Annotated in this window: 51 protein-coding genes, 1 tRNA gene, 1 other RNA gene and 2 pseudogenes (2 of these 55 running past the window's edge); 20 read left to right on the forward strand and 35 right to left on the reverse strand. The window is 72.3% G+C overall.

The genetic code is table 11. The annotated features are described in order from the left end of the window. Positions 1–369: the beginning of a hypothetical protein gene (locus ACZ4Z1_RS09945; RefSeq protein ID WP_468486077.1), read on the reverse strand. The gene continues 420 nt to the left of window position 1, outside the view; 369 of the gene's 789 nt are visible here — the first part of the coding sequence; it begins with the start codon at positions 367–369; the stop codon falls past the left edge of the window. A 337-nt stretch (positions 370–706) separates the two neighbouring features. On the opposite strand from ACZ4Z1_RS09945, the gene ACZ4Z1_RS09950 reads away from it, so the two are divergent. The 3 genes from ACZ4Z1_RS09950 to ACZ4Z1_RS09960 are packed head-to-tail and all read left to right on the forward strand — an operon-like array spanning position 707 to position 3,336. Next, positions 707–1,600 (forward strand): aminoglycoside phosphotransferase family protein, encoded by an 894-nt coding sequence (locus ACZ4Z1_RS09950; protein WP_468486078.1) that lies wholly within the window; start codon positions 707–709, stop codon positions 1,598–1,600. After that, complete coding sequence (locus ACZ4Z1_RS09955) at positions 1,597–3,057, forward strand: amidase (RefSeq protein WP_468486079.1); 1,461 nt, start codon at positions 1,597–1,599, stop codon at positions 3,055–3,057. The genes ACZ4Z1_RS09950 and ACZ4Z1_RS09955 overlap by 4 nt, the downstream gene beginning before the upstream one ends. 51 nt (positions 3,058–3,108) lie before the next feature. After that, positions 3,109–3,336 carry a hypothetical protein gene (locus ACZ4Z1_RS09960; protein WP_468486080.1) on the forward strand — a complete coding sequence of 76 codons (228 nt, stop codon included), beginning with the start codon at positions 3,109–3,111 and terminating at the stop codon, positions 3,334–3,336. A 33-nt stretch (positions 3,337–3,369) separates the two neighbouring features. On the opposite strand, the gene ACZ4Z1_RS09965 is transcribed toward ACZ4Z1_RS09960, so the two are convergent. From ACZ4Z1_RS09965 to ACZ4Z1_RS10025, 13 genes are all read right to left on the reverse strand, one after another. Next, positions 3,370–3,900: a pyridoxamine 5'-phosphate oxidase family protein gene (locus ACZ4Z1_RS09965; RefSeq protein WP_468486081.1), complete on the reverse strand. Its 531-nt coding sequence runs from the start codon at positions 3,898–3,900 to the stop codon at positions 3,370–3,372. 2 nt (positions 3,901–3,902) lie between these two features. Beyond that, positions 3,903–5,429: a purine-cytosine permease family protein gene (locus ACZ4Z1_RS09970; RefSeq protein ID WP_468486082.1), complete on the reverse strand. Its 1,527-nt coding sequence runs from the start codon at positions 5,427–5,429 to the stop codon at positions 3,903–3,905. Between the two features lie 279 nt (positions 5,430–5,708). Next, positions 5,709–6,782, reverse strand: a complete 1,074-nt coding sequence (locus tag ACZ4Z1_RS09975) for an ROK family protein (RefSeq protein ID WP_468486083.1) — start codon at positions 6,780–6,782, stop codon at positions 5,709–5,711. Positions 6,783–6,805: 23 nt separating this feature from the next. Continuing rightward, positions 6,806–7,903, reverse strand: a complete 1,098-nt coding sequence (locus tag ACZ4Z1_RS09980) for an iron-containing redox enzyme family protein (protein ID WP_468486084.1) — start codon at positions 7,901–7,903, stop codon at positions 6,806–6,808. Then, positions 7,904–8,917, reverse strand: coding sequence for a 2,3-diaminopropionate biosynthesis protein SbnA (gene sbnA, locus ACZ4Z1_RS09985; protein ID WP_468486085.1), 1,014 nt, complete (start codon positions 8,915–8,917; stop codon positions 7,904–7,906). It abuts the gene before it with no gap. After that, on the reverse strand, positions 8,914–10,611 hold the full coding sequence (locus ACZ4Z1_RS09990; RefSeq protein ID WP_468486086.1) for a GMC oxidoreductase: 1,698 nt from the start codon (positions 10,609–10,611) through the stop codon (positions 8,914–8,916). The genes sbnA and ACZ4Z1_RS09990 overlap by 4 nt, the downstream gene beginning before the upstream one ends. Continuing rightward, positions 10,589–12,175: a GMC family oxidoreductase N-terminal domain-containing protein gene (locus ACZ4Z1_RS09995; protein ID WP_468486087.1), complete on the reverse strand. Its 1,587-nt coding sequence runs from the start codon at positions 12,173–12,175 to the stop codon at positions 10,589–10,591. Before ACZ4Z1_RS09995 ends, ACZ4Z1_RS09990 begins: the two co-directional genes overlap by 23 nt. Next, positions 12,172–12,510 carry a hypothetical protein gene (locus tag ACZ4Z1_RS10000; RefSeq protein WP_468486088.1) on the reverse strand — a complete coding sequence of 113 codons (339 nt, stop codon included), beginning with the start codon at positions 12,508–12,510 and terminating at the stop codon, positions 12,172–12,174. Before ACZ4Z1_RS10000 ends, ACZ4Z1_RS09995 begins: the two co-directional genes overlap by 4 nt. Beyond that, positions 12,507–13,937 (reverse strand): aspartate aminotransferase family protein, encoded by a 1,431-nt coding sequence (locus ACZ4Z1_RS10005; RefSeq protein ID WP_468486307.1) that lies wholly within the window; start codon positions 13,935–13,937, stop codon positions 12,507–12,509. The genes ACZ4Z1_RS10000 and ACZ4Z1_RS10005 overlap by 4 nt, the downstream gene beginning before the upstream one ends. A 64-nt stretch (positions 13,938–14,001) precedes the next feature. Next, positions 14,002–15,441 (reverse strand): NAD(P)/FAD-dependent oxidoreductase, encoded by a 1,440-nt coding sequence (locus ACZ4Z1_RS10010; RefSeq protein WP_468486089.1) that lies wholly within the window; start codon positions 15,439–15,441, stop codon positions 14,002–14,004. Beyond that, positions 15,438–16,448: a glycosyltransferase family 2 protein gene (locus ACZ4Z1_RS10015; protein WP_468486090.1), complete on the reverse strand. Its 1,011-nt coding sequence runs from the start codon at positions 16,446–16,448 to the stop codon at positions 15,438–15,440. Before ACZ4Z1_RS10015 ends, ACZ4Z1_RS10010 begins: the two co-directional genes overlap by 4 nt. Before the next feature lie 59 nt (positions 16,449–16,507). Next, entirely contained in the window at positions 16,508–17,743 is a 1,236-nt protein-coding gene (locus ACZ4Z1_RS10020; RefSeq protein ID WP_468486091.1) for a DegT/DnrJ/EryC1/StrS family aminotransferase, read from the reverse strand. A 119-nt stretch (positions 17,744–17,862) separates the two neighbouring features. Then, positions 17,863–19,146, reverse strand: a complete 1,284-nt coding sequence (locus tag ACZ4Z1_RS10025) for a GNAT family N-acetyltransferase (RefSeq protein WP_468486092.1) — start codon at positions 19,144–19,146, stop codon at positions 17,863–17,865. A 484-nt stretch (positions 19,147–19,630) separates the two neighbouring features. Here ACZ4Z1_RS10025 and ACZ4Z1_RS10030 point away from each other — a divergent pair, with 484 nt between their 5' ends. Both ACZ4Z1_RS10030 and ACZ4Z1_RS10035 read left to right on the forward strand, forming a co-directional pair. Then, complete coding sequence (locus tag ACZ4Z1_RS10030; protein WP_398475633.1) at positions 19,631–19,942, forward strand: hypothetical protein; 312 nt, start codon at positions 19,631–19,633, stop codon at positions 19,940–19,942. A 304-nt stretch (positions 19,943–20,246) separates the two neighbouring features. Continuing rightward, on the forward strand, positions 20,247–21,848 hold the full coding sequence (locus ACZ4Z1_RS10035; RefSeq protein ID WP_468486093.1) for an ABC-F family ATP-binding cassette domain-containing protein: 1,602 nt from the start codon (positions 20,247–20,249) through the stop codon (positions 21,846–21,848). A gap of 43 nt (positions 21,849–21,891) precedes the next feature. On the opposite strand, the pseudogene ACZ4Z1_RS10040 reads toward ACZ4Z1_RS10035, so the two are convergent. Then, positions 21,892–22,642, reverse strand: a pseudogene (locus ACZ4Z1_RS10040) (methyltransferase domain-containing protein). Positions 22,643–22,713: 71 nt separating this feature from the next. After that, complete coding sequence (locus tag ACZ4Z1_RS10045; RefSeq protein ID WP_468486308.1) at positions 22,714–23,361, reverse strand: peroxiredoxin-like family protein; 648 nt, start codon at positions 23,359–23,361, stop codon at positions 22,714–22,716. Between the two features lie 235 nt (positions 23,362–23,596). Here ACZ4Z1_RS10045 and ACZ4Z1_RS10050 point away from each other — a divergent pair, with 235 nt between their 5' ends. Together ACZ4Z1_RS10050 and ACZ4Z1_RS10055 are read left to right on the forward strand one after the other, a co-directional pair. Further along, on the forward strand, positions 23,597–24,184 hold the full coding sequence (locus ACZ4Z1_RS10050; protein WP_468486094.1) for a TetR/AcrR family transcriptional regulator: 588 nt from the start codon (positions 23,597–23,599) through the stop codon (positions 24,182–24,184). Positions 24,185–24,322: 138 nt separating this feature from the next. Then, the gene (locus ACZ4Z1_RS10055) at positions 24,323–24,961 is read left to right on the forward strand and encodes an HD domain-containing protein (protein WP_468486095.1); all 639 of its coding nucleotides are present in this window, start codon (positions 24,323–24,325) and stop codon (positions 24,959–24,961) included. On the opposite strand, the gene ACZ4Z1_RS10060 is transcribed toward ACZ4Z1_RS10055, so the two are convergent. Beyond that, positions 24,937–25,971, reverse strand: coding sequence for a LacI family DNA-binding transcriptional regulator (locus ACZ4Z1_RS10060; protein ID WP_468486096.1), 1,035 nt, complete (start codon positions 25,969–25,971; stop codon positions 24,937–24,939). The two genes, ACZ4Z1_RS10055 and ACZ4Z1_RS10060, sit on opposite strands and share 25 nt — an antisense overlap. A 297-nt stretch (positions 25,972–26,268) precedes the next feature. Here ACZ4Z1_RS10060 and ACZ4Z1_RS10065 point away from each other — a divergent pair, with 297 nt between their 5' ends. Then, the gene (locus ACZ4Z1_RS10065) at positions 26,269–27,228 is read left to right on the forward strand and encodes a carbon-nitrogen hydrolase (protein ID WP_468486097.1); all 960 of its coding nucleotides are present in this window, start codon (positions 26,269–26,271) and stop codon (positions 27,226–27,228) included. Between the two features lie 154 nt (positions 27,229–27,382). On the opposite strand, the gene alaS is transcribed toward ACZ4Z1_RS10065, so the two are convergent. From alaS to ACZ4Z1_RS10080, 3 genes are all read right to left on the reverse strand, one after another. Then, on the reverse strand, positions 27,383–30,037 hold the full coding sequence (gene alaS / locus ACZ4Z1_RS10070) for an alanine--tRNA ligase (RefSeq protein ID WP_468486098.1): 2,655 nt from the start codon (positions 30,035–30,037) through the stop codon (positions 27,383–27,385). A 49-nt stretch (positions 30,038–30,086) separates the two neighbouring features. Then, on the reverse strand, positions 30,087–31,139 hold the full coding sequence (gene tsaD / locus ACZ4Z1_RS10075) for a tRNA (adenosine(37)-N6)-threonylcarbamoyltransferase complex transferase subunit TsaD (RefSeq protein WP_468486309.1): 1,053 nt from the start codon (positions 31,137–31,139) through the stop codon (positions 30,087–30,089). Positions 31,140–31,271: 132 nt separating this feature from the next. Beyond that, positions 31,272–31,868, reverse strand: coding sequence for a histidine phosphatase family protein (locus ACZ4Z1_RS10080; RefSeq protein WP_468486099.1), 597 nt, complete (start codon positions 31,866–31,868; stop codon positions 31,272–31,274). A 287-nt stretch (positions 31,869–32,155) separates the two neighbouring features. On the opposite strand from ACZ4Z1_RS10080, the gene ACZ4Z1_RS10085 reads away from it, so the two are divergent. Beyond that, a complete protein-coding gene (locus ACZ4Z1_RS10085) occupies positions 32,156–32,374 on the forward strand; it encodes a CbtB domain-containing protein (RefSeq protein ID WP_468486100.1) in 219 nt (72 codons plus the stop codon). Between the two features lie 15 nt (positions 32,375–32,389). Beyond that, positions 32,390–33,151, forward strand: a complete 762-nt coding sequence (locus ACZ4Z1_RS10090; protein ID WP_468486101.1) for a CbtA family protein — start codon at positions 32,390–32,392, stop codon at positions 33,149–33,151. 61 nt (positions 33,152–33,212) lie between these two features. Here ACZ4Z1_RS10090 and ACZ4Z1_RS10095 read toward each other — a convergent pair whose 3' ends face one another. After that, on the reverse strand, positions 33,213–34,148 hold the full coding sequence (locus tag ACZ4Z1_RS10095; RefSeq protein WP_468486102.1) for a CAP domain-containing protein: 936 nt from the start codon (positions 34,146–34,148) through the stop codon (positions 33,213–33,215). Between the two features lie 350 nt (positions 34,149–34,498). Between ACZ4Z1_RS10095 and guaD the strand changes: the two genes are divergently transcribed. Then, positions 34,499–35,842, forward strand: a complete 1,344-nt coding sequence (gene guaD, locus ACZ4Z1_RS10100; protein WP_468486103.1) for a guanine deaminase — start codon at positions 34,499–34,501, stop codon at positions 35,840–35,842. 199 nt (positions 35,843–36,041) lie between these two features. On the opposite strand, the gene ACZ4Z1_RS10105 is transcribed toward guaD, so the two are convergent. From ACZ4Z1_RS10105 to ACZ4Z1_RS10120, 4 genes are all read right to left on the reverse strand, one after another. After that, positions 36,042–36,188: a hypothetical protein gene (locus tag ACZ4Z1_RS10105; protein ID WP_468486324.1), complete on the reverse strand. Its 147-nt coding sequence runs from the start codon at positions 36,186–36,188 to the stop codon at positions 36,042–36,044. A gap of 71 nt (positions 36,189–36,259) precedes the next feature. Beyond that, complete coding sequence (locus ACZ4Z1_RS10110) at positions 36,260–36,811, reverse strand: glycoside hydrolase family 25 protein (RefSeq protein WP_468486310.1); 552 nt, start codon at positions 36,809–36,811, stop codon at positions 36,260–36,262. A 320-nt stretch (positions 36,812–37,131) separates the two neighbouring features. Next, complete coding sequence (locus ACZ4Z1_RS10115; protein ID WP_468486104.1) at positions 37,132–38,028, reverse strand: DUF72 domain-containing protein; 897 nt, start codon at positions 38,026–38,028, stop codon at positions 37,132–37,134. A 303-nt stretch (positions 38,029–38,331) separates the two neighbouring features. Further along, entirely contained in the window at positions 38,332–38,703 is a 372-nt protein-coding gene (locus ACZ4Z1_RS10120; protein WP_468486311.1) for a MerR family transcriptional regulator, read from the reverse strand. Between the two features lie 162 nt (positions 38,704–38,865). On the opposite strand from ACZ4Z1_RS10120, the gene ACZ4Z1_RS10125 reads away from it, so the two are divergent. Then, positions 38,866–39,813: an alpha/beta hydrolase family protein gene (locus ACZ4Z1_RS10125; RefSeq protein WP_468486105.1), complete on the forward strand. Its 948-nt coding sequence runs from the start codon at positions 38,866–38,868 to the stop codon at positions 39,811–39,813. A 659-nt stretch (positions 39,814–40,472) separates the two neighbouring features. On the opposite strand, the gene ACZ4Z1_RS10130 is transcribed toward ACZ4Z1_RS10125, so the two are convergent. Beyond that, entirely contained in the window at positions 40,473–41,228 is a 756-nt protein-coding gene (locus ACZ4Z1_RS10130) for a DUF4232 domain-containing protein (protein ID WP_468486106.1), read from the reverse strand. An 89-nt stretch (positions 41,229–41,317) separates the two neighbouring features. Then, positions 41,318–41,599 carry a hypothetical protein gene (locus ACZ4Z1_RS10135; RefSeq protein ID WP_468486107.1) on the reverse strand — a complete coding sequence of 94 codons (282 nt, stop codon included), beginning with the start codon at positions 41,597–41,599 and terminating at the stop codon, positions 41,318–41,320. A 534-nt stretch (positions 41,600–42,133) separates the two neighbouring features. On the opposite strand from ACZ4Z1_RS10135, the gene ACZ4Z1_RS10140 reads away from it, so the two are divergent. Beyond that, the gene (locus tag ACZ4Z1_RS10140; protein ID WP_468486108.1) at positions 42,134–43,360 is read left to right on the forward strand and encodes an amidohydrolase family protein; all 1,227 of its coding nucleotides are present in this window, start codon (positions 42,134–42,136) and stop codon (positions 43,358–43,360) included. 60 nt (positions 43,361–43,420) lie between these two features. Here ACZ4Z1_RS10140 and ACZ4Z1_RS10145 read toward each other — a convergent pair whose 3' ends face one another. Together ACZ4Z1_RS10145 and ACZ4Z1_RS10150 are read right to left on the reverse strand one after the other, a co-directional pair. Beyond that, positions 43,421–43,561, reverse strand: a complete 141-nt coding sequence (locus tag ACZ4Z1_RS10145; RefSeq protein WP_468486312.1) for a hypothetical protein — start codon at positions 43,559–43,561, stop codon at positions 43,421–43,423. Between the two features lie 43 nt (positions 43,562–43,604). Then, positions 43,605–43,733: a hypothetical protein gene (locus ACZ4Z1_RS10150; protein WP_468486109.1), complete on the reverse strand. Its 129-nt coding sequence runs from the start codon at positions 43,731–43,733 to the stop codon at positions 43,605–43,607. 378 nt (positions 43,734–44,111) lie between these two features. On the opposite strand from ACZ4Z1_RS10150, the pseudogene ACZ4Z1_RS10155 reads away from it, so the two are divergent. Both ACZ4Z1_RS10155 and ACZ4Z1_RS10160 read left to right on the forward strand, forming a co-directional pair. Then, positions 44,112–44,873: pseudogene (locus ACZ4Z1_RS10155) on the forward strand (GntR family transcriptional regulator). Between the two features lie 43 nt (positions 44,874–44,916). Next, complete coding sequence (locus ACZ4Z1_RS10160) at positions 44,917–45,840, forward strand: FkbM family methyltransferase (protein WP_468486110.1); 924 nt, start codon at positions 44,917–44,919, stop codon at positions 45,838–45,840. Positions 45,841–45,907: 67 nt separating this feature from the next. Here the strand turns inward: ACZ4Z1_RS10160 and ACZ4Z1_RS10165 are convergent, their stop codons facing one another. The 6 genes from ACZ4Z1_RS10165 to ACZ4Z1_RS10190 all read right to left on the reverse strand — a co-directional run bounded on the left by ACZ4Z1_RS10165 (position 45,908) and on the right by ACZ4Z1_RS10190 (position 51,113). Then, positions 45,908–46,633, reverse strand: coding sequence for a hypothetical protein (locus ACZ4Z1_RS10165; protein ID WP_468486111.1), 726 nt, complete (start codon positions 46,631–46,633; stop codon positions 45,908–45,910). 668 nt (positions 46,634–47,301) lie between these two features. Beyond that, positions 47,302–47,838: a hypothetical protein gene (locus ACZ4Z1_RS10170; protein WP_468486112.1), complete on the reverse strand. Its 537-nt coding sequence runs from the start codon at positions 47,836–47,838 to the stop codon at positions 47,302–47,304. Then, entirely contained in the window at positions 47,835–48,518 is a 684-nt protein-coding gene (locus ACZ4Z1_RS10175) for a putative T7SS-secreted protein (protein WP_468486113.1), read from the reverse strand. Before ACZ4Z1_RS10175 ends, ACZ4Z1_RS10170 begins: the two co-directional genes overlap by 4 nt. Before the next feature lie 651 nt (positions 48,519–49,169). After that, positions 49,170–49,928, reverse strand: a complete 759-nt coding sequence (locus ACZ4Z1_RS10180) for a glycosyltransferase family 2 protein (RefSeq protein WP_468486114.1) — start codon at positions 49,926–49,928, stop codon at positions 49,170–49,172. Positions 49,929–49,930: 2 nt separating this feature from the next. Beyond that, positions 49,931–50,719, reverse strand: a complete 789-nt coding sequence (locus ACZ4Z1_RS10185) for a GntR family transcriptional regulator (RefSeq protein ID WP_468486115.1) — start codon at positions 50,717–50,719, stop codon at positions 49,931–49,933. 306 nt (positions 50,720–51,025) lie between these two features. After that, a tRNA-Ser gene (locus ACZ4Z1_RS10190) sits at positions 51,026–51,113 on the reverse strand. 141 nt (positions 51,114–51,254) lie between these two features. On the opposite strand from ACZ4Z1_RS10190, the gene ffs reads away from it, so the two are divergent. The 5 genes from ffs to ACZ4Z1_RS10215 form a co-directional block, all read left to right on the forward strand. Beyond that, an RNA gene (ffs, locus tag ACZ4Z1_RS10195) (signal recognition particle sRNA small type) lies at positions 51,255–51,353 on the forward strand. Positions 51,354–51,405: 52 nt separating this feature from the next. Further along, positions 51,406–54,111 carry a DNA polymerase III subunit gamma and tau gene (locus ACZ4Z1_RS10200; RefSeq protein ID WP_468486116.1) on the forward strand — a complete coding sequence of 902 codons (2,706 nt, stop codon included), beginning with the start codon at positions 51,406–51,408 and terminating at the stop codon, positions 54,109–54,111. 307 nt (positions 54,112–54,418) lie between these two features. After that, positions 54,419–54,775, forward strand: a complete 357-nt coding sequence (locus ACZ4Z1_RS10205) for a YbaB/EbfC family nucleoid-associated protein (RefSeq protein WP_106968753.1) — start codon at positions 54,419–54,421, stop codon at positions 54,773–54,775. Between the two features lie 166 nt (positions 54,776–54,941). Continuing rightward, a complete protein-coding gene (recR, locus tag ACZ4Z1_RS10210) occupies positions 54,942–55,541 on the forward strand; it encodes a recombination mediator RecR (protein ID WP_003984655.1) in 600 nt (199 codons plus the stop codon). Continuing rightward, positions 55,534–55,820, forward strand: the beginning of a protein-coding gene (locus ACZ4Z1_RS10215; RefSeq protein ID WP_468486117.1) for a DUF5063 domain-containing protein. 379 nt of this gene lie beyond the right edge of the window; 287 of the gene's 666 nt are visible here — the first part of the coding sequence; its start codon is at positions 55,534–55,536; its stop codon lies beyond the right edge, outside the window. Before recR ends, ACZ4Z1_RS10215 begins: the two co-directional genes overlap by 8 nt.

A 55,820-nucleotide genomic window follows, 5' to 3' on the forward strand; every position in this document is an offset into this window, starting at 1 on the left:
GTGGAGGCCGACGAGTCGCATGCCGAAGCCGAGGGCGAGGAAGAGGGCCGCGGCCACCGCGCCCAGGCTCGGTACGAGGACGGCGAGGGCGGGGAGCAGGCCGCCGCCGGAGTCCGCGGCCGTACGGGGGTCCGGGTGCGTGCCGGCGCCGTCCTCGGCGCGCAGCCGGGCGTACGCCTCGTACTCGGGGGCCGCGGCGGCGCACAGTGCGGCGCGTTCCCGGTGGGCCCGGGTGCGCAGCCGTTCGCGGTCGGCGGCGCCCGGGGTGCGGCGCATCGCTTCCCTGACCTGTGGGGAGTCGAGTGCCTGGCCGAGGGCGTGCGCGAAGGCGGCGTCCGTCTCGGTCCGTAGGGAGTGGGTGCCTGGCATGTGGATCCCCCCGGCGGATCGGTGCGCGTCCCACGCCGCGCTCATTAAGTTGCTGGATTGCGCAACTGTACAACTCCCTGTCGGTGCACCCGCGCCGTTCCTGCCGACTTCCAGCCATCCGGCGGCCCACGGCCCCCGTCCGGCAGCCCGCAATCCCCGGATCGGGTGGCTGTCCACGGCCGGGTGAACCGTGTTCCGCGCGACCCGTGCCGGGCCGCGCGTTGACGGTCCGGTCGAACTTTCGACCGAGAGGGCGCCCGCGTGGGACCGTGACGAACGGTCCGCGGGCCTCGTTCTGCGAGCACCCGTCCGAACCGGCGTCAACCGAGGAGGAACTGTGCCAACCGTCCCGAACACCATCGGTGCCTGGGCCCGCCGTCGCGTGGGCGGCGAGATCACCGAGGTCCGCGACGTCTCGTGGCGGCGGACCGGATCGCGGGTGTGGGAGCTGACGCGCGCGGACGCGGCCCGGTTCTTCCTCAAGGTGGCGCCGACGCCGGACCGCTACACGCGCGAGACGCACGCGTACCGCCACGCCGTCCCCGCCCTCGGCCACGCGCACGCGCCGGTCCTCGTCGACAGCGATCCGGGCCGGCTCGCGCTGCTGCTCACCGCGGCTCCGGGGTGCGGCGCGTCCGCCACCGCACTGGGCCGTGCCGACCGTACGGAGCTGTACCGGCAGGCGGGCGGCCTGCTGCGCCGTCTGCACGGCGCGTGCCGCGCGGTGGGTCCGGCGGGCGGCGCGGACCAGTGGGCCGCCGGCCGGTACGCCGCCGCCGAGGAGCAGGTGGCGCAACTGTCGGCCGCGGGCGCGCTCGACGCGGCGGAGCGGCGGTTCGTCCTCGACCGCGCCGCGGTGCTGCACCTGCTCCCGCCGCTGCCCGCCGGCTTCCTGCACGGCGATGTCGGCGAGCACCACTTCCTGTGGGACGCGGCGGGCCGTCGCCTGGCGCTCGCCGGTTTCGCGCAGGCACGGCTGGGGTGCGCGGCGGAGGACCTGGTGCGGGTGGCGTACGGCGCGTGGCTGCGAGACCCGGCCCTGCGCGCCGCCTTCCTGCGCGGTTACGGACGGGAGCTGACGGACGCCGAGCGGTACGCGCTGCCGGCGCTCGCCGCGCTGGACGCCGCGGAGGCGTGGGCGCGCGGCGTGCGGACGGACGACGGGGAAGCCGTCGGGCGGGCCCGGGGGGTGGTGGGTGCGCTGATGGACGGTGTCGGCTTGCGGGTATGAGTGGTGACACCGATCTCACCGACGCCGACGCCGACGAACTCACCTACGCCGACGCCACCGACCTCGCCGCCCGCATCCGCCGCCGGGAACTCTCCTCCCGCGAGGTCGTCAGCGCCCACCTGGACCGCGTCGACCGCGTCAATCCGCACGTGAACGCCATCGTCAGCCTCGACCCCGAGGGCGCGACGGCGGCTGCCGCGGCCGCCGACGAGCACCTGGCGCGCGGCGGCCGGCCGGGGCCCCTGCACGGCCTGCCCATCGCGTTCAAGGACACGCACCTCACCCGCGGTATGCGCACCACGCAGGGCTCGCCCCTGTACGCGGAGAACGTCCCCGACGAGGACGAACTGCTCGTCCAGCGCATCCAGGCCGCCGGGGCGGTCCGGATCGGCAAGACGAACGTGCCGGAGTTCGGTGCGGGTTCGCACACGTTCAACCCGGTGTTCGGCGTGACCCGCAATCCGTACGGCCTCGGCCGCTCGGCGGGCGGCAGCAGCGGTGGCGCGGCGGCCGCGCTGGCGGCGGGGATGCAGCCGCTCGCGGACGGGTCCGACATGGGCGGTTCGCTGCGCAATCCCGCTTCTTTCTGCAACGTCGTCGGGTTGCGGCCGACGCCCGGCCGGGTGCCGTCGTACCCGGCGCGGAACCTGTGGGACACGCTGACCGTGCCCGGCCCGATGGCCCGTACGGTCGCCGACGCCGCGCTGCTGCTCTCGGTCATGGCGGGGCCCGATCCGCGCTGTCCGGTCAGCCTGGAGACGCCGGGGGAGCCGTTCCGTGAGCCGCTGGAGCGGGACATCGCCGGGCTGCGCGTGGCGTGGACACCTGATCTGGGCGGCCGGGTGCCGGTCGACTCCGAAGTGCGGGACGTGCTGGAGCCGCAGGTGGCGGTGTTCCGGGAGCTGGGCTGCCGGGTCGAGGAGGACTGTCCGGACCTGGACGGCGCCGAGGATGTCTTCCGGGTGCTGCGGGCCCACCATTTCGAGCTGGCGCTCGGCGCGGTGCTCGACGCGTCCCGTGACGCCCTGAAGCCGAGTCTGGTGTGGAACATCGAGGAGGGGCGCCGTCTGACCGGTTCCGATCTGGCCCGTGCGACGGCCGGGCGCGCGCGGCTGCATCTGCGTGCCGTCGAGTTCTTCAGCCGTCACGACGTGCTGCTGGCGCCGGTCTCCCAGGTCGCGCCGTTCGACGCGGCGGCGGAGTACCCGGGCCTGGTCGACGGGCAGCCGCAGCGCACGTACATCGATTGGATGCGTTCGGCCTACTTCGTGTCCGTACTGGGCGCGCCGGCCCTGTCCGTACCGGCGGGCTTCACCCCGGACGGCCTTCCGGTGGGCCTCCAGATCGTCGGTCCGCCGCGCGCGGGCCTGGACGTCCTGCGGGTGGGTGCCGCGTACGAAGCGGCCACGGGGCACGGCCGGCGCCATCCGGACATCCTTGGCGTGAACAGCACCTGAGACCGGCACCGCGGACCGCGGCGGTCGCCCCTCGTCCTTAGAATCGCACCCATGAGCGAGGGGGAGAGTGTGGAGCAACTCGGCAGCCGGGTGGCCCGCATCGCGGTGTCCGTGGTGTGTGCCGTTCTGGTGGCGGGGCTGGCCCTGTTGGTGGCCTGGTGGATGGAGTGGTGGAACCCCGGCTTCGCCTGGCTGTCGACGAAACTGGCCGTCAAGGCCGCCGTCGCCGGGCCGATCGCGCTGGTGGCGCTGCTCGCCTGGCTGCGGAAGTGCCGTTGAGGCGCGGGCCGTTCGCGTCGGCCTGAGGCGGCCTCACCCCGGCTCGTACGTCTTCGCCCACGCCGTGGTGAAGGGGAAGGTGACCCGGTGGGGCACCGCGTTGCCGTGGACCGGGTGGGGTTCCGGGGTGAGGGCCGAGTAGGCGTGGACGGTGGCGCAGTAGAAGCGCTTGGGGGAGTCGCCCTGGAATTCGGCGGGCCGGCGGGCCTTGTGGGCGCGGACGGCCGGGTCCGGGTAGCGGCGGGCGTAGAAGACCGCGAGGGCCGCCGGCAGGTCGGCCGGGGTGAGGGCGTGGGCGGTGCCCTCGCCGTAGAGGGCCTGTGCTTCGGCGTCGGGGACCTGGGTGTCGAAGACCAGGAGGGAGACGGCGGGGTTGGCGGCGATGTTGCGGGAGTGCTGCGCGTCCGACGCGGACCACCAGAAGAAGTGGTCCGCGTCGTCCCAGGCGTAGGTGACGGGGACGGCCCAGGGGGTGCCGTCGCGGTCGGCGGTCGCGAGGGTGAGGTAGCGGTTGGTGTGCAGGAGGCGGGCCGCCTCGGTGCGTAAGTCGGGGCTGGTGGCCATGGTCAGGAGCCTTCCTGGGGGAGGGCGGGGGCGGGTGCCGGGGCGGCGCGGAGGCCGGGTGCGGTGCGGCGGCGGGCGATGAGCCAGTACGCGACGGTGGGGATGAGCAGGCCCACGGCCCAGGAGAGGTCTATCCCGTCGAGCGCCGTGGCGACCGGGCCGGTGTAGGCCGAGGTGTGCATGAAGGGGATCTCCAGCGCGAAGCTGACGGCGTAGACCAGGACGGCCGGGCCGTTGACGCGTCCGTACACGCCGCCGCCCGGTGCGAAGAAGGACGGTACGTGGTAGTGGCCGCGCCGGATCAGGTAGTAGTCGACGAGGTTGATGGCGGTCCACGGGATCAGGACGTACTGGAGGATCGCCAGGAAGTCGGTGTACGAGGCGAGGAAGGTGTCCTGGAAGGCCAGGGCGAGGGTCAGGCCGAGGGCGAGCGGGCCCGCGATCAGCGCCGTACGGGTCAGGCGGCCCGGCAGCCAGCTGTGCCGGAAGGTCTGGGCGGCGGTGACCAGGCACAGTGAAGTGCCGTACAGGTTCATCGAGTTGACGTGGACGACGATGACGGCGAAGGAGCACAGGACGACGGCGGACAGGGTGCCGCCGAGGACGGTGTCCAGCCCGGCGATCGCGTCGTCGGCCACCGCGAGGCCCATCACGATGCCGAGGAACATCGGCAGCACGCTGCCCAGGACGCTGCCCCAGTAGGTGAACCACAGGGTGGAGCGGCGGGACGCGGCGTGTGCGGGCATGTAGCGGGTGTAGTCCGAGACGTACGGGGCGTAGGTGATCTGGAGCAGGATGCCGATCGCGGTCATGCCGACGAAGCCGGAGAGGGTGAAGCCGGTGGCGTTCGTGGCGCGTTCGAGTACGCCGGGGGCCATGAACACCCGTACGGCGCACAGGGCGAGCAGCGCGAGGGTGAGGACGGTGGCCCAGCGGCCGACGCGGTGGATCAGGCGGTACCCGACGACCGCGACGACCAGCCCGGCCAGCGCGCACAGCACCAGCCAGCCGGAGGTGTCCACGGCGGGCACCGACCGGTTCAGTGCCTGTCCGGCGATGACCAGGTTGGACGCGAACCAGCCCGCGTACATGAAGACGACGACGAGGGTGACGAGCAGCGAGCCGTGGCTGCCGAACTGGCCGCGGCTCTGGATCATCTGGGGGACGCCGAGCCGGGGGCCCTGGGCCGCGTGCAGGGCCATCAGGAAGCCGCCTAGGAGGTTGCCCAGGAGGACCGCGGCGATGCCGGGCCACAGGCCGAGACCGAAGACGAGCGGGGCGATGGTGCCGGAGACGATGGTCAGCGGGCTGATGTTGGCGGCGAACCAGACGGCGAACAGGTCGCGGGGGCGGCCGTGCCGTTCGGTCTCCGGTACGGCGTCGATGGTGCGGCCCTCGACGAGGTGGTGTTCCGGGCCGCCGGGCGCGGCGCGGGTGCCGGTTCCGGCGGTGCCGGCGGTCCCGGGGGAGTCGGACGGGCGGGGGGTTTCGGCGCCGGACGGACCGGTGCCGGAGGCGGGGTGCTGCATGGACGGGGCCCCTTTCAGGGGAGGAGAACCCGGCTGGGAAGAGCGAACCCGATCGACGGCCCCCAGGGCCGGTCCGCCGCGCCCACTGCGGTGTACATGCCCGTTTCGCCCGCTCCCGCCGCGCCGCGGGCAGACCCGGTCAGCGGGGGCCGCGGGGCCGGTCAGGGCCGGGTCGGCAGCCGACGCGGGGGTGCGGGTGGGGCGGGCCGTGCCCGCGTACGGGCGCGGCCGTGACCGTTTCCGCCCGGTCATGAACCTCCCATGTCCGGCCCTGAACGCTCATGACCGTACGCCGTCGTGGGCATGGAGGAGATCCCAGGCCAGCAGCCCGGCACCGATCCGGCCCGCCCGTTCCCCCAGTTGGGCGAAGACGAGATCGGGCAGGGCCTGGAAGGCGGCGCGCTCTTCGAGGCCGCGCCGCAGTGGCCCGCGCAGCTGCTCGCCCGCCTGGCTGAGACCGCCGCCCAGCACCAGGACGGCCGGGTCGAAGAGGGTGATCGCCGTCAGCAGCGTGTGCGCCATCGCGTCGGCCGCCTCCTCCCACACCCGTACGGCCGCCGGGTCGCCGGCCGCCGCGCGCTTCGCCACCTCCTCGGCGCCGGAGACCGGAGGCAGCGTGCCGCACCGCTCGTTGTAGCGGCGGGCCACGGCGACGCCGCCCGCGATGGTGTCCAGGCAGCCGCGCTGGCCGCACGGGCACGGGTCGCCGTCCGGCCGGGTGACGACGTGCCCGACCTCCGCCGAGCGCCAGTGGCTGCCCGGGAACGGCTTCCCGTCCAGCAGCAGCGCGCCGCCGACCCCCGTACCGACGGGTACGAACAGGACGACCCGGTGCCCGCGCCCGGCGCCCAGGCGCGCTTCGGCGAGGCCACCGGACCGTACGTCGTGCCCGAGGGCGACCGGCAGGCCCAGGTGCTCGGACGCCAGCCGCCGCAGTGGCAGGTCGCGCCACTGGATGGAGGCGGAGAACACCACGCTGCCCGCGTCCTCGTCCACCAGCCCGCACGAGGCGATGCCCACCGCGCGCACGTCCTCACCCGCGGCGCGGGCCACGGCCAGGGTTTCGGCGGCGTGGCCGAGGACGGTGCGCAGGACGGCGTCGGGACCGTCCCCGGGGCGGGTCGGGCAGCGGCTCTCGTGCCGGACCGTGCCGTCAGGGGCGACCAGCGCGGACTTGACGAGGGTGCCGCCGATGTCGAGGCCGAGGGTGAGCCCGCCGGGGCCCTCGGGCCCGCCACCGGGTCCGCCGGCCGCCCGGCCGGGGCCGGGCGTGGTGAGGATCGAGCCGGGCAGGGTCAGTACGGCGTCGGCCGCCCCCGCCTGTCGGCGGGCGCTCCGGTCCGGGTCCGTCATGGTTCCTCCGATCGCGGCCGGCCTCAGTGGTCCTGGGGCCGCGGTGCGCGTACGCCCCGCGGGCCCATGGTCTCCAAGTGACGCCGGATGCGGTCGTACTGCCGGACACCCGTGTCGACCGCGAGGTGCGCGCCGTACAGGGCGGCCCGTACCTCCCGGGGGGTGAGGCGGGGGCGCTGGGCGCGCAGTCCGTCGCACAGTTCCCGGCTGTGGCGGGGGTCGATGCGGGTGTGGGCGGTGTAGTAGACGCGTATGTCGTCGTCGTGGATACCCACCCGCGTCATTCCCTCCAGGAGGAGGGTGAAGTGCGGTTCGACCCAGCTCTCGAAGACGAGGAAGCAGCCGTACGCGGCCTGGACGCGCGCCGGGCGCAGCAGCAGCGCGGCGAAGAGGTTGGAGGTCGGCTTGGCGAACCAGGGGTGGCCGCGGCGGTAGCGGGCCAGCGCTTCCCACCCGGCGGGGGAGCCGAGCTGGCGGCGCAGCCAGTACGTGTGGAAGTTCTCCAGGCGGCCGCGGCCGCACTCGTCCCACAGGTTGGCGGCGGCGACGGCCTTCTGCTGTCCCTGGAGGCCGACGACGAGCAGGGCGACCTCGTCGTCCACGACTTCGTTGCGGATCAGTTCGCAGCGCAGGAAGTACTCGATCTGCTCGCGGGTGGCGTCGGCGGCGAGGAAGCGGAAGAGGGGGTGGCAGGCGCCGGGGTTGCCGGCGGCCAGCGCCTCCAGGTGGTCGGCGGCGGCTTCCTGGCTCCGGAGGTCCGGTACGGGCGCGGGGGCGCAGCCGTACGTCAGGAACTCGTGCTCCAGCCGGGTGCGCGCCGCGTACAGCGCGATCTCCAGGTCGTCGTCGGGGGCGTGCGCGGCCGGGCCGTCGCGGTAGCCGAAGGAGTGGGCGTAGAGGGTGGCCAGGTGGTCGTGGAGGAAGCGGCCGTGGGCCTCGGGGTCGGTGCGCAGCCGGGCGAGCAGCGCGGCCTGGGCGGGCGGGGGCGCGGCCAGGAAGCGGACGAGGGCGGGGTCCAGGGAGTCGAAGGGGTGGACGGGCGGCCAGTACAGGTCCTGGAGGCCGTCGGCGCTGTCCGGCACGGTGGGGGCCGGGGCGGCGTTCACGGCGGGCGGGTTCATTCAACGCACCTCCTCTGGGGCGGCCTTCGTGGTGCCGGGAGCGGCGCCGGGCGGCAGGGGGCGGCCGGTCGCGGCGGCGCCGAAGTGCTCGGTGACCCAGGCGTCGTCGTACACGCTGTCCAGGTAGCGGTCCCCGAGGTCGGCGGAGAGCGCCACCACGCGGGCGCCCGGCCGGATGCCGGACCGCAGCCGCAGGACGGCGCTGAGCACGGAGCCGGTGGAGCCGCCGACGGCCAGGCCGTGGGAGCGGGCGAGGCGGCGGCACATCCGTACGGCGTCCCGTTCGGGGACGCGGACCACCCGGTGCACATCGCGCGGCCGGCAGATCTCCGGCACCCGGCTGGTGCCCAGGCCGGGGATGCGGCGGGTGCCGGGCGGGCCGCCGAAGGTCACCGAGCCCTCGGCGTCCACGGCGACGACCCGCGTACGGGGCGAGTGGCGGCGGAAGTACGCGGCGCAGCCCATGACGGTGCCGGTGGTGCCGGCGCCGACGAAGAGGTGGTCCACGGTGCGGATCTCGCGCAGTACGGCGGCGGCGGTGCGCGCCGCGTGCACGGCCGGGTTGGCGGGGTTGGCGTACTGGTTGAGCCAGGTCAGCGACGGGTCGAGGTCCAGGGCGCTGCGGATCAGGGCGATCCGGCTGCCGAGGTAGCCGCCGTTGCGGTCGGGGGTGTCCACGACGCACACGTGGGCGCCGAAGGCGCGCATCAGCGCGATGCTCTGCCGCGGGGCGTGCGGGTCGGTGACACAGGTGAAGGTGTAGCCCTTGGCCGCGCAGACGGCGCTCAGGGCGATGCCGAGGTTGCCGGAGGAGGACTCGATCAGGGAGCCGCCGGGGCGCAGCAGGCCGCGGCGTTCGGCGTCCTCGACCAGGCCGGTGGCGGTCTTGAGCTTGACCGATCCGGCCGGGTTGAGCCCTTCCAGCTTGAGGAACAGTTCGGCGTGCGGCAGCAGGCCGTCCAGGCGCAGGAAGACGTCCTCGGTGATCAGTTCGTAGGCGTGGTCGGCGATCATGGGTCCGCGGTCCCTCCGTCCCCGGAGCCGCCCCGCGCCGCCTCGGAGGCGTGGGAGGCGTCGGCCGCGCGGCCCCCGTACGCGTACGTCTCCGCCGGTACTCCCGCCACCCCCGGTGCGATCCGCAGCGCGTTGGCGGCGATCGTCAGTGCCGGGTTGACCGCCGCCGAGGACGGGAACCAGGAGCTGTCCGCGACCCACAGGTTGTCCAGCTCGTGGGCCTTGCACCCCGGGTCGACGACGCTGGCCGCCGGGTCGCCTCCGGCCACCGCGGTGCCGCACTGGTGCGAGTTGACCGCGATGCCCATCCGTCGCGTACGGATCAGGGGGAAGCCCGCGCGGCGCATCATCTGCGTGGCACGGCGCGTCAGTTCGCGGTGTGGCGGCAGGTTCACCGGCCGCCAGTGCACCTCGACGCTGCCTCCGGGGCCGATGGTCACCCGGTTCTCCGGTACCGGCAGGTCCTCGCTGGTGAGGTACAGGTCGATGCTGCGGCGGGTGGCGGCGGCGAGCAGCGGGCGCGGTGTACGGGGCCACAGGCCGCCCGCCGACGGGGGACGCAGTTTGCCCAGGGCCTGGATGTTGCCGAGGGGGCCGTGCGAGCCGCTGGCCAGGTACCAGTCGTTGACGCCCAGCGTCTTCTGGAACACCGCGTCGCTGACGTGGCGCGGATCGACCGCCATGAGGAAGGTGCTGTTGTGCACCATGTAGTTGCGGCCTGCCTGTCCGGAGCCGTTCGCCAGGCCGCTGTTCCGCACCGGTCCCGTACGTGACCGACCGGGCTCCGAACGCAGCAGCAGCGCCGCGGTGTTGACCGCGCCGCAGGCCAGCACGAACCGGTCCGCGCGGATGCGCAGCTCCCGTCCCTCGTACTGGGCCAGCGCCTCGGTCACCCGCCGCCCGGACGCCCCGGTCACCAGCCGGGTGACCGTGGCCCGGGTGAGCAGCGAGACGTTTCCCGAGGCCAGCGCGGGCCGCAGCGCGCACACGTCGGCGTCGCTCTTGGCCTCGACCAGGCAGGGGAAGCCGTCGCAGCTCGCGCAGCGCAGGCACGTCCCGCCCTCGCGCAGGTCGATGCCGGTGGGCAGCGCGAACGGTGTCAGGCCCTGGTCGCGCAGCGACTCGGCCAGCGTGGCGACCGTGGGCTCGTGGGGCACGGCCGGCCAGGGATAGTCACCGGAGCGCCACGGGTCGGTCGGGTCGGCGGAGCGGGCACCGTGCACCCGGTAGAGGCGTTCGGCCCGCGCGTAGTGCGGTTCGAGGACGCCGTACGGGAACGGCCAGGCGCGCGAGATGCCGTCCGCGTGCTCCAGCGGCCCGAAGTCGGCCTCGCGGAAGCGCGGCAGGGTGGCGCCGAAGACCTTGGTGTTGCCGCCGACGTAGTAGTGCACGCCGGGGGAGAAGAACCGGCCCGTCCCGGCGTCGTACCAGGGCTCGGCGTTGCGGTAGCGCCCGGCGGTGAAGACGGCGGGCGCCGACCAGTTCTGCCACTCCCGCGGCAGGAAGCCGCCGCGCTCCACGACCAGGACGCGCGCGCCGGTGCCGCGCAGCGCGTACGCCAGGGTCGCGCCGCCCATGCCGGAGCCGAGGACGGCGATGTCGCAGTCGAGGACGGCCCCGGTGGGATGGAGCAGGCCGCGCGGGCGTTCCGCGGGCCCGCCGCGCGCGCTGTCAGGGTGTGGTGTCGCTGTCACAGTGCCTCCTCGGAAGGACCTGGGGGGCTGAGGAGAGGTGGCGGGCGGCAATCTCGTGCGCGAACGCCATGACCGTGCCCTGCGGGCTGAGCCCGGACGGCCCCGGCAGTACCGAGGCGTCGCACAGCCGGAGATTGGTGAAACCGTACGGGCGCCCGTCCTGGTCGCACACCCCGCCGAGCGCGGGCCGCCCCATCGGACAGGACGCCATGGCGTGGACGGACACCAGGTCCCAGCCGCGCGGGTCGGAGCGGGCCGCGCACTCCTGCGCCGCGCGGCCCGTACGCAGCGGTGGCGCGCCGGGGCACGGCGGGTACAGCGCCACGGCCCCTGCCCGGAAGAGCACCTGCGCGGCCCGGACGAGGGCGAAGCGCAGGAGGTCGTGGTCGTACGCGGTCATGCGGTGGCGCAACAGGCGCTGTTCGCAAGGGAGTTGGCGTACGGCGATTCGCCCGCTCATCCGTACCTGCACCGTGTGCACAGCGACCCTGTCCAGGTCCGCGAGCAGCGCGTTCACCACGGCAGGCCCGTGCCCGGCGAGTGCTGCCGCCAGCGAGCCCGGCGTGAGGTTGGCGGGCATCACGTACACGCCCAGGTCCTCGAACTCCCGCAGCTGCGCCGTGAAGATCGTGCCCTGACCGGCGTGCACCGGGTCGGCGAAGCGGGCCACCAGGCGGAAGTTCACGTGGAAGCCCATGGCCCGTCCTGCGGTACGGCGGTGGATGCCGCTGCGCTGGAGGAGCAGGGCGCTGCCGACGGCCCCGGCGGCGAGGAAGACCGTACGGGCCCGGTAGTCGATGCGGGTCCGGCCGTCCGGCCCGCCGAGGGCCGTCACGCCGTGCACGGTGCGGCCGTCGTGCCGCAGCAGCACGGCCCGCGTGCCCGGCTCGATGTGCGCGCCGTACCGCTCGGCCTCCGGCAGGTAGCTGACGGCCATGCTGCGTTTGGCGCCGCTGGGGCATCCGGTGGGGCAGCGGTTGCGGTGCCGGCAGCCGGGCGCGGCCCTCCGGGCGGCGGCCCAGCGCCAGCCCAGGGCGTCGGCCGCGCCCGCCAGCAGCCGGGAGTCCGCGTTGCCGTCGCCGTGCGGCTGCTCAGCGACGCCGAGCCGCTCGGACACCGTACGGACGTGCTCCGCCAGCCGGCCGGCACGGTAATCGGTGGTGCCCATCACCCGCGCCCAGCGCTCCAGCAGCGCGTCCGGCGGTGCCCACAGCAGCCCGCCGTTGACGACCGTGCTGCCGCCCACGCAGCAGCCCTCGCCGTACGGGATGACCGGGCTGCCGAAGACCGGGGTGAGCCCGGCGTCGCGGTAGAGGCGGCGCAGGTTGGCGGCGGGCGCCGCGGCGGCGATCTCGGCGGTGGTCGTCCGGGTCCCTTCCTCCAGGACGACGGTACGGTGACCGGCCCGCGCCAGCTCCAGCGCGGCGACCGCGCCGCCGGCGCCGGAGCCGATGACCAGGGCGTCGCAGGAGACGGTGCGGGCGGGGCGGTGACGGCCGGGCAGGTGCCCGGTGAGGTGTGCGGTCACGTTTCCGGTGACGGGGGAGGCCAGGTGTCCGGTCATGTGTCCGGCTCACCGTCCAGGCCGCCGTACAGGGCGAGGGAATCGGTGACGGAGAGGAAGCGGCCGAAGCCGGGGAGCCGCGCGAGCCGGTCGTACCCGGCGCTGGGTACGGGCCTCCCCGACAACGCGAAGCCGACGGTTCGCAGGGCGACTTCGGCGCCGATCCGATACGGCGTCGACAGCCGCTCCAGCGATCCGCTGACATGCGCGGCAGCGCGCGCTCGGGCCACCGGCTCGGCGAGAGCCGGGTAGCGGGCCGACCACGCCCGGGGCAGTCCGCTCGCGCGCAGAGCCCGCGCCAGCCGGCTGCCGTCGCCCGCGTGCGCGCCCCTCACGGTGCCACCGCCTGCCGCCCGGCCTCCTTGCCGCGTACGGGCACATGCTGCGCCAGTACGTCCTTGGCGAAGCGGGCCAGCAGCCGTGCGGCCCCCTGCTCCAGCACCGAGTCCAGCGCCTGGAGGAACACCTCGACCTCGGTCTCCCCGGCGACCAGCGGCGGCGAGGCGATGAGCGGCAGGCCGTGGTTGGAGCCGTAGTAGGCCAGGACGCCGAAGTCGCGGTAAAGGGACGCGATGACGGCGGCGGTGACCAGCTTGCGGCGGGCCCGCGGGTCCCGGGCGAAGGTGTTGGGCACCAGGCGCAGCAGCCGGTCCAGTGCGGGGATGCCGTCGTTGAGGAACAGGCCGTGCAGAGCGCCCCGGCCGTACGTGCCGGCCACCAGGGAGGGGTGCCGGGCGGCGAGGTCGGCGAGGCCGCCGCCCAGCCGCTCACCGATCCGTACGGCGCGCGCCGGGTAATCGTCCTCGACGGCGATGGCGACGGCTTCCAGCGCGGTCGCGGTCTCCTCGCCGAAGCCGTAATAGGTGGTGCTGTGCAGTGTCGCGTCGGCGAGGTTGTCGTACGCGGCGCGGAAGACCGGCTCGCGCGTGATGTAGCCGGAGATGGACGCCTTGCCGCCGCCGAAGGACTTCGAGGTGGCCAGGACGTCCGGCACCAGGCCGGGGTGGCGCATGAAGTGGAAGAGCGTCCCGGTGCGTCCCCAGCCGGTGTACACCTCGTCGAAGACCAGCAGGATGTCCCGTTCCGTGCACAGCCGCCGCACCTCGTACAGGAACTCCGCCGAGCACTCACGCACACTCGACGCGCTGAACGGCTCCAGCACCACCGCGTACACGTCGCTGCCGCCGTCCCCGGTGCGGTGCCGTTCCAGGGCGAGGGCGAAGGACTCCAGGTCGTCGTAGGCGAAGTGGTCGGTGCCGGGCAGGCCGGGGTAGGGGAAGCCGACCTCGGGGGAGGCGGTCAGGCTGCCCGCGCCGAGGAGCTTGCCGTGGAAGGAGATGTCGCTGTGCAGCACCGTGCCGCGGTGCCCCCGGTGGTACTTGTACGCGAGCTTCACCGCGCCTTCGACGGCCTCCGCACCGGAGTTGGGGAAGTAGCTGATGGCCAGGTCGCCGGGGAGCAGCCAGGCCAGGTTGTGGCTGAGCGCTGCCACGTACGGCGAGAGGAAGTTCTTGTGCACCTCCATGGTGCGCCGCTCGGCGAAGCGGCGGCGCGCGGCGAGCAGCCGGGGGTGGTTGTGCCCATGGTTGAGTACGCCGATCCCGCCCGTGAAGTCCAGGATGCGCCGACCGTCGCGCAAGGTGATCCAGCAGCCCTCGGCATGATCGACCAGGTCCTGGCCGAAACCGAAGGAGCCGAGCAGCGAGACCTGGGCGCGGCTGACGTACTGCCGGTACAGGTCGTGCACCTGGCGGGCGGGCATCCGCTCGCAGTCGTCGATGCTGAACAGGGGGCGTCCGGACTGCTGCGCCTGCCGGTCCCAGGGGTCAGTCATGGTCGGCTCCGATCCGTACGGCGGCGTGGTGAGGGGCGGTGCGTCCCGTACGGCGCTCCGCCGTACGGACCCGGTCGGCGATCAGCCGTCCGGCGCGCTGCCCGCCGCGCAGCGCGTAGTTGGTGCCCCGGTCCTCGGGGAAGACCTGGGCCATTCCGGCGAGGTAGAGGCCGGGTACGGCGTTCTCGACGCCGGGTACGGTCCGCGAGTAGTGCCGGGTGATGACCGGCTGCGCGTACGGCGCGCGCCAGACGTGGTGGGCCCGCACCCACTCCGCGCGGAAGGCCGGGAACATCCGCCGCAGGTGCGGGAGGCTGTACCGGAAGACCTCGGCATCGCTCATCCGATAGAGCGGGGCGTCCGCCGGCAGGTAGGTGGAGAGGTAGACCAGGTGCCGGCCGCCGTAGTGTTCCGGGGCGTCGAGGTTGGTGTGCTCGATGACGCCGACATACGGGAAGTGCGGGTCGGTGACGTTGAGCCAGTACGTGTCGGACAGCGGCCGGTCGTTCTCCAGCACCAGACAGAGGTTGGCCAGGTACGGGATCGCCGCGAGACGGCGCCGCAGGGCCGGGGCGGCGGGGTGCGTGGACCGGGTGAGCAGGGTGGCGGCGGGCCCGGGAGCGCAGGTCACCAGCGCGCACGGTGCGCCGATGACCTCACCGCCGCACCGGACGCCGCGTACCCCGTCCGGCCCGGTCAGCACCTCCGACACCGGGCTGCCGGTCCGTACCCGTACGCCCAGTTCGGCCAGCCGGGGCAGCCAGGCATCCAGTAGCGCGCCGCAGCCCCCGCGCAGGTAGTGCAGCACCTCGCGGCCCGACCGGCTGCGGCTGCCGCCCCGCAGATGCAGCTTGGTCCACATCCAGGTGGCGCCGACCTCGGGCGCGTACGGGCCGAACTTGCCCTCCAGCAGCGGCCGCCACACCCGGTCGTACACCCGCCGCCCGCCCAGCCCGACCAGCCACTCCTCGGCGGTCAGCGCCTCCAGCTCGCGCCAGTGCCGGACCCGGCCCGCGCGCAGCACCGACCGGCCCAGGCGCAGCCGGTCGGCCGGGGGCAGCGGCGCGAAGCGCAGCACGTCGAGCGGGGTGGAGAGGCGGTGGATGCCGCCCGCGTAGTAGAAGCCGGTGCGGCCGTGGTGGCGCTGCACGAGGTCGGCGCGGCCGAGGGCGGCGCAGAGCCGGAAGATGTCCGTGTCGGAGGCGAACCAGTGGTGGTAGAAGCGCTCCAGCTGCCGGCCGCCGACGGTGAACGTGCCCGCGAGGCCGCCGACGTGGTCGTCCGCCTCCAGGACCAGGCAGCGCAGTCCGGCGCGGCCGAGTTCGTGCGCGGCGGCCAGGCCGGTGAACCCGGCGCCGACGACGATCACGTCCCGGTCCGGGCCGGGGGAACGGCTCCCGCGTACGGCCCGCTCGCCGTTGACGGCTGTCACCACGCGCTCCCCGCCGTCCACGCCTCCCGCGGCCCGGCCAGGCCCGCGGCCGTCAGTTCCGCCGGCGCCGGGGCCCCGGCCGCCCACCGCTGGAGGACGACGTACGGCGGCCGGCCGCGTACCTCGCGGTGGATCAGCAGCAGATACTCGCCCAGCATCCCGAGCAGCACCGCCTCGCAGCCGAACGTCCACGCGGCCAGCGGCAGCGGGCGGCGCAGCGCGGCCGACGCCACGGCCGTACCGCCGAGCCAGGCCAGGCCGACGGCGGCGGGCACCCGGGCCGGGGCCGAGGAACAGGCGAGCAGGCCGCGCCGGGACAGGCCCGCCATCTTGCGCAGCGTGTACTTGGTCCGCCCGGCCGGACGGGGCAGCCGCCCGTACTCCAGGCTCGTCTCGGGGAAGCCCGCCCAGCACACCGAGCCCCGCAGGTACAGCTCGCTCTCCGGGAGCAGCGTGAGGGTGCGGACGACCTCACGGTCCAGCAGCCGGAAGTCCCCGGTGTCCAGGTTCACCGGATGGTCGGCGACCGCGGCCAGCAGCCGGTAGAAGACGTGCGCGGTGGCGGTCTTGAAGCGGCTCTCGCCCTGCCGGGCGGTGCGCCGCGCGGAGACCACCGGCCAGCCCGCGCGCCAGCGTTCGACCATGTCGGCGATGAGGCCGGGCGGGTCCTGGAGGTCCGCGTCGATGGTCACCACCGCGTCGCCGGCCGCCTCGCGCAGGCCCGCCAGGACGGCCGGCTGGTGCCCGAAGTTGCGGGTCAGCCGCACCAGCCGGACGCACGCGTCGCCCGCGGCGAGCGCCGTGAGCCGGTCCCACGTCCCGTCCCGGCTGCCGTCGTCCACGTACACCACCTCGTGCTCGCACCCCGGCAGGCCGCGCAGTACGGCGCTGAGCCGGCGGTGCGTCTCCCCGATGACGGCCGCCTCGTCGAAGCACGGCACCACGACGCTGACCAGGGGCCTGGCGGCCACGGCGGTGAGCTGCACGGGCGTTCGGGTCGCTGGCATGACGGTCCTTAGGTCGAGGGTGGTCGGGGTCGGGTGGGGCGGGCCACGGGGCGGGCCGGTCAGCCGAGTACTTCGCCGGCCGCCTCGCAAAACCGCTCGGCGACCTCGGCGACTTCCTCCGTACCGCTGAAGACGTTCACCCCGAAGTCGGCGCCCAGATAGGTGTCGGAGGTCCCGACGGTCAGCGCCAGCGACCGGCTCAGCACGTCGTCGGTACGGGGCAGCGCGCCCGCCCGCCAGCCGTCGCGCCGCCAGGTTTCGGCGGGCGGACGGAAGGGGCAGGAGGAGCCGTCCGGGGCGGCCAGCGAGGCCAGTTCGGGGATGCCGCCGTAGTAGTGCTTGGGCGAGTGCAGCAGCGTCTTGGTGCCCAGCCGCTTCGCGACGGCCTCGGCGTCCGCCCGCTCGTCGAAGATGTGGACCAGCACGGTCGCGCAGTCGCCCGCCGCGTCGTGCAGGGCCCGGCGGGCCAGCCCGTCCCGTACGGGAATCTGCTCCAGCAGCCCGTCCCGCAGCTCCCGGGTGCGGGCCAGCACGGCGTCCAGCCGGGCGAGCTGGGCGCGCGCCACGGCCGCCGTCAGCTCCGTCATCCGCAGGTTGAGGCCCCACAGCCGGTCGCCGGGCCCGTCCTCGCGGCGGTACGGGAACCAGCCGTGGTCGTGGAAGCCGTACGCCCGCTGGAAGAGCCGCTCGTCGGCGGTGAGCAGGAAACCGCCGTCCCCGCCGGTGATCACCTTGAACATGTTGAGCGAGAAGGCCCCCGCCTGCCCGAACGTGCCCAGCGCCTGCCCCCGGTACGTACCGCCGCACGCCTGCGCCGCATCCTCCAGCACCAGCAGCCCGTGCTCGTCCGCGATCCCCCGCAGCGCCGCCATGTCACAGGCCGCACCGAGCATGTGCACCGGCATCAGCGCCTTCGTGCGCGGCGTGATCCGCTGCCGTACGTCGTCGGGGTCGAGGGTGAGCGAGGCGTCCACCTCCGCCAGCACCGGCGTCGCGCCGCTGTACGTGACGGCGGCGAGGCACGCGCCGTACATGTACCCGGGCACGATGATCTCGTCCCCGGGCCCGATGCCCAGCGCCGCGAGGCCCGCCTGCAGCGCGGACGTACCGCTGTTGACGGACAGGCAGAACGGGCTGCCCAGGCGGTGCGCCGCGGCCTGCTCGAACAGCCGGGTCTGCGTGAGGTCGCCCAGCGGATAGGAGTGCGCGGCGGTCGTACGCGACCAGGTGTCCAGCACCTGCTGGACGTTCTCGCGCTCCTCGTCACCGAAGAAGGCATAACCGGGACCGGGCATGGGGGACTCCTAGGAGAACGGTGGTGGGTGGAATGGCCGGTGGCGTCCGCACACCGCACGCCACCGAAGCCGTACGGGCCGGCGGACGCCCGCGCATCGGAATCGGCCTGCGGCGGGCCTCAGAAGGCCATCGGACAGAACGGCGCCGGATCGTGGCGGAAGGCGGCGGAGGCGGCACGCAGTGCACCGGGCCGCAGCTCCGAGACCCGGCCCGCGAGCGCCAGCTGCACCAGCGAACCGCCGCCGAGCAGCACCGCGCCGACGTCACGGGCGTCCAGCGCGAGATCGGCCGCGGCACCCGTCCGCACGCACTCGGCGCCGCCGCCCGCCTGCGCGGTGAGCCGCCAACGCCCGGCGTTCCAGGGGCACATCACATCCCGCACCTCCAGCACCACATCCACCGGTGCGCTGTACGTACGGGCGGTGAGAGCACGGTCCAGGTCCACGGCACGGGCGTACAGCTGGTCGCGCACGGTCGGCGCGGCGCTGCGCGGATCGTCGAGCAGCGCCAGCAGCGGGTCGTCGACCGGGCGGGCCGCCGCGCTGACGGTCCCGACCAGGTCGGTGTCGAGCAGCGACCGCCACACGAAGGCGTACGCGGCCGGGTCGCGCGCGAACACCTCCCGTACGGACAGGGCGTAACGCGGCCGGGACCGCTCCCACGCAGGCCGCATCCGGTACAGCGCGTACCCCCGCGCCTCGCCGCCGGGCCCCGACGCCACCATGCACAGCAGCCGCCCCGCACCGTGCCGCCCCTCCGGCTCGTCCTCGACGGCCCGGCGCTGCCAGGCGGCATCCCGGCGCAGCAGCCCAGGCCGCTGGCACAGACAGGCCCGGTAGACCTCCGCGACAACAGTGTCCGCGTCCTCAGGCGACACCACATCCATCGTGAACCCAGTGGCACCCACCTCCCCAGTGAACGCCCGCGCCTCAGGCGGCACGGACACCTCGACGGCCTGCGACGCCACCCCGAACCCGAACCGCCCGTAAATCCCCGGCTCGGTCGAGTGCAGGACCACGACCGGCTCGGCCCGCTCCTCGTGCAGCGCGGTGAGCGCACGCCGGAGCAGCTCCCGCATCAGCCCGCGGCGCCGGTGCGGCGGCGCGACCGCCACATACCCGATACCGGCCACCGGGGACGGGCCGCCCGGCAGCGTCATCTCCAGCCCGTAGCCGGCGAGGGTGGCGCACGGGCGCCCGCCGTAACAGGCCACCAGCGAGCGCTTGGGTTCGAAGAGCGCGCCGACCACGGCACTGTGGGCCGGGGAGTGCGGATGACCGCCGTACGCGAGATCGATCACCGCACCGAATTCCGCCCATTCCGCGGCGGCACGGAATGCGTATCCCGCGGCCGGTCCGCTGACCGCCCGCACCGGCTCCTGCCGCGCTCCTGCAACCCCCACTTTCCCCACATCCTTCTCCAAAGCCTGTCATCGGCCTCGTGCCCGGGAAGGGGTGCGGCGAGCGCGGCGCTGAAAGGTCGTCGGCGTTCGACGCAGAGGCCGTATCGGCTGCTCCGGTACGGCGGTGTACGCCGTGGAACCGGAGAGATGGTGATCGCGAGGCCCGGATCGCGAATTCCTCATGCGTCGATCGTGCCGGGGCCGCCGGAAAAGGCTGGGTCCCAGGTTTGTGAGGCGGCCGGAAGCTGTCAACCCTCCCGAAAAAGAATCATGACCCCCGCCACCGGTCCCGTTTACGCCCGCCCCGCCTCCCGGTCAACCCTCCATTCCGGCCAGCGCACCCGGCCCCGTCGCCCACTCCCCACATCTGGCCAACGTTGTCGAACGGCCTTGCTGGTGCCGGGCTTCCGGGCCCAAACTGCACAGGCCGCCGATCAGTGGATCGCCGGTCCGCATTCCTACGAGGACGTGACAGGAGCAAGCAATGCAGAACGGCAAGTTCCTTTCCGGCAGGACCGCCCCCGGCGAAGGCTGGCAGAACTACCCCGACCGCAATGGCGACGGCGTTTACATCGACGTCGACACCAGCGCCGGAGGATTCACCGAAACCCCCGCCTATATTGCGGCCCTCACCGGCGACGACCGCATGTGGATGACCACCGGTGGAAACACCGTCTACAAAGCCACCCCCACCGGCTTCCGCATCTACGTCCGCCGCGTCGACCGCCAGCCCATCGACCCCGAATACGCCGCCAAGAACGGCTGGCACATCGCCTGGATAGCCGCCGAGGTGTGACCCACGGGCCCCATCCGCCGACCCTCACGGAGAATCTGTGGGGGGCGGCGGTGTGTGCCGGAAATCCGCCCGCCCTGCCCCGAACGTCCGCCGGCGCCAGGCGAGCTCCGTGACAGAGCCTCGTGTCAGAGCCCGTGTAAGGCCCTCCTGACCAGGCATGAAGCCCCCGCACCGCAAAAACCCACGTGCATTCCGCCCGGCCACCCCCTACCCTCGGCACCATGTCGACCCCCCGGATCTCCTAGCTCGGACACCCGCTTTCGCGCCATCCGTGTGTCTTTGAGCTGTTCCGGAGTGTCACATCATGATTACCGTTCGTGGTGCCGACGTGCGTGTCGGTGCCCGGCTTCTGCTGGCCGGGGTGTCCTTTCATGTGGGGGCCGGCGACCGTGTCGGCCTGGTGGGTCGTAACGGGGCGGGGAAGACGACCCTGCTCGACACCCTGGCGGGGCGGGTGCAGCCCGCTGCCGGGGAGATTGTGCGTACAGGGAGTGTCGGGCATCTGCCGCAGGACTCCCGGGCGGCCGATCCGGCCGTCACCGTCACCGACCGGATCCTGTCCGCGCGCGGGCTCGACCGGGCCGTGGCGGAGCTGCACCGGGCCGGGGAAGCGCTGGCCGGGGCCGTGGGGCCGGCGGCGCAGGAGAAGGCGATGGCTGCGTACGCGCGGGCCGAGGACGCTTTTCAGGCGTGCGGCGGGTACGCGGCGGAGGCCGAGGCGGCGCGGGTCGCGGACGGGCTGGGGCTGCCCGAGCGGGTGCTGCGCCAGCCGGTGGGCGGGCTTTCGGGCGGTCAGCGGCGGCGTGTGGAGCTGGCCCGCATTCTGTTCGCCGGGCACGGCACGCTGCTGCTGGACGAGCCGACCAATCACCTCGACGCCGACTCGGTCGCCTGGCTGCGCGGCTTCCTGGCCGCTCACCGGGGCGGTCTGGTGATGATCAGCCATGACACGGGGCTGCTCGCCGACACCGTCAACCGGGTGTTTCACGTGGAACCGTCGCGTGCCGCCCTCGACGTGCACAACACCGGCTGGCACGCCTACCTCGCCCAGCGCGCCGCGGACGAGCGGCGCCGGGCGCGGGAGCGCGCCAACGCCGAGCGCAAGGCGGCGGCGCTGCACACCCAGGCCGACAAGATGCGGGCGAACGTCGCGACGGCCGCCTCCGCGAAGAACATGGCCCGCCGCGCGGACCGGATGCTGGCCGCGCTGGAGCCGGCGCGGCGCAGCGAGAAGACCGCGCGCATCCGCCTGCCGGAGCCCGCGCCGTGCGGCCGGGTGCCGCTGGGCGCGGTCAGCCTGGCCAAGGCGTACGGGGGGCACAGGGTGCTGGACGGCGTGGACCTGGCCGTCGACCGGGGCAGCCGGCTGGTCGTACTGGGCCTCAACGGGGCCGGCAAGACCACCCTGTTGCGGCTGCTGGCCGGGCGTGAGACGCCGGACTCGGGCCGGGTCGTCGCCGGACATGGGCTCAGGCTGGGGTACTTCGCGCAGGAGCACGACACGCTGGACCCGGCCCGGACGGTCCGGGAGAACCTCGCCGCCGCGGCGCCGCACCTGACGGACGGCGAGGCCCGGCGCGTCCTCGGCTCGTTCCTGTTCTCCGGGGACGACGCGGACAAGGCGGTACGTGTGCTCTCCGGCGGCGAGAAGACCCGGCTGTCGCTGGCCGGACTGGTCCACTCGCGCGCCAACGTCCTGCTCCTGGACGAGCCGACCAACAACCTCGACCCGGCCTCCCGCGACGAGGTGCTGGCCGCGGTCGGCACCTACCCCGGCGCGGTCGTGATGGTCACCCACGACCCGGGTGCCGTCGAGGCCCTCCGGCCCGACCGGGTGCTGGTGCTGCCGGACGGTACGGAGGATCTGTGGGGGCGGGAGTACGCGGAGTTGGTGGATCTGGCGTGAGGGGGCGGCCTCACCCCGGTCCGTCCCGGTCTTCCGGGTGCTGTCAGGCGGGTTTGCGGGCCTCGATGAGGAAGCGGGTGGAGTGGGCCACGAACGGGCCCTCCGCCCGGATCTTCGCGTCCAGTTCCCGCAGCCGGTCGCGGTAGCGGTCCACCGTGAAGCCCGGGACCATCCAGATCACCTTGCGCAGGAAGTAGACCACCGCTCCGATGTCGTGGAACTCCGTACGCAGGGACTCCGCCCGCAGGTCGGCGATCTCCAGGCCGGCGGCCTCGGCGTCCTGGCTCTCGTCGTCGGGGTGGCGCCGGCGCCGTACGTCCTCGGGCTGCGGGCCGAGGAAGTACTCGACGAGCTCGAAGACGCTGGCCGGGCCGACGTGCTGGGCGAAGTACGTGCCGCCGGGGCACAGTACGCGGGCGATCTCCGGCCACCACACGGTGGCCGGGTGGCGGCTGGTGACGAGGTCGAAGGCGCCGTCGGCGAAGGGCAGCGGCGGCTCGTCCGGGTCGGCGACGACAACCGCGCCGAGCGGGTGCAGCAGCGCGGTCGCCTTCGCGACGTTGGGCGGCCAGGACTCGGTGGCCGCCATGACGGGCGGCAACGGCCCGGCGCCCGCGAGGACTTCGCCGCCGCCGGTCTGGATGTCCCAGTCGCTCGCCCAGGCGGCGCTGGTATCCCCAGGAGGGCCGCTGCTCGGTGGCCCGGCCGTCCAGCCAGGAGAAGTCCCAGCCCTCCACGGATGCGGATTCCGCCTCGGCCACCAGGTCGTCGAAGGTACGTGGACGTGTGGTCATGCGGGAATCGTCTCAGGCGAGAGTGGGGGTTTCTACTGATTTAGGCTGGTTTGTGCCGGGGGTGGTCGGAGTCAGGGCAGAGTGTCGAGGGCGGCCAGGATGTCCGCCGGTTCGGCGCGCTTGACGTAGTCGGGGTCGGCGAAGGTCCAGCGGACCGTCCCGGTGCGGTCGATGACGAAGGTGGCGGGGAGCGGCAGGGTGCGCGGGTGCCCGCCGTTGACGCGCTGCATCTCGAAGCCGAAGGAGTCGTAGACGGCCGCCAGGTCCTCGGGCAGGTCGAAGGCGATGCCGTACCGCTCGGCGACCTCGGAGCCCACGTCGCTGAGCACGTCGAAGGCCAGGCCGTGCTTCTCGGTGAGGGTCAGGGACTCGTCGGGGACCTGGGGCGAGACGGCCACCAGGCGGGCGCCGCGCGCGGTGATGGCGCCGTGATGCTCCTGGAGGGCGCGCAGTGCGAGGTTGCAGTACGGGCACCACGCGCCGCGGTAGAAGGTCAGCGCGACCGGCCCTTCGGCCAGGAGGGTGCTCAGGGTCACCTTCCGCCCGTCCGCGGCGGGCAGCGTGAAGTCGGGGGCCGGCGTGCCGGGTCCGGGTGCCGCGGCGGCCCGGCCGGACTCGGCCAGTTCGCGCCCGGCGCGCTCCATGACCGCCCGGGCGGGGGCGGGGATCTGCGGGTAGCGGGACGCGAAGAAGGCGTGCAGTTCGGCGTTGAGGCTCAGGGCCATGGGCTCGTCCACCTGACCTGGTAGGCGCGCGGGGTGTGCGGGGCGCGCGGGCGTGCAGAACTTGGAACGGTCGTTTCAAGTTACGGGGACGCCGGACCCCTTGCCAAGGGCTGGGCGGGGTTATCTCGGTACGGATGGTTCACGTACGGTGAGCGGGAACCGCCGCCGCCTGCACGGCTGTTGCCGGTGCGCGGCGGTAGGCGCGAGGAAAGGCGGCGGGCCCGGAAGCATGCCGGACATCAAGCACTTCGACCCGGACGCGGCCCTGGAGGCCGTGGTCCGGCTGTTCTGGGAGCGGGGCGTCGCCTCGACCGGCATCCAGGACGTGGTCGACCGGACCGGCGTCAGCCGCTCCAGCCTGTACGCCACCTTCGGCGGCAAGCAGGACCTCTACCTCGCGGCCCTGCGCCGGTACGTCGAACAGTGGTCGCGGCCCGCCTTCGCGCGACTGGCGGCGGACCCGCGCGGCCTGCCCGCCGTCACCGAGTTCTTCGCCGAGCTGGTCCGCCTGCGCTGCAGCGGCCCGTACGCCCGCTGGGGCTGCTTCGTCGCCAACGCGCACACCGGACCGGCCAGCGCCGAACCGGGCGTGCGGCAACTGCTGGAGGAGCACCATGAGTTGCTGGCGGGTGCGATGCGCGGGGTGCTCCGTACGGCCGCGCAGCTCGGACAGCTCGCGCCGGGTACGGATGCGGAGGCCGGTGCCGAACTGCTGGCCCTGCTCGCCTACGGGGTCAACCTGCGCTCCCGTACGGGCGCCGACCCCGAGGTGCTGGAGGCGACGGTGACGGCGGCGCTCGCCCCGTACGCTGCGTGACCGGCACCCGTCACGGGGGTACGGCCATGGCGCGGGGCGCGCCGCCGGGCGAAGGTGGAAGCGCCGGCGGCGGAGGACGGCCGGGAGGCGAACGGCATACGGCCGAGAGGCACGATCGACAGACGCAGGAGAGACGTCATGAGCGAAGTGATCGCCGATGTGCGCGTCCCGGACAGTGCCCTGGCGCGGGAGGCGACCGAGCTGGTGCGCGAGGCCGCGTCGCCGCTGCTGTTCGACCACTCCCGCCGGGTGTTCCTGTTCGGGGCGCTGTGCGGACGGCAGCAGAAGCTGGAGTTCGACCCCGAACTGCTCTACGTGGGCGCGATGTTCCACGACCTCGGGCTGACCGAACGGTACCGCCGCACCGACCAGCGCTTCGAGCTCGACGGTGCCGACGAGGCCCGCGACTTCCTGCACCGGCACGGCATCACCGGCGAACGGGCCGACCGGGTCTGGACGGCGATCGCCCTGCACACCACGCCCGAGATCCCGCTGCGCATGGCACCCGAAGTCGCCCTGGTCACCCGGGGTGTGGAGCTGGACGTCCTGGGCATCGGCTACGACACCGTCTCCGACGAGCAGCGGGCCGCCGTGGTCGCGGCGCACCCCCGGCCCGGCTTCAAGAACCGCATCCTGGCCGCCTTCACCGACGGCATCAAGGACCGGCCCGGCACCACCTTCGGCAACGTGAAGGCCGATGTCCTCGCCCACTTCGTCCCCGGCTTCGAGCGCCGTGACTTCGTGGAGGTGATTCAGGGCTCCGACTGGCCGGAGTGACGGCGCGGGCCACCTGAGGAGGTGGCCGCCCGTACCCGCAGGGACCAGTCGTGGTGGCGGACGGTCTCCGGCCCGGCGCGGCCGGCCAGGATGTCGCAGAGCAGGGCGGCGCAGGCCCGTCCGTACGCGTCCGGGCGCAGGTCGATCGCCGTGACGGGCGGCGCGCAGGCGCGCAGGGCCGGGCTGTCCACGCAGGAGGCGACGAGCAGGTCGCGGCCGGCCGTACGGCCGAGCCGGGTAGCGGCCCGCAGGACGCCGGCGGCGGCACCGTCGGGCGCGCAGACCACCGCGTCGACGGCGGGTTCGGCGGCGAGCAGATCCGTGGTGGCCTGCGCCGCTTCGTCGGGGGTGGCGGCGAACGGCACGGTCCGTACGGCGACTTCGTGCCCGTGCGTACGGCCCCAGGCGCCCGCCGTCTCGCGCAGCGCGGTGGCCCAGGCGGAGGTGCCGGCGGGCGCGAGCAGGGCCGGGCGCCGGGCGCCGGACTCGTGCACGTGGTCCAGCAGCGCGGTCAGCGAGGCGGCGTTGTCGCAGACCACGGCGCCGGCGGGGGCGGTGGCCCGGCCGAGGTAACGCTCGCCCGTCACGACGGGGACGCCCGCGTCGAGCAGGCCCGGTACGGAGGTGTCGGTGGCCTCGGGGTCGATGACGAGCAGGCCGTCCACGCGGGAGGCGAGCCGCCCGGCGGCTCCGCCGTCCGGGGCCAGCAGCACCACGTCCAGGCCGTCCTCCTGGGCGCGGGTCACCGCCCCGAAGGCGAGGGTCATGTAGTAGTCCAGCCGGGTCGCGGTACGCGGCAGGTGCAGCCCGATCGCGCCGGCGTTGGCCCGGCGCAGCCGCTGGGCGGCGCTGTTGGGCCGGTAGCCCAGCCGGTCGGCGGTGTCGCGGACCCGGCGGCGGGTGTCCTCCGCCACCCGGCCGGAGCCCTGTAGCGCGTCGGAGACGGTGCTCTTGGAGACCCCGGCGGCGCGCGCGACATCGAGCAGGGTCACGGTGCGGCGGCTGGTCACGGGGCGCAAGTCTAGACGTACGGGGGAGGGGGCCGATCAGGGCGGACGCGGGGGCGGACCGCTCCGGCGCGGGCCGGGACCGGGGCGGTATCGCGGGGCCCGCCCCCTTGCCGGAACGTTCCGGCACTCATACATTGCTCTCTGCCGGAACGTTCCGGCACGGACGGCGTCTGTCCGGCTGCCCGCAGCCGGCATGTCCCTGTCCGGGCCCCCGTATCCGGCACGTCCGCCCGCCCGCCCATCCGTCCGAAACCCCGTCCGTGTCCGCCCGCGTCCCTCCCGCCCCCAGGAGCCCCCATGCGTGTGATCACCGCCCTCACCCCGCCCGCCTCGCCGACCCGGACCCGGCCCGCCGAGCGCGCCCCGCTGCGCGTCGCGCTCGTACAGCAGCGCTGGCACCGGGACCCGGACGAGCACCGCGCCGCCCTCAAGGAGGGCATCCGCCTGGCCGCTGCGGAGGGCGCGCGCGTCGTCTGCCTCCAGGAGCTGACGCTCTCCCCGTACTTCGCGGTGGTCCGCAAGGCCGACCACCCGGAGCCCGCCGAGCCGGAGGACCTGCGCACCGGTCCCACGGTGACCTTCGCCGCCGGGGCCGCCCGGGAGTACGGCGTGTACGTGCACGCCTCCCTGTACGAGCGGCCGGACCCCGCCCCCGGCCCCGACGGCACCGTGACGCCCGACGGCCTCGGTTACAACACGGCCGTCCTGGTCGCCCCGGACGGCGCCCTCGTGGCCCGTACGCGCAAGACGCACATCCCCGTCTCCGAGGGCTACTACGAGGACCACTGGTTCCGCCCGGGCCCGGCCGGCGCCGACGCCTTCCCCACCCATGCCGTCGAGAACGCCACGTTCGGCCTGCCCACCTGCTGGGACCAGTGGTTCCCCGAGCTGGCCCGCGCCTACTCGCTGGCCGGCGCCGACGTGCTCGTCTACCCGACCGCCATCGGCTCCGAGCCGGGCCACCCGGGCTTCGACACCCAGCCGCTGTGGCAGAAGGTGATCACCGGCAACGCCATCGCCAACGCCACCTTCATGATCGTGCCGAACCGTATCGGCACCGAGGGCCCGCTGACGTTCTACGGCAGCTCTCTCATCATCGACCCGTACGGCCGTGTGCTGGCCCAGGCGCCCCGCGACGAGCCCGCCGTCCTGGTGGCCGACCTCGACCTGGACGCCCGCCGCGACTGGCTGGAACTGTTCCCGTTCCTCACCACCCGCCGCCCGGACGCGTACGGGCCGCTGACGGTGACGGACTGATCAGCGGTACGGGCACCGCTACGGTCACCGGCGCGGGTACGGAATCGGCGGGCGGCCCCCGCAGGACAGCGGCGGGCGGCCCCCGCAGGACAGCGGCGGGCGGCCCCCGCAGGACAGCGGCGGGCGGCCCCCTCCCGGGAACCGCCCGCCCGCGTCACTTCCCCCCGACCTGACCCGCCACCGCATCCAGCACCCGCGGCAGCTCCTCGGCCGGCAGGCCGCCGCCCTGGGCGAGTTCGGGGGAGCCGCCGCCGCGTCCGTTCAGCAGGCGCTTGACCAGGTCGGACGCCGAGCCGCCGGCTTCCTTGCCGGCCTTGTTCAGGGCGACCACCAGGGCCGCCTTGCCGGCCGTGGCGGAGCCGACGGCCACGGCGGCGGGCTGTTCCGCCGGCATCCGGTCGCGTACGGCCATGGCCAGCGCGCGGGCCGTCTCGGCGCCGCCGTCCGCGGTGGCGGTGACGACCCGGAAGCCGCCCGCCTGTACGGCGGAGCCGGCGAGTTCCGCGGCGCGCGCCACGGTGGCCTGCTGCCGCAGCCGCTGGTTCTCCCGGTCGGACGCCTTCAGGCGCTCCAGCAACCCGGCCACCCGGTCGGGGAGTTCGGCGCGCGGGCCCTGGAGCTGTTCGGCGAGCTGGGAGACCAGGTCGCGTTCACGGGCGAGGTAGCCGAAGCCCTCGATGCCGACGGAGGCCTCCAGGCGGCGCATGCCGGCGCCGACGGACGACTCCGCGGTCAGGGCGACGACGCCGACCTGGGAGGCGTGCGCGACGTGCGTACCGCCGCACAGTTCGCGCGACCAGGCGCCGCCGATCTCGACGACCCGTACCTTCTCGCCGTACGTCTCGTCGAACAGCGCCAGCGCGCCGATCTCCTTGGCCTCCGGCAGCGTCATCCACTTCACGTCCACCGGCAGGTCGCGGCGGAGCGCCCGGTTGGCGGCCTCCTCGACCTCGCTGCGGGCGGTGGCGGACAGGCCGCCGCGCCACGGGAAGTCCAGGCGCAGATAGCCGGGGCGGTTGTAGGAGCCGGACTGGAGGGCCGTCGGGCCGAGGATCTCGCGCAGTGCGGCGTGCAGGACGTGGGTGCCGGAGTGGGCCTGGCGGGCGCCGAGCCGCCACTCGGGGTCGACGGCCGCGTGCAGGGCGTCGCCCGGGGCGAGTTCACCGGCGGTGACGCGGATCTGGTGGGCGACGAGGCCGAGGAGCGGCCGCTGCACGTCCAGGACCTCGGCCTCGGCCGAGGTGCCGGACAGCCGTCCGGCGTCGCTGTCCTGGCCGCCGGACTCGGCGTAGAACGGGGTGCGGTCCAGGACGACGGTGACGATCTCGCCCTCGCGGGCCACCGGCACCGGACCCTGGGCGCCCAGCAGGGCCAGCACCTTGGAGTCGGTCTCCAGGGTGTCCCAGGCGCGCCAGTCGGTGGGGCCGTGCTCGTCCAGGACCGTACGCAGCGCGGACGTGTCGACCGTGCCGCCGGACTTGCGGGCGCGGGCGTCGGCGCGGGCCCGCTCGCGCTGCTCGCGCATCAGGGCCGCGAAGCCCTCGCGGTCCACCTCGACGCCCTGCTCGGCCGCCATCTCCAGGGTGAGGTCGATGGGGAAGCCGTACGTGTCGTGGAGGAGGAACGCCTGCCGGCCCGGGAGCGAACGGCCGCCCTGCTCCTTGACCTTGGTGACGGCGGTGTCCAGGACGGCGGTGCCCTGGCGCAGCGTCGCGCGGAAGGCGTCCTCCTCGCCGGCCGCCTGGCCGGCGATCCGGTCGTAGGCCTCGGCGACCTCCGGGTAGCTGGGCGCCATGCAGTCGCGGGCGACCGGCAGCAGCTCGGGCAGCGCGCGGTCCTCGTAGCCGAGCTGGCGCATCGAGCGGACGGCGCGGCGCAGGATGCGGCGCAGTACGTAGCCGCGGCCCTCGTTGCCGGGCGTGGTGCCGTCGGCGAGCAGCATCAGGGCCGTACGGACGTGGTCGGCCACCACGCGCAGCCGTACGTCGTGCTGCTCGTCGTCGCCGTAGCGGACGCCGGCGAGCGCGGCGGCGCGGTCCAGGACCGGGCGGGTCTCGTCGATCTCGTAGAGGTTGTCGACGCCCTGGAGGAGGGTGGCCATCCGTTCCAGGCCCATGCCGGTGTCGATGTTGCGGCGGGGGAGTTCGCCGAGGATCGGGTAGCCGGACTTGCCGGTGCCCTCGCCGCGCTCGTACTGCATGAAGACGAGGTTCCAGAACTCCATGTACCGGTCCTCGTCCGCCTCCGGGCCGCCCGCCCGGCCGAACTTGGGCCCCCGGTCGTAGTACAGCTCCGAACAGGGCCCGCACGGCCCCGGCACGCCCATCGACCAGAAGTTGTCCTCGTCGCCGCGCGAGACGATCCGCTCCTCGGGCAGCCCGGAGACCTCCCGCCACAGGGTGCGGGCCTCGTCGTCGGTGTGGTGCACGGTGACCCAGATCCGCTCGGGGTCGAGGCCGTACCCGCCGTCGGCGACCGGGGTGGCGGACAGCTCCCAGGCGAAGCGGATGGCGTCTTCCTTGAAGTAGTCGCCCAGGGAGAAGTTGCCGTTCATCTGGAAGAACGAGCCGTGCCGGGTGGTCTTGCCGACCTCTTCGATGTCCAGGGTCCGTACGCACTTCTGGACGCTGGTCGCGCGCGGCCAGGGCGCCGCCACCTCACCGGTGAGGTACGGCTTGAAGGGCACCATGCCCGCGTTGACGAACAGGAGCGTCGGGTCCGGCGTGGGCAGCGGCGCGCTGGGGACGACGGTGTGGCCGCGTTCGGCGAAGAAGTCGAGGAAGCGGCGGCGGATCTCGGCGGTACGCAAAGGGGGCTCCGGGCGGTCGGGGAGGGGGAAGGGGCGGTCGCGGCGGCCGTTACGCTGCGGCTCGCGCCGCCCTGGCGGCCGGGTGCAGGGCCGCGTACTCCAGCGGCGCCGACGGGTCGATCGACAGGTCCAGCGGAGCCGGCTCGGCCCCTGCCCGTACGAGCAGGTCGCCGACGGCGGCGATCATCGCGCCGTTGTCCGTGCACAGCCGCAGGGGCGGTACGCGCAGCGTGATGCCCGCCTTCTGGCAGCGCTCCTCGGCGAGAGACCGTACGCGCGAGTTGGCGGCGACGCCGCCCACCACCACCAGCGTGTCCACGCCATGCTCCTTGCAGGCCGCGACGGCCTTGCGGGTCAGTACGTCGGCCACCGCCTCCTGGAGGGAGGCCGCGCCGTCCGCGACGGGCAGTTCGCCGTCGGCATGCCGTTCGGCCCAGCGCGCGGCGGCCGTCTTGAGGCCGGAGAAGGAGAAGCCGTACGGGTCGTCGCGAGGCCCGGTCAGCGGACGCGGGAACGCGACGGCCTTCGGGTCGCCCTCGCGCGCGGCCCGGTCGATCGCCGGACCGCCCGGGTACGGCAGGCCGAAGACCCGCGCCACCTTGTCGAAGCACTCCCCGGCGGCGTCGTCGAGGGTGTCGCCGAGGTGCGCGATCGGGTCGCGCGCCAGGTCCCGTACGAGGAGGAGGGAGGTGTGCCCGCCGGAGACGATCAGCACCATGCAGGGGTCGGGCAGCGGGCCGTGCTCCAGGGTGTCGGCGGCGACGTGCCCGGCGAGGTGGTGCACCCCGTACAGCGGTACGCCCAGCCCGTACGCCAGGCCCTTGGCGCCGGCCAGGCCGACCTGGAGGGCGCCCGACAGGCCGGGTCCGGTGGTCACGGCCACCGCGCCGATGTCGGCCATGGCCAGGCCCGCCTCGTCGAGCGCGCGGCGTACGACGGGTGTGAGGGAGTGCACGTGGGCGCGGGCCGCGATCTCGGGTACGACGCCGCCGTAGCGCGCGTGCTCGTCCATGCTGGACGCCACCGCGTGCCCGAGCAGCTTGCCGTCCCGGACCAGGCCGGCCCCGGTCTCGTCGCAGGAGGACTCGATCCCCAGCACCACTGGAGAGCCTGGAGATGCCACCGCACCGCTCCTTCGTACCCGCCGGATCCGTTATTGCGAGTGATGTGCAATAACCCTTTCCGTCCAGGATACGGCGGCTCGCATCCGTGCAGGTGCGGCCCGTATCCGTGGTCACGGCCCCTCGGGCGCCGCCCTCTGCCCGAGTTCCCCCGCCACCCGGGCGTTCCACCGCCCGTCCCGCCCGCTGAGCACCGTCACGGACAGCGGCGGTACGTCCACCCGCCAGAAGGACGAGGGCGGCGCCCCCAGCGCGCACACCACGGAGGCACGTACGACGTCCGGCTCCACCACGGCCACGACCCGGCCGCCCTCCGCCGCGAGGCCCGCCAGCCAGTCCGCCACCCGGCCGAGCACCTGCGTCAGCGTCTCGCCGCCGTGCGGCGCGCTGTCCGCGTCGGACAGCCAGGCCGCGACTGCCGCGGGCTCGGCGGCCAGCACGTCCTCCAGGGCGAGCCCCCGCCAGCGGCCCATCGCGCGGCCCGCCGCGCCCGGGTCCGGTGCCGCCCGCAGGCCGAGCGCCTCGGCCGTCTCCCGGCAGCGCGCGGAAGGGGAGGTCAGGGCCCGGCCGGCGGGCAGGGCGGCGGCAGCGGTGCGGGCGGCGCGGGCGCGGCGCAGCCCGTCCGGCGTCAGGGGTTCGTCGGCGGGGAAGCGCACCGCGCGCTGGGCGTCGTCGAAGGACGGTGAGACCAAGGTCACCCGGGTTGTCATGCGCACCTCTTCCGGCGGGACATCATGGTGGCGCACAAGGGAAGCGGCAGGGCGCGCGCCCGCCGCCGTGCGCCTTTACGGCCACCCGCGGGGCCTTGGCCCGGCCGCCGCCACGCGGTACGTTCCCGATGATATTGACGATGACATGACGGAAGCCGGTGGAATTCCGGCGCGGTCGCGCCACTGTGAACCCGCACCGGTCCCGTACGGGACCGACGGGCCAGCCAGACCCGTCCTGTCGTGACGATCCACTGTCCGGGACGCGTGATTTCCCAGGAGGTACCGCCATGGCCCAGTCCGTCGCACCGCCGACCACCGGCTCCGCCGCACCCGCCACCCTGCCGATCAGGACGGTCCTGCCATGGGCGGTCTTCGGCGGCGTGCTGATGCTCGTCCTGCTCTACTTCGTCGGCGCCGAACAGGGCGCCACCTCCCTGCTCTCCGGCACCGGCGTGCACGAGTGGGTCCACGACGGACGCCACCTGCTCGGCTTCCCCTGCCACTGACCGGGGGACCCGCACATGAACTCCGCCACCGTCAGATCCCTCCTGGTGCGCGGCATGGCGGCCGGCCTCGCCGCCGGCCTGCTCGCCCTGCTCGTCGCCTACCTGCTGGGCGAACCGCAGGTCGACGCCGCCATCGCCTTCGAGGACGCGCACGCCCACGAACACGGGGCCGAGGTCGTCAGCCGCACGGTGCAGTCCACCGCCGGCCTGGCCACCGGCGTCCTGGTGTACGGCGTCGCGCTGGGCGGAATCGCCGCCCTGGCCTACTGCTTCGCCCTCGGGCGCGCCGGCCGCTTCGGCCCCCGCGCCACCGCCCTGCTGCTGGCCGGTGCCGCCTTCGCCGCGGTCCACCTCGTACCGTTCCTGAAGTACCCGGCCAACCCGCCGTCCGTCGGCGACCCCGACTCCATCGGCAAGCGCACCGTGCTGTACTTCCTGATGATCGCCCTCAGCGTGCTGCTGACCGTCGCCGCCGTCATCCTCGGCAAGCGGCTCGCACCCCGCCTGGGCACCTGGTACTCCACGGTCGCCGCCCTGGCAGCCTTCGCCGTGGCCGTCGGCCTCGCCTACGCGTTCCTGCCGGCCGTCAACGAACTCCCCGCCGACTTCCCCGCCCTGCTGCTCTGGAAGTTCCGGCTCTCCGCACTGGGCATCCAGCTCACCCTGTGGACCGCCTTCGGCCTCCTCTTCGGCGAACTGGCCGAACGGGCCACCGGGGTACGGGCAGCGGGCACTCCGCGAGGGGCGGACGGGGGCGCCGTGCCGTCGGCACACTGACCCCGGCCGCTGTCACGGGCCCCGGGCGTGCCCACCTGCCACGCCCGGGGCCCGTACGGCGTCACATGGGGCGGGCCAGCAGAAGCGTCCACCACGGACCGCGGTCGTCGGTGCCGCTGTTGATCCCCACCCCCGCGTGCCGGAACGCGCAGTCGGCCAGCACCACCTGGTGCTCCGGACTGCGCGCCCACGCCCGGACCACCTCCGCGGCCCCGCGCTGGCCGCGCGCGATGTTCTCGCCCGCGCGGCGCCAGTCGTACCCCACGGCCGAGAGCCGACTGCCGGGCCCCGAGCCGCCGCGCTCCCGGTGCGAGAGCGAGCCCTCGCGCGCCATGTGGTCACTGTGCCGCTGAGCCGCCTTCGTGACCCTACGGTGCGCCCGTACGGAACGGCAGCCGGCCTTCGCCCGCTCGCGGTTGACCAGGCGGATGACGGCCGTCCTGACCGCTGCGGTGTTACGGGGGAGGCGGGCGAGGTCCGAGGCCTGGAGCATGTGCGACGACAGGGCCGTATGGGGTGCCAGGGCTGAGGGAGGCGCGAGGGCGGTGTGTGACGCAAGGGCCGCCTGGGCGGCGTCCGGCAGCCCCGGGCGCCCGCCCGGAGACGTGGCGACGGCGGGGCCGCCCGCCACGAGCCCCGCCAGAGCCAGCACCGCCACCGCGCCCACCACCCGCACCCGTACCGCGTACCCCTTCGCCCGCCGGTCCGCTCGGCGCAGCTGCCGCCCGCTCGCTGCCGCCGCCGTGTCCCGGGGGGCGGGCCGGTCTGCGGTCGGGGCCGTGAGCCGGTCCGCGGTCTGGTCTGCGGTCCGGTCCGCGGTCCGGCCGGTGATCCGGTCTGCGGTCCGGCCCGTGATCCGGCCTGCGGTCCGGCCGGTGATCCAGTCTGCGGTCCGGCCGGTGATCCGGTCTGCGGTCCGGCCGGTGATCCGGTCTGCGGTCCGGTCCGCGTTCCGGCCAGCCTTCCGGCCCGCGCTTCCGCCTGTGCTCCCGCCCATTCGGCCCCTGTTCCTCGACTGTCAACGGCTGTGGCGACTGGTTGGTCCGGTGGACCGCCGGGCCCGGTCTTCACCTGCACCGACTGCCGTCCGGCCTGGCTTCCGTCCGGCCCGGCCGTCACCTGCCCGGTCGTCGTCCGGCCCGGCGCCGTCCCCGGCATCCGCTCCGGCGCCGTCCCCGGCATCCGGCCCGGCGCCGTCCCCGGCATCCGGTCCGGTGACAGTCTTGCCGTCCGGGCCCCCGCCTCTGTCGCCCGCGGCCGATACCCGACCCGTTCGGCTGTACCGGCCGCCCGCTTCGCTGACGTACGCCAGATCCACCCCGCCCCGGAACGGGTACCCGCCCGCACATGACCACGAGCAAGCCCACCTCCTCAGCCACCCCCGTCTCCGCCGTCCGCGGTCCCCTCGTCCGCTTCCGGGCCGACCCCTTCCGCACCGGCAACGCGGAAGCCCTCGTCCACGACCCCGACGGACTGCTGATCTGCGAGGCCGGCCGGATCACCGCCGCAGGCCCGTACGCCGCCCTCCGCGACCGGCTGCCGGCCGGCACCGAACCCGTCCACTACCCCGGCCACCTCATCACCGCCGGCTTCGTCGACGCGCACACGCACTACGTGCAGAAGGACGCGGTCGCCAGCTTCGGCGCCCAGCTGCCCGACTGGCTCGACCACACCTACGTCACCGAGGAGCGGTTCGCCGACGACGCCCACGCCCGCCGCGTCGCCTCCTCCTTCTGCGACGAACTGCTGCGCAACGGCACCACCACCGCCCTGGTCTTCGCCTCCGTGCACCCCGGCTCGGCCGACGCCCTCTTCGAAGAGGCCACCCGGCGCGACCTGCGCATCGCCGCCGGCAAGGTCCTGATGGACCGCAACGCCCCCGACAGTCTGCTCGACACCGCACAGCGCGGCCACGACGAATCCCTGGACCTCATCCGGCGCTGGCACGGCAAGGGCCGCAACCTCTACGCCGTCACCCCGCGTTTCGCCCCCACCAGTACCCCCGCCCAGCTCGAAGCCGCCCACGCCCTGCGCGCGGCCCACCCCACCACCCTCCTGCACACCCACATCTCGGAACACCGCGACGAGATCCCCTGGGTCCGCTCCCTCTTCCCCGACCGCGACGGCTACCTGGACGTCTACGACCATTACGGCCTGCTCGGCCCCCGCACCGTCCTCGCCCACGGCATCCACCTCACCCCCTCCGAACGCGACCGCTGCGCCCGCACCGGCACGGCCGTGACCCACTGCCCGTCCTCGAACCTCTTTCTCGGCAGCGGCCTCTTCCCCCTCCGCGAGGCAAAGGAAGGCGACCACCCGCTCACCGTAGCCCTCGGCACCGACATCGGCGCCGGCACCAGCTTCGCCCTGCTCCAGACCATGCGCGACGCCCACCAGGTCGCCAAGCTGCGCGAACACGCCCTCGACGCGGTCAAGGCCTTCTACCTCGCCACCCGCGGCGGCGCCGAGGCCCTGGGCCTGGCCGACACGATCGGCTCCCTGACCCCCGGCCAGGAAGCCGACTTCACCGTCCTCGACCCGCGCGCCACACCCCTCCTGGCCGACCGCACCGCCCGCGCCGAGACCATCGAGGACCTCCTCTTCGCCCTCAGCATCCTCGGCGACGACCGGGCCGTCCGGGCCACCTACACGGGGGGCCGGCCGGCATACGAGCGGGACACGGCGAGGTGAGGGGACGGACCCCGCCCCGTTCGGTCCCCCTCACCACTGCGGCGCCTCCCGCGCGTCACAGCTCTCCACCGAGCCGAAGCACCGGCCCAGCCAGGCACGCCGCCGGCCGTCATCCATGGACGCGAGGCGACGCAGCCCGGTCACCGGCCTCGGCGGCGGCAACGGCCGTCTTGTCGCCCTGCGTCAGCCGCGCATGCAGTCACCCGGCGTGCCGGTCGTAGTACGCGGCCAGCGCGGCCTGGTCCCCATGCGCGACAGCGCGCAGCAGCACGGCATCATCGTCCCCGCTACCGGCACCGGCACCGGCGGCGCCGCCGCTGTCGTCACCATCTCGGTCTGCCCCCACGGGGCGGAACCGTCTCACGCTCCTTCTATCGCCCCGGCCGCGGCGCCCGGTTCACGGCCGCCCGTACGCCTCTACGGAGCGGCCCACCTCTTGAGCGCGTCGCGGTCCTCGAACCGGGCGACGTTCTTGTCCAGCGGGTCATCGGTGTGCTGGTGGAAGAGCCACTTCCCCTTGATACGCGGCTTACCGGGGCTTACGTAGTCCGCGATCCACAACCCATCCGCCGCGTACGACGTGGTGTCGTGCCCTTTCCAGAAGGACACGTTGGTGTAGAGCAGTACGCGATGCTTCGGTGCCAACTTCTTCACCTCCCGCAGAAACTGGTCCTTCTGTGCACCGCTCGCGTGCGTGCCAGAACTCGTCGTCTCCCAGTCGGCAGCGAGCAGGTCCCCGTCCTTCGCCCCGCATTTCTCGACGAAGTACCGCGCCTGCGCCGCGATGTTGCCGGGCCACAGAAAGTGGTAGAAGCCGACCACACACCCCGCTTTCCGCGCCTTGGCCGCCTGATCCGCCCGGTGCGGGCTGGCGTAGGAACGGCCCTCGGTCGCCTTGATGAATACGAAGTCCAGCCCGTCCGCGTCATAAGACGACTGGTGAGCGGATACGTCGACGCCATGCAGCATGAGATGCCTTTCGGTGGTGGGAAGCGAGGACAACGACTCCTGAGAGAACACCGGAGGCCAACGTCGACAGAAACCAACGACATCAGGAACCAACGTCGTCAGGAACAAACATCGCCGGAAACCAACGACGTCAGAAGCCAAAGACGCAGCGTTCCTCGGGCTCTCCGAGCCGCCCTGAGGCGCGACAGAACACCGGACGCCTCTCCCTCAACCCCCTGCCCGCCCTCTCCGTACGCCCTCCCCCATACCTTCCCCACATTCCCCCCTCGCCATCCCCGGCCACCCCGCCCCACCGTCGCATTCGCGTGCGCCCCCGTCCCTCACTCCGCCCCCTGGGGCAAAGGCAGACCGAGCAGCTCCCGCATTGATTCCGCGGCCCGTACGGCCGCGTCCGCGCAGCAGTTGTTGAACAGCACGTGCACCAGACCGGCCCTCTCCGCCATCCCTCGGAGCCGCGGCACCCACTCCGCCAACTCCTCCTCCGCATAGGCGTACCGGAATCGCTCCTCCTTGCTACCGGTCCCCCAAGCGGAATTACGCCCGTGAAAGCGCACCACCGCCAGCCGGTCATCCGTGACAGGAGTGACCGGAGGTATCGACACGGGCAACGTCTGCGTCATGTCGACGGCCACGGCAGCCATCCTCAGTTCCTTCAGCATCGTCACCGTCGATGCCTGCCGCTTCTCATCCCTCCACCACGCGGGATGCCGGAACTCCACCGCGACCGGCCACCCTTCGGTCCGCTCCCGGCACCGCCTGAGAAACGCCTCCGCCCGCGCGCCCGGCGCGAACCACGGCGGAAACTGAAACAGCAACGTACCGAGCCGCCCTGCCTCCCGCAGCGGCTCCACCGCCCCACTGAAACGCCCCCACACCTCGTCCAGCAGCCCACCGTCCTCCGCGTCGGCGAACTCCCTGCGCCGCACAGACGTGGTCCGCAGATCCACGGGCAGCGCGGCAGGCCGCGTCGGGTGTCCGGTGAGCAACGAAAACGCCTTCACATCAAACCGGAATCCCTCCGGCGTCCGCTCCGCCCACAGCCGGCTGTTGCGCTCACTCGGCAACGAGTAATACGTCGAGTCGACCTCCACCACCGGAAACCGCCCGGCGTAATGCCGCAACCGCCCCTCCGCGTCCCGCCGCCCCGCCGGATACCACCCACTCGAAACCAGCGCCCGATCCGTCCACGAACACGTCCCGACCAAAATCTCACCCATACCCAACGGCTACCCCGTCCCACGGCCCCCACCAAGGGCGCCGACAAGAACCCTGTCACCAGTCGCAAACGGCGGAAGAGCAGCGAGATGGGCCATGCCGAAGTCCTGGAGGAGCCCGCCCACCCCCTGACACCGCTTTACGGGAATGACCCGGCGTCGATGCGTCCGCGAGCCCCCGCTGACCGACCTTGTTCAGCGTCCGGTCGAGTGCTGGGCGTCTCCGCCCTCAGCCGCAGAGCCCGGCATGCTGATCACCGGAGTCGGAGTCGGAGTCGGAGTGGGAGTCGGATCACCGGAGTCGCATTACCGGAGTCGGCAGCGTTCGCCTGTTCGCCAGTTCGCGGTGGCGGCGGCAATGACGGTGCCCAGCCTGTCCCGGGCGTCCACCAACTCGCCGATCCGGCGGTCGATGCGGTCCCGTTCCGCCGAAAGCCGGTCGAGCAGCTCCGGCGTGGCCTCACCGTCGACGACACACGGCAGCAGATCCGCGATCGACCTGCTCGGCAGCCCGGCGGCGTACAACCGCTGGATCAGCTGGACACGGCCGACCGCGCTGTCCGGGTACTGCCGCTGGCCGCTGGGGCTGCGTTGTGAGGCGAGCAGGTTCTGTTCCTCGTAGTAGCGCAGCGACCGAACGCTGACACCTGTCCGGGTGGCGAGCTCGCCGATACGCATCATGTCTCTCCGGTATGAGCCGGGCCACACACCTTGCCTCTGACGTCAATGTCAGGTTTTAGCGTATCTCGCGACGGCCCACTCCTCCGCCGAGGCGGAGGGCACGACCGTGACCAGCCTGTTCGACGGTTTCCCACCGGAAATGCGAAGGAAGATCTGCCCATGACGGCATCAGACGCGGCGGCCACGGACGTGGCCGTCACCGCCTCCGCCCCCATCGTCTCGGTGAAGCCGGTGGTGCTGGAGGCACCGGGCCGTGGCGAAGGCCTTCAGGTGAGGATTTCCGCGCCGGCAACCGGCAGCCAACTGCCGGTCATCGTCTTCTCGCACGGGTTCGGGTCGTCGTTGAACGGCTACGGTCCCCTGACCGACTTCTGGGCCGCTCACGGTTTCGTGGTGATTCAGCCCACCCATCTCGACTCCAGGACCGTGGGCCTTTCCCAGGACGACCCCCGCACACCGCGGCTCTGGCGCATCCGCGTCCAGGACATGCAGCACATCCTTGACCAGCTCGACCTGCTGGAGGACGCCGTTCCCGGCCTCAGCGGGCGCCTGGACCGAAGCCGCATCGCCGCGGCCGGCCACTCCTTCGGCGGCCAGACGGCGGGCAACCTGCTGGGCCTGCGCGTCCTGGACCCGGTGAGCCAGAAGGCGGAAGACCTGTCCGACTCGCGGATCAAGGCGGGCGTGCTGCTCGCTACGGCCGGCCGGGGCGGAGTCGACCTGACGCCCTTCGCGGCCGAGAACCTCCCGTGGCTGAAGGGACCGGACTTCGCGCACATGACGACACCGACCCTCGTGGTCGCGGGGGACGAGGACGAGCTGCCGCTGTCCGTCAGAGGGCCGGAGTGGCTCGCCGACCCGTACCACCTGAGCCCGGGGCGCAAGAGCCTGCTCACGCTGTTCGGGGCGGAGCACTCCCTCGGCGGAATCGCCGGCTACGGAGTCCGGGAGACGACGGACGAGAACCCCGAGCGCGTGGCCCTGATCCAACGGGTCACCTGGGCCTACCTCCGCCACGCACTCGGCATCGAGGACGCCGGCTGGACGGCAGCGCAGAAGGCCCTGTCGGACAGCGTCGCCCCCCTGGGGCGGATCGAATCCAAGTGAAGCCCCGAGAAGCGGACCACCTCCGGGGCGGTCGCAGCCCTTGGCACGGCGTCAGCCGTCCGGCGAAGGCGTCTCGCACACGAGGGCAGGAGCACGCGGTACTTCGCGGGGACCGACCTGGCCGACCACGCCCACGCACGCCCCGATGTCTACGGGCCGACGGCGCCCGCCGGTACTCGGGGCCCGGAAGGCTTACCGCGGCAAGGTTGAGGCGGGCATTCATGCCGAGGGTGGCCATTCCGTACGGGCGTACGCGGGACCAGGGCAGCGGGACCAGAACAGCAGCTCCGCACATCACAAGTTGGCACCGTCGGAGGACTCGGAGGACTCGGAGGGCTCCACAACATTCAAGCCCTTCCCGACCTCCAGCTGGAGGCCCGCGGCCCAGGTAGCGGACCACGAGATGGGCTCCTGGGAGCGGCCGACCTCCAGCATGACCGCCCAACCGGGTACGGCCACGACCGACGACCGCCCTCGCAGATCCTGACCCACCGCAGCCGTTCGGCCCATGACTCACCCACACGGGCGTTGTCCTCGCAGGGGCACGGAGTCACCGAACCCGTGCCACGCGAACGACCACCACCGCCCCCGGCACCACGCCGGGGGCTTCCGGCTTTCTTGCAGGGCTGGAAGAGACCGTGCCGCGGACTGCGCGGTGGTCAGCTGGCGATGCCGACCGGGTGGACCTGGATCTTCTCGTCGTACGGGCCGGCCAGCTTCAGCGCGTCCGCGGGCCACTTCAGGGACACGCTGTGGGTCTCGTTCGGCGGCGTCACGATGATGTTGGTCGGGGACGAAGGGCTGTCGCCACTGGAGTCGACCGTGTACGAGATGCTGAAGGTGGCGGTGTCACCGGGCTTCAGGTCGGTGATGCGGGGCTGCTCACTGCCGCGGTGGACAGGGGCGGAGGTGCCGTCGGCGTCCTTCAAGTCGACGCCTGCGAAGCCCGTCACCGAGCATGCCCGCGCGCCCTTGTTCGTCATCCGGACGGTGACGTCACCGGTCTCCTGGTCGGGCGAGCTGTCCACAGCCTTCATGGCCAACTCGCTCGTGCGACAGAACTTGCTCTTCCCCCCGCCCTTCGCCGCACCGTTCCCGGAGCCGGCCCGGGACGGAGCGCCGCCGCCGGAGCCGGCCCGGGGCGAGGTGCCGTTGCTGGAGCCCGGCTTGGCGTTGTCCGGCTGGGCATCGGCGCCCTGCGCTCCGGCAGAGGACCCCGCGCCACTGGACTCGGCGGAGCCCGCCCCGCCGGCCTCGGCGGCACCGCTCGTCCCCGACTGGCCTTCGGGCTTGGAGACGGCGGCATCCGAGCCGGAGCAGGCGGTCAGGGACAACGCGGCGGCTGCGGTCAGGGCCGCGGCGGCAACGCGCAGGGTGCGGCGACGAGTGGTGCGGGCAGAGGTGCTGGCGCTCATTTCGGGTCCCCCCGGGGAAGTAGGTATCGGTCTCTCCTCCGTACGACACCCACTCTCACCGGCGCCACTACCGCCAGGCTGCCGCGCCGCTAACGTCCAGCTAATTCGGGCACGAGCAGGGGTGAAGCGGTAGGTCGACCCCATGCTGGCTCCCCTGCCGGCTGCGGGGAAGCTCTCAGGTCGTCGTCGGCGTCGTCGTCATCGTCCTGCTCGGGGACGTGTTCGCCGCGGCTGTCTGCGACCCGTAGCGCATCGATCAGTGCTTCGCGCAGCCGGTGGGCTAGGAAGCGGAGCTCGCCCGACGACGCGTTGGGGTCGTCCAGCAGCCGGGCTGCGTGGCCGAGGAGCTCTTCTACGATGTTGAGTTCCACCTCCTCCACACTGTCCGCGAGACCCGAGACCCGAGACGCGGCCGGGGGTCCCGTCGGTCGGCGCGTAACACCGCTGTCCTATGACGTTGCCGCTGGAGTCGTTCTTCTTCCAGCTGCTCGTACGCGACCAGGTATGGGTGGGTGAGGGCGACGTCTTCACCGCGTAGTACCAGAGCATGGCTGGTGGGTCGGCGGCTGATCGGTGCGGAGCTCGCGGCTTGGAGGTGCAGGGTAGCGCCGACGCGCAGGGGCAGCCCTGGCTGGGGAGCAGCCGGTTGAAGGAGTGGCTTGACGAAGTGAGCGGTACGGGGCGGCACGGTCGGCGACAGTTCTGCCACTCTTCTTCGCGATTTCGCTATTCGGCCGGCTGTGCCCACCTCGGAGCGCCGGACGTCCACACAGTGGCGCTGAGCGCTGATCCACGCCGAGAAGGTGGCGCCAACGACGGCTTGTTGCCTGCGAGGGCCGTCTATACCCTCGACCTGACGGGTCGTCAGGTAAGCCGCTCGCGCGGCGACCGCTGAGAGGGGCCTCATGACTGGCCAGACGAACGGCACGAACGGTGTCACCGACACCACCGACATCCCCCGCGTGATCAGCGTGGACGACCACGTGATCGAACCGGCGCACCTCTTCGAGACCTGGCTACCCGCCAAGTACCGCGAGCTCGGGCCGAAGCCGTTCACCGCCGGTATCGGCGAGCTGGCGTACGTCGGCGGCAAGTACAAGTTCACGACGGATCCGGCCGGCCAGCTGACGGACTGGTGGCGGTACGAGGGAGATCTCTTCCCGTACAAGCGGATCATCGCCGCCGTCGGCTTCTCCCGGGACGAGATGACGCTCGACGGCATCACCCGGGAGCAGATGCGGCGCGGCTGCTGGGACCCGAAGGCGCGCCTCGCGGACATGGATCTCAACCACGTCGAGGCGTCGCTGTGCTTCCCCACCTTCCCCCGGTTCTGCGGGCAGACCTTCGCCGAGGCCCAGGACAAGGAAGTCGGCCTGGCGTGCGTCCGCGCCTACAACGACTGGATGGTGGAGGAGTGGTGCGGGGACAGCGGAGGACGGCTGATTCCCCTCTGTCTGATCCCTTTGTGGGACGTCGATCTGGCGGTGCGGGAGATTCGGCGAAACGCTGCCCGGGGGGTACGCGCCGTGACCTTCAGCGAGATCCCCACCTACCTGGGGCTGCCCAGCATCCACTCGGGTTACTGGGACCCATTCTTCGCAGAGTGCGAGGCGACGGGAACGGTGGTGTGCATGCACATCGGCTCGTCGTCGCAGATGCCGGCCGCCTCGCCGGACGCTCCCCCGGCCGTGCAAGCCTCGCTGTCCTTCAACAACGCCATGGCGTCGATGATGGACTTCCTCTTCAGCGGCGTCCTGGTGAAGTTCCCTCGGCTGAAGCTGGCGTACGCGGAAGGGCAGATGGGTTGGATCCCGTACGCCCTGGAGCGCGCGGACGACGTGTGGGAGGAACATCGCGCCTGGGGCGGCGTACGCGACCTGATCCCAGAGCCGCCCTCGACGTACTACTACCGGCAGATCTTCTGCTGCTTCTTCCGCGACAAGCACGGCGTCGCGTCGATCGAAACGGTCGGTGTCGACAATGCCACCTTCGAGACCGACTACCCGCATGTCGATTCGACGTGGCCGCACACCAAAAAGGTGGCCGCGGAGCACGTCGCCGGGATGCCGACGGACGTGGCTTACAAAATTCTCCGCGGGAACGCGATTCGCATGCTCGGCCTCGACCTTTGAGCGGCGTCGGCGTAGCTCTCCCAGTCATGCCCGGGAATGGCTCGTCGGGGCCGGTCGGGGTTAGGGCCTGTTCTGACGGTCTTCGGAGTTTCCCGGGCCGGGGCCGCGCACGGCCGGTACGAGCAGCACTCCGACCAGCAGTAGAACCCAAGCCGGCGAAGCAGGAAGCAAGGCGACCAGGACCACGCCCCAGGCGGTCATGGCCCAGCCGAACGGGGCGGGCACCCGCTCGCCTCGCCTGCGTTCACTGTTCCGCGCTTTCTGCGCCGATGAGGGGGAAGTCGAGGCGCGCTGCCTGATCGCGTTTTCGCTGTACATCGCCGACCAGTTCGCGTTCGCCGATCACGGCGATCGCAGCCGTGCCGACCTCCACGAACTGACAACAAGGTGGTTGCTCGACTCTCCGGGCCAGGACGCACCATGGGGCGCGGAGAGCGGGAAAGGGCACTGCGCTACCAAGTGGTCCTACTTCGACGCCTGCGGCGGGGCGACCATCGCGTACAGCAGATAGGAGCGCACGATGCTTTACGGGGCTTCCTCCTTCGGGCACCGGCCGCGGTAGGCGAACTCAAGCAGCCGTGTCTCGACCTGTACGTGCGTCCGAGGCGTTTCGTAGCCGGCAGCGGTGGGCCGTGCCGCGATGTCCTGCGTTCGGAATGCAGGTGCAGGCACGGCGGGTCTTCCGTTGTGGATTGATCACCCACTGTGAGGCTGGTTAACTTGGACAGAGCTAGTGAACTAGATTTCCTGCATGCCTGAGCAGCCTCCGTACCTCGCCGTCGCCGACCGGCTCCGGCAGAGCATCGCCAACGGCGACTGGTCGCCCGGTGACCGGCTGCCGTCGCGCGCGCAGCTCGCCTGCGAGTAGGGGGTGGGAGACAACGTCATCCGCCGCGCGCAGGAACTGCTCATCGCGCAGGGCCTGCTGGAAGGCCGCGCCGGATCCGGCACTTACGTCGCGGAGCCGCGACAGCGGTTGCGCATGGTCCGGTCCTCGTCGCGGGAGCAGCGCGACGGGTCGCCGTTCCGCGCCGATGTGGCGGGGCCCGGGAAGCACGGTACGTGGGAGCACAGCACCGAGGCGAAGGTGCCCGCCCCGCTCGAGATCGCGTCGCGCCTCGGCATCGCCGAGGGAGATCTGTGCGTCCGTACGGCATACGAGTTCCTCGCCGACGGCAAGCCGATTCAGCTGTCGACGAGCTGGGAGCCGTACAGCATCACCGAGGGCACGATCGTGGTGCTGCCCGAGGGCGGGCCGTACGCCGGCCGAGGTGTCATCGAGCGGATGGCCGCCATCGGTGTCGCGATCACTCACGCCGTCGAGCAGCCGGAGCCCCGGCGGGCCACCGCCGCGGAGGCGAACCTTCTCGGCATCCAGAAGAGTGCGCTGGTGACGCACATCCGGCGTACGTACACCTCGGAGGACGGCCGGCCGGTCGAGACGGCGGACATCGTCGTCCCGGACGCGTACTGCGAGATCGTTTACGAGGTCCCCATCGAGCGACGTACGTAGGGTGATCCACACGGCTGCCGGCTCAACTTCTTCGGGGACTCAGGTGACTTCTCTCCTCACGCAGTTCAAACTCGACCTCTCCCGCTGGTACGTGCGCTACGCCCCCGGCACGCTCGGCAAGGCCGGCATCGTGGAGTCCTATCTGAACGCCGGTCTACGCGACCATCCGCGCATCCGCCGGGCCCGTACGCGCTTCGGCGCGACGTTCGTCACCGATACCCAGGACCTGATCCAGCGGTACATCTACCTCTTCGGGGTGTGGGAGCCGCACCTGACGCGATGGCTGGAGCGTCGGCTCCGGCCTGGCGACGTCTTCGTGGATGTGGGCGCGAACATCGGCTACTACAGCCTGCTCGCCTCGCGGTTGGTTGGGGAGGAGGGGGCTGTGGTTGCTCTGGAGGCGTCCCCTGACTTCCACCGCGTTCTGCGCAAGCAGGCGGCGATCAATGGATGCGGAAACGTTCGTGCGGTGAACGCCGCGATCTCGGACCGGGAGGAGATGCTCACCTTCGTCCTCGCGAGCTCGCACAACATGGGGGCCAACAGCATCGTGCCGTATGCGGGTGAGGCCGAGTCCACCTTCGAGGTAGCAGCTCAGCCGCTGTCGGACGTCCTCAGCCCCGGTGAGATCGCGAGCGCGCGGGTGATCAAGGTCGATGTGGAGGGGGCTGAAGGCTCCGTCGTACGGGGACTGGTCCCGCTGATCGACCAGCTACGACCCGACGTGGAGCTGGCCATCGAGGTGACGCCGCAGCGGATGCACGAACTGGGGGATTCAGCCATTGAGTTGCTGGAAGCTCTCCGAGTCCACGGTTTCCACACGTACCGCCTCCAGAACGACTACACCGCCAGCCGTTACCCGGCAGCCTTGCGACGCGAATCAGAGGTGCCGGTCCGGTGGCGGCAGCCGATCACCGAGGAGAGCGAGCTGCTCTTCTCCCGCGTCGACGCCGAATACTTGCCATAGTTTCGAGGGGCGGTGCAGTCATCGCGCCGGTACACCGCCACTTCACCAGCTCGACTCCACCAAGGTCTCAGCCGAAGGGCGTCGCGGGTGTCCTGCCATCGGCGTGCGTTTCGCCGGCCGTGGACTGTGCTGGGGAGGACACAGGCGAACTCGGCGAGGCGGGCTGAGGGCTTCCCTGAGGCAACGTGTGGTCCGGCTCGTCGAACGTCACGCTGTTCAGCAGTGCCACGATGTCGGAACAGTACGCGTCCCAATGGCCCTCGCACGGCGTCGTGAGGTTGAAGGAAACGAGACACTGCTCCTGACCCTCCACCCCCGCCGGCACCGGAAGGTACACCTGCATTTCTGCCATCGGCAGGTTCAGCTCTTCCCCCGATGCGGAGGTCTCAGCGGGGATGTGGAAGCCGTTCACGCCAGTCAGCACCGCTGCTGGCCCGACCGGGGTATCGAGCACCGTTCCTGCCCAGGAATCTCCCCGCGCGGCGATCAGGGCGCGCACCATGCCGTCCGTCGCGACTGCCGCATCCCCGAAGGCGAAGGGCGTCACCGTGACGAGCAAGGTGCCAAGGGACAGTTCGCCTTCATAGGAGCGCAGGCAGGTTCCGGCGTACAGCGTCCCGGATTCTTCGAGTGCCTGCGACACTTTCTGCAGGTTACCCACAAGGTTCTCGTAGGCTACGGGACGCGATTCGAGAGCTTCCCGTGACACGCGCGTGATGAGTTCCTGGCGCGCTTCTTCGACGGTCATCCCTATGGGAATTTCCGTGAAGCCCGCAGGTGCGATGAATTCCAACTCTAGCTTCCCATCTGGTCATGGTGCGGCCCCGCAGGAGAGGGAGGAGGGGAAGGAGGCGGGACGGGGAACCGGGCTGCCTGCTGACGGCGGAAACGCTCAAGCAGCCGCACGTTCTTTTGCCGCCAGCGCCTCGTGTACCGCGGCCCGAGGGCTGCCCCGGCCAGGCACAGAAGGCCGACGAGGCAAGAGCCCACTGTGGCCGGCACGGTCTCACGTACGGCCCACGCCAGCGCGAAGAATCCGGCGGCGAAGACGCAGCACACGCTGATCAGCTGAGGCGGGTGCCACCCTTCACAGGCTTTGACCTGCCTCTGCGCACGCGCAGCGCGCTCCGGGTGGATCAGCGGCGGGGCGGTGGCCGACGGTTCGTCGGGGGTGGCTTCTGGCCATGGCTGAGCGGCGGCGCTCCACGAGCCGGCCGTCTGCACGCGCGCCAGAGCCGCCTGGGAACATTGCCGGGCCCCCGGACTGTCATCGCGAGTGAAGAGCAAACGGCGCTGCCCTCGTCCGTAAGGTTCATCCGCACTGAGCGCATAGCCCAACTCCGCGCCGATCGAGGTAATCCGGTCGGCACGCATCGCACCGAACCCGGTGAAGACGACTTCGACAGTCGGGCGTCCGTCGAATCGTGCTGCTACCGCCGCCTCATCCTTCATGCTCTACCCTCACCCGCCGTCAGCGGTGTCCTGGTCTTTCGCGCCGCCCTTCTTCCACGCGTTCTCCACAGCAACCAGAAGGGGGCCGGCACCGGGAATTCCCATCTCTACGGCCTGACGGCGGTCCGTCGGCTTGAAGTTCTCGAACACGGACGGGTCCCCGAACAGCCCGGCCCAGGAGTCGACCAGTCCGAAGTTCGAGGCCGCGTCCGCCGCACGGCTCTTGAAGATCGCGGTGCCCAGCTTTCCTCCGACGCGAACGGCGCCACCGAACGGGACCGTGCCCAGCGCGTCCTGCGCCAGCGTCCGGTTCGACACGACGTCCTCGCCGCCCGCCATACGAGCAGTGCCGTGGAACACGAGCGCCCCTGCCGCGAAGCCGGACGATGTGACCTCCAGTCCTGCGGCCAGCGGTCCGAGAACAATCTCAGAGGGAGGGAAGACGAGGCCGAGAGCAGCGATGCCCACTCCGGCAGCACCGAGTATGGCGCTGACCGTGGACAGGACATCACCGACAGCAGCAATGGCATTGGCGTGGTTCTTCACCAATCCCAGGCTTGATGCGCCAGGAGGGAATTAGCCTCGGCCAGTGACTTGATGGCGTCACCGATTCGATCCAGCAACCCTGGTTCGTCAGGGGCTTCTTCCGCGGCTTTGCGTACAGCCTTTGCGATCTTCTCCGCTGCCTCGTCATGCTGATGCTTGAGGCGTTTCGCGTCCTCGATGAGAGTGTTGAGGGCGTTCCTGGCCGCATCAAGCTCTTTCACTGCCCGGTTCAACCGCTGCTCGGCACTGTGCAGCTCTTCATCGGTGTCGAATGTCTGCCCCGCCAGTCCCAGGTTCGGATTCCCCTCCGCATCCCGCACACGAGAACGGGCGGTTACCGCGCGAGCCTCCAGGTCTGCCGACCGAGACTTCATGCTGCTCAGTTTCGCGGACCACTCATTCAGCTGGAAACCGCAGTCGTAGAAGCTTTGCGTCGCAGAGTCGACCAGCTTCGGCAGTTCCTTCACCTGCGCGGAGAACGCGTCTGCGGCAACTCCCTTCCACGCATCTCCGCCACCTGTTATGGAGTTCAGGGTCTGCCAGACCGAGCTCAGGTTTCTGTGTGCCTCGAACGACTGATCCGTGAGTGCACGCACCGCCGAGAGGCTTCCGGGGGTCGGATCGAAGCCGAGGCCCGGGAAGCCCGCAGCCTCGGAAGGTATCTTCCCGCCGCCGCTCATGAGCCCTCCCTACCCGAAGACTCGGGACGTGGCACCGGATGCCGAATGCGGCGACGAGGAACTGGGGGGAGTTCCCTCAAGGCCCTTGGCGAACGCTTGCTGTATACCCGTCTCGCAGGCCCGGTACGATTCCGCAGTGGCATCCACTGATCCGCGTATGGAGTTCGCCAGCCCGGCGATCTGACCGATTCCGTACCTCCACTTCGACTGAAAGTCCGAGCAGGCGGAGTCCAAGGAGTCGTGTCCCAGCTGTCCTGCGGTGGCTTGGTCCATCTTGCGCGTCACGGTCCGCATCCCGGTGACGCTCTCGTCGAGCTTTCGAGAGATGGAGCCAAGTTCGTGCACATCGACTTTAAAAGTCCCCGGCAAGAGAGCCCTCCCCTTTTCTCCTGCGCCTATCTGCCATACAGACAGAAAAGCCTAACAGCGACAAGATCCCGGTGCGGCGGGGAGGGAAAACCATTACCGCGTCTTAACGGAGGTCGTGGCGCGGCTGAGGCCATGGCGCAGCAACCCAGCCTGGTTCCGGGCAGCGTTGAACGGCCACCGCGACTTGGCATTGTCGTGTCGCAATCCGGACTCCGCGGGCTGGATGGCGAAGAGCGGCTGGAGGGGGAGCTCCGAGCCCCCACAGCCGCTCTCAAGTCGTGACTACGCGGCCCCGTACCGCCAATCATTCATCGCCGCCAGGACCCTGGCGCGTGCTTCCACCACGGCGAACCGCGCCTCCCGCTCCCCCTCATCGACGTGAGCCGCCTGGTGCGTCGCTTGCCCAGGCCACTTGCGGTACAGCAGCCCCGTCTCGGCGGAAAAGTGCCCGCGGCTGACCGCGCTCAGGGCCATCAGCAGGCCGGTGTCCTCGCTCGCCGGCAGGGCCATCCAGCCGCCGAGCGCCAGGAGCAGGTCGCGGCGCATGAAGAGGGTCGCCGGGTGGACCTGGGCGCGGTAGTTGTGGGCCTTCCAGTGCTGGAGGACGGCGCCGCGTTCGATCGGGCCTTCGGGCGGGTCCTGGTCGAAGCCGGCGGTGGAGCCGTCGGGGAGGAGATCCAGGACGCGGGAGGTGGCCCAGCCGAGTGAGGAGTCGGTGGTGAGGGCCTGGAGGTCGCGTGTCAGGGCGCCCGGGGTCAGCATGTCGTCGGCGTCGAGCACCTTGACGTACTCGCCCTCGGCGCGGGACAGGCCCAGGGTGCGTGCGACGGCGGCGCGTCCCTGCCGGCCCTGGCCGAAGGAGATCCGCGGGTCGTCGGGCAGGTGGGGCGTTACGGCGTCGGTCTCGCCGTCCTCCTGGATCACCCACTGCCAGTCCCAGCCGTCCGGCAACTGCTGCTCGGTCAGCGACTTGTACGCGTCGGCCAGGAACTTGGCGGCCGGCGGGTGGACGGCTGTGATCACCGTGATGAGGTTCGCCATCGTCACCACCGGTCCAGACGGGTCGTGAACACCAGCTCGGTGCGGTCGCCGGGCATGATCACGTCGGAGACGTCCACCACCCGCCCCTCGGTGTCGATGGAGATCTTGCGGAGCGCGATCACGGAGACGCCCTTCTGGAGGCCGAGCTCCTCGGCCTCCTCTGATGTCGGAGGCCGGGCCGTTATCCGATCGACGATGTGGTCGAGCTCGATGCCGATGGTGTGCAGCTGGCTCTGGGTGCCACCCGGCCACGGCTCGTTGGCCTCATCGAGAAGGTCCGGATTGGCCGCCACCACGTCGTGGACGAGGTGCGAGCAGACGAGACTGAAGGCCGCGTCCCCGTCGCGCGGGTAAGTGCGGTAGACACGCTCAAGCAGCCGGGTGCCTACGGGTACGGAGAAGACGGCGGCCAGATCCTCGTCGGCCTTCGTTTCGCGGTACTGGGCCTTGAAGACGAGGTCGGAGACGGTGAGTCCGGTGTCGTGCTCGGTGGCGCCGGTCTGCTGGCGCTCGTCGTGTGCCGCACGCGCCCGGTCCTTCTCCCACTGGTGGCGCTCGTTGGTGCGTTCCACACGCCGCGGGGGCTTGCGGACGAAGTTGCCGACCCCGTGCCGCTTGTCGATCAGCCCCTCGGCCAGCAGCTCACCCAACGCGTCGCGCATCGTCGGCACGCTGGTCTCGAACTGCTTCGCGAGTGCGGTCTCCGCCGGAAGGCGCTCTCCAGGCTTGAGCCGGCCTGCGCGGATGTCCTGACGCAGTTCGTCAGCGATCCGCTCGTACTTCTTGGCCATGAGGCGCTCACCGTCCCTGATCACTGGACGGTTCCAGGATAAGTCCTCAAGAGGAGTTGGCGACATCAGGGCTGGGCTCTGGGTGCACGGTGCCTGGACGTCACGGGGCCGCTGCTGAAGCGGGTCGCCGATCAGGTCGGGATGTGCTCTGGGGCAGGGGCGGTCCGGAGCGCGACGGCATCGGTGGATACGGCCGCTCGTGGGGAGAAGTTCCGCCGGTCGGCTGAGACGGAAACCGGGCCCGAACGCGACGAAGGCCCCCACCGCGAACGGTAGGGGCCTTCGACGTAGTGCCCGGTGAGGCACTGGCGGAGGATACGAGATTCGAACTCGTGAGGGGTTGCCCCCAACACGCTTTCCAAGCGTGCGCCCTAGGCCACTAGGCGAATCCTCCGCCGCAAACAATACAAGACGTTGAGGGGTGCTCGCGAACATGATCCGGCGGAGGGGGTCGGGAGTGATCGCGGACGGGGGGTGGAGTGATCTTGAGGTGGGGCGGGGTCGTGCGGGGGGCGGGGGATCCGCTAGGGTTGGGCGCAGCCCCTCACGTGGCGCTATCTCACCGAACTCCCCCAGGGCCGGAAGGCAGCAAGGGTAAGTGAGCTCTGGCGGGTGCGTGGGGGGCGTTTGCGTTCCGGGGATCGGGGGCGGCCCGGTTGTCAGTGCGGGCCGATATCGTCGTATGCGTGTCGTCCCTCGCGCTGTACCGCCGCTACCGCCCCGAGACCTTTGCTCAGGTCATCGGGCAAGAGCACGTGACCGATCCGCTGCAGCAGGCCCTGCGGAACAACAGGGTCAACCACGCGTATCTGTTCAGTGGCCCGCGTGGCTGCGGCAAGACGACCAGTGCGCGGATCCTGGCGCGCTGCCTGAACTGTGAGAAAGGTCCCACTCCCGATCCGTGCGGGGAGTGCCAGTCGTGCGTGGATCTCGCCCGGAACGGGCGGGGGAGCATTGATGTGATCGAGATCGACGCCGCCTCGCACGGTGGTGTCGACGACGCGCGTGAGCTGCGTGAGAAGGCGTTCTTCGGGCCGGCCGGCAGCCGGTACAAGATCTACATCATCGACGAGGCCCACATGGTCACGTCGGCCGGCTTCAACGCGCTGCTCAAGGTGGTCGAGGAGCCGCCGGAGCACCTGAAGTTCATCTTCGCGACGACCGAGCCCGAGAAGGTCATCGGGACGATCCGGTCGCGTACGCATCACTATCCGTTCCGGCTGGTGCCGCCGGGGACGCTGCGTGACTACCTGGGTGAGGTGTGCGGCCAGGAGGACATTCCCGTCGAGGACGGGGTGCTGCCGCTGGTCGTACGGGCCGGGGCCGGGTCCGTGCGTGACTCGATGTCGGTGATGGACCAGCTGCTCGCCGGTGCGGGCGACGCCGGTGTGACATATGCCATGGCCACGGCCCTGCTCGGGTACACCGACGGGTCGCTGCTGGACTCGATCGTGGAGGCGTTCGCCGCGGGGGACGGGGCGGCGGCCTTCGAGGTCGTGGACCAGGTCATCGAGAGCGGCAACGACCCGCGGCGGTTCGTGGCCGACCTGCTGGAGCGGCTGCGGGACCTGGTGATCCTGGCGGCGGTGCCGGACGCGGCGGAGAAGGGCCTGATCGATTCCCCTGCCGACGTCGTGGAGCGGATGCAGGCCCAGGCGTCGGTGTTCGGAGGGGCGGAGCTGGCGCGGGCCGCTGACCTCGTCAATGCCGGGTTGACGGAGATGCGGGGGGCGACCTCGCCGCGGCTCCAGTTGGAGCTGATCTGTGCGCGCGTGCTGCTGCCTGCCGCGTACGACGACGAGCGTTCGGTGCAGGCGCGCCTCGACCGCCTGGAGCGCGGGGCGAGCACGGCCGGGCTGCACCTCGGCGGGGCGGTGACGACGGGAGTCGGCGGCCCCGAGGTCGAGTACGTGCCGGGGCCGGGCGCCCACGCGGTCGCGCCGCCGGACGGCCCGCCCGCCGGACCGGCCGGCCCCGCCGCCGCCCGCGCCGCGGTGCGGGGGATGAGTGGCGGGGGAGGAGCCAGTTCCAGTTCTGGTGCCGGTGCCGGTGCCGGTGTCGGTGGCGCAGCTGGGGCCGGTGCTGGAGCTGGTGCCGGGGCCGATGCCGGTGCAGGGGCTGCGGTCGGTGGGGCTGCCGGTGGTGGGCCTTCTGGTGGTCCGCAGGTGGAGTCCGCGGGGGCGGAGGCTGCGGCTGCTGCTGCGCCCGGCGCCTGGCCGGGGGCCACGAACCCCGGGGCGAGCGGTGCTGCGGGTGCCGGTTCGGGGGCTGAGCAGCCGGCGCCTGGGGTCTGGCCCGGGCAGGGCGGGAGCCAGGGCGCGGCCGGGCAGCGGCAGCCCGGGGCCTGGCCCGGTCAGCAGGCGGCCGGAGGTGCGGCCGGGCGGCAGCCCGGTGGGTGGCCCACGGCTGCGGCGCCGGGGCAGGGTGGCCCGGGAGCGGCCGGGGGGCCTGGTGGTCACACCGGCCCCGGTGGCGGCGCGCCGTCCGCTGCCGGGCAGTCCGTACCCGTACAGCACGGGCAGCAGCCTCAGCAGGCCCCGCAGCCCGCGCAGGGCGGCGGGAACATGGCCCAGGGGGCCGCGCAGGTGCGGCAGCTGTGGCCGGAGATCCTGGAGGCGGTGAAGGGCCGGCGGCGCTTCACCTGGATCCTGCTCAGCCAGAACGCACAGGTCGCCGGGTTCGACGGCACGACGCTGCAGATCGGCTTCCCGAACGCCGGTGCCCGGGACAGCTTCGCCAACGGCGGCAGCGAGGACGTGCTGCGGCAGGCGCTGGCCGAGAAGTTCAACGTGCAGTGGAAGGTCGAGGCGATCGTCGACCCGTCCGGGGGGACCAATCCGCCCGGCGGTTCCGGAGGCGGCGCGCCTCAAGGCGGTGGTTTCGGGGGCAACAGCGGTGGCGGTTCCGGCGGTGGCGGCGGCTTCGGCGGCGGCCCCTCCGGGGCTGCGGCGCAGGGCGGTGGCCAGGGCGGGCCGGGCGGTGCGCCCGGTGGCGCGCAGGGCAGCGGCTCCGGGTATGACGCGGGTGGCGGTGCCTCGGGCGGCAGCCAGGGCGCGCAGATGGCGCGGCAGGCGGTGGCTCCGGCGGGCGCGGCGTCCGGTGGTGGCTACGGCTCCGGTGGCGGCCAGGGCGGTGCCGGCGGGCATGGCGGCTCCAGCGGCTCCGGCGGCTCCGGCGGTTCTTACGGGGCCGGGACCGGGGCTTCCGGGCCCGCGGGCGGTGGCGCCGCGGAGTCCGCGTACCGGGAGCCGGAGCCCGCGCCGGTGTCGATCGAGGACGACATGCCGGCCGAGGACGACCCCGACCTCGTCGACTCCGCGCTGAGCGGACACGACCTGATCGTCCGCGAGCTGGGCGCGACGGTGGTCGAGGAGTTCAACAACGAGTACTGATCGTCCGTACGGGGCGAGGAGGGGCGTATCGGTTGATCGCGGGCGGGCCTGTGCCGGCGCCTGGTCGCGGACGGATCCGCGTCGGCTGGTCGAGGAACGGACGCCCGGCAGCTGACCGCCGACGGGCCCGTACCGGCGGCTGGTCGAGGGCGGTCGTGTGCCGGGTGATCGCGGGGCCGGCGGGTACCGGGTGGCGGTCGGCCGGGTGTACAGCCGTGCTCCTCCGTACGGCGTAGGGCGTCGCGCCGTTCGAGCACGTAGGCTCGGGCTACCGCACCAATCGTTGTCGTACGGCAGGAGTCACGTAGTGATCCCCGGTGGTCAGCCCAACATGCAGCAGCTGCTCCAGCAGGCCCAGAAGATGCAGCAGGATCTCGCGGCGGCCCAGCAGGAGCTGGCCGAGACGCCCGTCGAGGGCTCGGCGGGAGGCGGCCTGGTCAAGGCGACCGTGAACGGCTCCGGCGAGCTCCAGGGCCTGGTCATCGACCCCAAGGCGGTGGACCCCGAGGCGGGGACCGCCGAGGAGAACGCCGAGACGCTGGCGGACCTCGTCCTGGCCGCCGTACGGGACGCGAACGCCAGCGCGCAGCAGCTCCAGCAGGAGAAGCTCGGCCCGCTCGCCCAGGGCCTGGGCGGCGGAGGCATTCCCGGCCTGCCTTTCTGAGCCGCTCGGGCCGGGTAGAACAACAGACCGGCACCGGCATCGGCACCGGCCCCGGAACCACCGTTCCGGCGGGTTCCGGGGCCGAAGTCGCCGGGGAATGGGTCTCCCTTTCCGGGGAGGAGCCAACTAGCGTACGCAGCACGGCAGAAGAGAGAGAAGACGTTCCGTGTATGAAGGCGTGGTCCAGGATCTGATCGACGAGCTGGGCAGACTGCCCGGCGTCGGTCCCAAGAGCGCGCAGCGGATCGCCTTCCACATTCTTCAGGCCGAGCCGACCGACGTCCGCCGGCTCGCGAACGCGCTGATGGAGGTCAAGGCGAAGGTCCGGTTCTGCAGCGTGTGCGGAAACGTCGCGCAGGACGAGCAGTGCCGGGTCTGCCTGGACCCGCGCCGCGACCCGGCGGTCATCTGTGTCGTGGAGGAGCCCAAGGACGTCGTGGCGATCGAGCGGACGCGGGAGTTCCGCGGCCGCTACCACGTGCTCGGCGGGGCCATCAGTCCGATCGAGGGCGTGGGCCCCGACGATCTGCGGATACGGGAACTCCTGGCCAGGCTCGCGGACGGCACGATCACCGAGCTGATCCTGGCCACCGACCCGAATCTGGAGGGCGAGGCCACGGCCACGTACCTCGCGCGCATGGTCAAGCCGATGGGCCTTCGGGTGACGCGGCTGGCCAGCGGACTGCCCGTCGGGGGCGACCTGGAGTATGCCGACGAGGTCACGCTCGGGCGGGCCTTCGAAGGGAGGAGACTTCTCGATGTCTGATGCCACGTTGCACGACGCCACGCGGAATCCGGACGATTTCGCCGTACAGATCTCCGACTCGATCGAGAGCTTCATCGTCGCGGTCACCGAGGTGGCCAAGGGCGACGAGCCGGACAGCGCTGTGCCGTTCCTGCTGCTGGAGGTCTCCCAGCTGCTGCTGACCGGCGGCCGGCTGGGGGCGCACGAGGACATCGTGCCGGACGAGCGGTACGAGCCCGACGTCGGCCCGGAACCGGACGTCGACGATCTGCGGGAGCGCTTCGCGCGGCTGCTGGACCC

Source organism: Streptomyces sp. NPDC030165 (assembly GCF_055573595.1).

Excerpts from the sequence above, each read along its gene's own strand:
- ACZ4Z1_RS09980 (WP_468486084.1), bottom strand. The coding sequence starts at position 7,903 with ATGAACCCGCCCGCCGTGAACGCCGCCCCGGCCCCCACCGTGCCGGAC.
- ACZ4Z1_RS10140 (WP_468486108.1), top strand. The coding sequence starts at position 42,134 with ATGACTGGCCAGACGAACGGCACGAACGGTGTCACCGACACCACCGAC.
- ACZ4Z1_RS10085 (WP_468486100.1), top strand. The coding sequence starts at position 32,156 with ATGGCCCAGTCCGTCGCACCGCCGACCACCGGCTCCGCCGCACCCGCC.
- ACZ4Z1_RS10020 (WP_468486091.1), bottom strand. The coding sequence starts at position 17,743 with ATGCCCGGTCCCGGTTATGCCTTCTTCGGTGACGAGGAGCGCGAGAAC.
- ACZ4Z1_RS10185 (WP_468486115.1), bottom strand. The coding sequence starts at position 50,719 with ATGGCCAAGAAGTACGAGCGGATCGCTGACGAACTGCGTCAGGACATC.
- ACZ4Z1_RS10115 (WP_468486104.1), bottom strand. The coding sequence starts at position 38,028 with ATGGGTGAGATTTTGGTCGGGACGTGTTCGTGGACGGATCGGGCGCTG.
- sbnA (WP_468486085.1), bottom strand. The coding sequence starts at position 8,917 with ATGATCGCCGACCACGCCTACGAACTGATCACCGAGGACGTCTTCCTG.
- ACZ4Z1_RS09965 (WP_468486081.1), bottom strand. The coding sequence starts at position 3,900 with ATGGCCACCAGCCCCGACTTACGCACCGAGGCGGCCCGCCTCCTGCAC.
- ACZ4Z1_RS10130 (WP_468486106.1), bottom strand. The coding sequence starts at position 41,228 with ATGAGCGCCAGCACCTCTGCCCGCACCACTCGTCGCCGCACCCTGCGC.
- guaD (WP_468486103.1), top strand. The coding sequence starts at position 34,499 with ATGACCACGAGCAAGCCCACCTCCTCAGCCACCCCCGTCTCCGCCGTC.
- ACZ4Z1_RS10050 (WP_468486094.1), top strand. The coding sequence starts at position 23,597 with ATGCCGGACATCAAGCACTTCGACCCGGACGCGGCCCTGGAGGCCGTG.
- ACZ4Z1_RS09955 (WP_468486079.1), top strand. The coding sequence starts at position 1,597 with ATGAGTGGTGACACCGATCTCACCGACGCCGACGCCGACGAACTCACC.
- ACZ4Z1_RS10175 (WP_468486113.1), bottom strand. The coding sequence starts at position 48,518 with ATGAGCGGCGGCGGGAAGATACCTTCCGAGGCTGCGGGCTTCCCGGGC.
- ACZ4Z1_RS10145 (WP_468486312.1), bottom strand. The coding sequence starts at position 43,561 with ATGACCGCCTGGGGCGTGGTCCTGGTCGCCTTGCTTCCTGCTTCGCCG.
- ACZ4Z1_RS10055 (WP_468486095.1), top strand. The coding sequence starts at position 24,323 with ATGAGCGAAGTGATCGCCGATGTGCGCGTCCCGGACAGTGCCCTGGCG.
- ACZ4Z1_RS09960 (WP_468486080.1), top strand. The coding sequence starts at position 3,109 with ATGAGCGAGGGGGAGAGTGTGGAGCAACTCGGCAGCCGGGTGGCCCGC.
- ACZ4Z1_RS10030 (WP_398475633.1), top strand. The coding sequence starts at position 19,631 with ATGCAGAACGGCAAGTTCCTTTCCGGCAGGACCGCCCCCGGCGAAGGC.
- ACZ4Z1_RS10090 (WP_468486101.1), top strand. The coding sequence starts at position 32,390 with ATGAACTCCGCCACCGTCAGATCCCTCCTGGTGCGCGGCATGGCGGCC.
- ACZ4Z1_RS10005 (WP_468486307.1), bottom strand. The coding sequence starts at position 13,937 with ATGCCCGCCCGCCAGGTGCACGACCTGTACCGGCAGTACGTCAGCCGC.
- ACZ4Z1_RS09970 (WP_468486082.1), bottom strand. The coding sequence starts at position 5,429 with ATGCAGCACCCCGCCTCCGGCACCGGTCCGTCCGGCGCCGAAACCCCC.
- ACZ4Z1_RS09975 (WP_468486083.1), bottom strand. The coding sequence starts at position 6,782 with ATGACGGACCCGGACCGGAGCGCCCGCCGACAGGCGGGGGCGGCCGAC.
- ACZ4Z1_RS10120 (WP_468486311.1), bottom strand. The coding sequence starts at position 38,703 with ATGCGTATCGGCGAGCTCGCCACCCGGACAGGTGTCAGCGTTCGGTCG.
- ACZ4Z1_RS10015 (WP_468486090.1), bottom strand. The coding sequence starts at position 16,448 with ATGCCAGCGACCCGAACGCCCGTGCAGCTCACCGCCGTGGCCGCCAGG.
- ACZ4Z1_RS10180 (WP_468486114.1), bottom strand. The coding sequence starts at position 49,928 with ATGGCGAACCTCATCACGGTGATCACAGCCGTCCACCCGCCGGCCGCC.
- ACZ4Z1_RS10065 (WP_468486097.1), top strand. The coding sequence starts at position 26,269 with ATGCGTGTGATCACCGCCCTCACCCCGCCCGCCTCGCCGACCCGGACC.
- ACZ4Z1_RS10125 (WP_468486105.1), top strand. The coding sequence starts at position 38,866 with ATGACGGCATCAGACGCGGCGGCCACGGACGTGGCCGTCACCGCCTCC.
- ACZ4Z1_RS10095 (WP_468486102.1), bottom strand. The coding sequence starts at position 34,148 with ATGGGCGGGAGCACAGGCGGAAGCGCGGGCCGGAAGGCTGGCCGGAAC.
- ACZ4Z1_RS09995 (WP_468486087.1), bottom strand. The coding sequence starts at position 12,175 with ATGACCGGACACCTGGCCTCCCCCGTCACCGGAAACGTGACCGCACAC.
- ACZ4Z1_RS10080 (WP_468486099.1), bottom strand. The coding sequence starts at position 31,868 with ATGACAACCCGGGTGACCTTGGTCTCACCGTCCTTCGACGACGCCCAG.
- ACZ4Z1_RS10035 (WP_468486093.1), top strand. The coding sequence starts at position 20,247 with ATGATTACCGTTCGTGGTGCCGACGTGCGTGTCGGTGCCCGGCTTCTG.
- ACZ4Z1_RS10110 (WP_468486310.1), bottom strand. The coding sequence starts at position 36,811 with ATGCTGCATGGCGTCGACGTATCCGCTCACCAGTCGTCTTATGACGCG.